The 52,082-nt window shown below is 67.1% G+C and carries 50 protein-coding genes (1 of these 50 only partly in view); 26 read left to right on the top strand and 24 right to left on the bottom strand.

What is annotated here, in order from left to right; translation table 11 throughout:
- A partial coding sequence (locus tag VRZ77_RS10820) for a NosD domain-containing protein (protein WP_414592661.1) occupies positions 1 to 2,019 on the top strand: 2,019 nt, incomplete at its 5' end.
- A gap of 36 nt (positions 2,020 to 2,055) precedes the next feature.
- On the opposite strand, the gene VRZ77_RS10815 is transcribed toward VRZ77_RS10820, so the two are convergent.
- A complete protein-coding gene (locus VRZ77_RS10815; protein WP_414592660.1) occupies positions 2,056 to 3,372 on the bottom strand; it encodes a lipopolysaccharide biosynthesis protein in 1,317 nt (438 codons plus the stop codon).
- 713 nt (positions 3,373 to 4,085) lie between these two features.
- Between VRZ77_RS10815 and VRZ77_RS10810 the strand changes: the two genes are divergently transcribed.
- Positions 4,086 to 5,312, top strand: coding sequence for a glycosyltransferase family 4 protein (locus tag VRZ77_RS10810; protein ID WP_414592659.1), 1,227 nt, complete (start codon positions 4,086 to 4,088; stop codon positions 5,310 to 5,312).
- A gap of 83 nt (positions 5,313 to 5,395) precedes the next feature.
- The gene (locus VRZ77_RS10805) at positions 5,396 to 6,304 is read left to right on the top strand and encodes a hypothetical protein (protein ID WP_414592658.1); all 909 of its coding nucleotides are present in this window, start codon (positions 5,396 to 5,398) and stop codon (positions 6,302 to 6,304) included.
- 55 nt (positions 6,305 to 6,359) lie between these two features.
- Here the strand turns inward: VRZ77_RS10805 and VRZ77_RS10800 are convergent, their stop codons facing one another.
- The 9 genes from VRZ77_RS10800 to VRZ77_RS10760 form a co-directional block, all read right to left on the bottom strand.
- Positions 6,360 to 7,388: a glycosyltransferase family 2 protein gene (locus VRZ77_RS10800; RefSeq protein ID WP_414592657.1), complete on the bottom strand. Its 1,029-nt coding sequence runs from the start codon at positions 7,386 to 7,388 to the stop codon at positions 6,360 to 6,362.
- Positions 7,389 to 7,831: 443 nt separating this feature from the next.
- Positions 7,832 to 8,608: an SDR family oxidoreductase gene (locus VRZ77_RS10795; protein ID WP_414592656.1), complete on the bottom strand. Its 777-nt coding sequence runs from the start codon at positions 8,606 to 8,608 to the stop codon at positions 7,832 to 7,834.
- Between the two features lie 3 nt (positions 8,609 to 8,611).
- Entirely contained in the window at positions 8,612 to 9,544 is a 933-nt protein-coding gene (locus VRZ77_RS10790) for a dihydrodipicolinate synthase family protein (RefSeq protein WP_414592655.1), read from the bottom strand.
- A gap of 8 nt (positions 9,545 to 9,552) precedes the next feature.
- The gene (locus VRZ77_RS10785) at positions 9,553 to 10,227 is read right to left on the bottom strand and encodes a GntR family transcriptional regulator (protein WP_414592654.1); all 675 of its coding nucleotides are present in this window, start codon (positions 10,225 to 10,227) and stop codon (positions 9,553 to 9,555) included.
- Between the two features lie 105 nt (positions 10,228 to 10,332).
- Positions 10,333 to 11,121 carry a transporter substrate-binding domain-containing protein gene (locus VRZ77_RS10780; protein ID WP_414592653.1) on the bottom strand — a complete coding sequence of 263 codons (789 nt, stop codon included), beginning with the start codon at positions 11,119 to 11,121 and terminating at the stop codon, positions 10,333 to 10,335.
- A 71-nt stretch (positions 11,122 to 11,192) separates the two neighbouring features.
- Positions 11,193 to 12,152 (bottom strand): agmatinase, encoded by a 960-nt coding sequence (locus VRZ77_RS10775; RefSeq protein ID WP_414592652.1) that lies wholly within the window; start codon positions 12,150 to 12,152, stop codon positions 11,193 to 11,195.
- A 27-nt stretch (positions 12,153 to 12,179) separates the two neighbouring features.
- Entirely contained in the window at positions 12,180 to 12,842 is a 663-nt protein-coding gene (locus VRZ77_RS10770) for an amino acid ABC transporter permease (RefSeq protein ID WP_414592651.1), read from the bottom strand.
- Positions 12,839 to 13,651: an amino acid ABC transporter ATP-binding protein gene (locus VRZ77_RS10765; protein ID WP_414592650.1), complete on the bottom strand. Its 813-nt coding sequence runs from the start codon at positions 13,649 to 13,651 to the stop codon at positions 12,839 to 12,841. Before VRZ77_RS10765 ends, VRZ77_RS10770 begins: the two co-directional genes overlap by 4 nt.
- The gene (locus VRZ77_RS10760) at positions 13,651 to 14,277 is read right to left on the bottom strand and encodes a DUF1989 domain-containing protein (protein ID WP_414592649.1); all 627 of its coding nucleotides are present in this window, start codon (positions 14,275 to 14,277) and stop codon (positions 13,651 to 13,653) included. The genes VRZ77_RS10765 and VRZ77_RS10760 overlap by 1 nt, the downstream gene beginning before the upstream one ends.
- 289 nt (positions 14,278 to 14,566) lie before the next feature.
- Here VRZ77_RS10760 and pxpB point away from each other — a divergent pair, with 289 nt between their 5' ends.
- Genes pxpB through VRZ77_RS10745 form a run of 3 tightly spaced genes read left to right on the top strand, consistent with a single transcriptional unit; the run spans position 14,567 to position 17,138 of the window.
- A complete protein-coding gene (gene pxpB, locus VRZ77_RS10755; protein WP_414592648.1) occupies positions 14,567 to 15,319 on the top strand; it encodes a 5-oxoprolinase subunit PxpB in 753 nt (250 codons plus the stop codon).
- Complete coding sequence (locus tag VRZ77_RS10750; protein WP_414592647.1) at positions 15,316 to 16,368, top strand: biotin-dependent carboxyltransferase family protein; 1,053 nt, start codon at positions 15,316 to 15,318, stop codon at positions 16,366 to 16,368. Before pxpB ends, VRZ77_RS10750 begins: the two co-directional genes overlap by 4 nt.
- A complete protein-coding gene (locus tag VRZ77_RS10745) occupies positions 16,365 to 17,138 on the top strand; it encodes a LamB/YcsF family protein (protein ID WP_414592646.1) in 774 nt (257 codons plus the stop codon). Before VRZ77_RS10750 ends, VRZ77_RS10745 begins: the two co-directional genes overlap by 4 nt.
- A gap of 3 nt (positions 17,139 to 17,141) precedes the next feature.
- Here VRZ77_RS10745 and VRZ77_RS10740 read toward each other — a convergent pair whose 3' ends face one another.
- Genes VRZ77_RS10740 through VRZ77_RS10730 form a run of 3 tightly spaced genes read right to left on the bottom strand, consistent with a single transcriptional unit; the run spans position 17,142 to position 20,633 of the window.
- Positions 17,142 to 18,410 (bottom strand): Zn-dependent hydrolase, encoded by a 1,269-nt coding sequence (locus VRZ77_RS10740; protein ID WP_414592645.1) that lies wholly within the window; start codon positions 18,408 to 18,410, stop codon positions 17,142 to 17,144.
- Positions 18,407 to 19,387 carry a hydroxyacid dehydrogenase gene (locus VRZ77_RS10735; protein WP_414592644.1) on the bottom strand — a complete coding sequence of 327 codons (981 nt, stop codon included), beginning with the start codon at positions 19,385 to 19,387 and terminating at the stop codon, positions 18,407 to 18,409. Before VRZ77_RS10735 ends, VRZ77_RS10740 begins: the two co-directional genes overlap by 4 nt.
- 31 nt (positions 19,388 to 19,418) lie before the next feature.
- Positions 19,419 to 20,633: a glutamine amidotransferase-related protein gene (locus VRZ77_RS10730; protein ID WP_414592643.1), complete on the bottom strand. Its 1,215-nt coding sequence runs from the start codon at positions 20,631 to 20,633 to the stop codon at positions 19,419 to 19,421.
- Positions 20,634 to 20,972: 339 nt separating this feature from the next.
- Here VRZ77_RS10730 and ehuB point away from each other — a divergent pair, with 339 nt between their 5' ends.
- The 6 genes from ehuB to VRZ77_RS10700 all read left to right on the top strand — a co-directional run bounded on the left by ehuB (position 20,973) and on the right by VRZ77_RS10700 (position 26,452).
- Positions 20,973 to 21,842, top strand: a complete 870-nt coding sequence (ehuB, locus tag VRZ77_RS10725; RefSeq protein WP_414592642.1) for an ectoine/hydroxyectoine ABC transporter substrate-binding protein EhuB — start codon at positions 20,973 to 20,975, stop codon at positions 21,840 to 21,842.
- Positions 21,843 to 21,967: 125 nt separating this feature from the next.
- Positions 21,968 to 22,627, top strand: a complete 660-nt coding sequence (ehuC, locus tag VRZ77_RS10720; RefSeq protein WP_414592641.1) for an ectoine/hydroxyectoine ABC transporter permease subunit EhuC — start codon at positions 21,968 to 21,970, stop codon at positions 22,625 to 22,627.
- A gap of 3 nt (positions 22,628 to 22,630) precedes the next feature.
- Entirely contained in the window at positions 22,631 to 23,296 is a 666-nt protein-coding gene (ehuD, locus tag VRZ77_RS10715) for an ectoine/hydroxyectoine ABC transporter permease subunit EhuD (RefSeq protein ID WP_414592640.1), read from the top strand.
- Complete coding sequence (ehuA, locus tag VRZ77_RS10710; protein ID WP_414592639.1) at positions 23,293 to 24,063, top strand: ectoine/hydroxyectoine ABC transporter ATP-binding protein EhuA; 771 nt, start codon at positions 23,293 to 23,295, stop codon at positions 24,061 to 24,063. Before ehuD ends, ehuA begins: the two co-directional genes overlap by 4 nt.
- Positions 24,064 to 24,107: 44 nt before the next feature.
- Positions 24,108 to 25,283, top strand: a complete 1,176-nt coding sequence (locus VRZ77_RS10705; protein ID WP_414592638.1) for a M24 family metallopeptidase — start codon at positions 24,108 to 24,110, stop codon at positions 25,281 to 25,283.
- Positions 25,284 to 25,294: 11 nt separating this feature from the next.
- Positions 25,295 to 26,452 (top strand): M24 family metallopeptidase, encoded by a 1,158-nt coding sequence (locus VRZ77_RS10700; protein ID WP_414592637.1) that lies wholly within the window; start codon positions 25,295 to 25,297, stop codon positions 26,450 to 26,452.
- A 37-nt stretch (positions 26,453 to 26,489) separates the two neighbouring features.
- Here the strand turns inward: VRZ77_RS10700 and VRZ77_RS10695 are convergent, their stop codons facing one another.
- Complete coding sequence (locus VRZ77_RS10695; RefSeq protein WP_414592636.1) at positions 26,490 to 27,395, bottom strand: FCD domain-containing protein; 906 nt, start codon at positions 27,393 to 27,395, stop codon at positions 26,490 to 26,492.
- A gap of 306 nt (positions 27,396 to 27,701) precedes the next feature.
- Between VRZ77_RS10695 and VRZ77_RS10690 the strand changes: the two genes are divergently transcribed.
- From VRZ77_RS10690 to VRZ77_RS10660, 7 genes are read left to right on the top strand one after another with little or no spacing between them, the layout of a single operon-like run.
- On the top strand, positions 27,702 to 28,511 hold the full coding sequence (locus VRZ77_RS10690) for an ABC transporter substrate-binding protein (protein WP_414592635.1): 810 nt from the start codon (positions 27,702 to 27,704) through the stop codon (positions 28,509 to 28,511).
- Between the two features lie 40 nt (positions 28,512 to 28,551).
- Positions 28,552 to 29,283 (top strand): amino acid ABC transporter permease, encoded by a 732-nt coding sequence (locus tag VRZ77_RS10685; RefSeq protein ID WP_241621862.1) that lies wholly within the window; start codon positions 28,552 to 28,554, stop codon positions 29,281 to 29,283.
- Positions 29,273 to 30,046, top strand: coding sequence for an amino acid ABC transporter ATP-binding protein (locus tag VRZ77_RS10680; protein WP_414592634.1), 774 nt, complete (start codon positions 29,273 to 29,275; stop codon positions 30,044 to 30,046). Before VRZ77_RS10685 ends, VRZ77_RS10680 begins: the two co-directional genes overlap by 11 nt.
- 30 nt (positions 30,047 to 30,076) lie before the next feature.
- Positions 30,077 to 31,246, top strand: coding sequence for a M20 family metallopeptidase (locus VRZ77_RS10675; RefSeq protein WP_414592633.1), 1,170 nt, complete (start codon positions 30,077 to 30,079; stop codon positions 31,244 to 31,246).
- Between the two features lie 3 nt (positions 31,247 to 31,249).
- Positions 31,250 to 32,347, top strand: coding sequence for a mandelate racemase/muconate lactonizing enzyme family protein (locus tag VRZ77_RS10670; protein ID WP_414592632.1), 1,098 nt, complete (start codon positions 31,250 to 31,252; stop codon positions 32,345 to 32,347).
- A 1-nt stretch (position 32,348) separates the two neighbouring features.
- Complete coding sequence (locus VRZ77_RS10665) at positions 32,349 to 33,521, top strand: M24 family metallopeptidase (protein WP_414592631.1); 1,173 nt, start codon at positions 32,349 to 32,351, stop codon at positions 33,519 to 33,521.
- A 24-nt stretch (positions 33,522 to 33,545) separates the two neighbouring features.
- Complete coding sequence (locus VRZ77_RS10660) at positions 33,546 to 34,466, top strand: dihydrodipicolinate synthase family protein (protein WP_414592630.1); 921 nt, start codon at positions 33,546 to 33,548, stop codon at positions 34,464 to 34,466.
- Between the two features lie 74 nt (positions 34,467 to 34,540).
- Here VRZ77_RS10660 and VRZ77_RS10655 read toward each other — a convergent pair whose 3' ends face one another.
- Positions 34,541 to 35,761 (bottom strand): pyridoxal phosphate-dependent aminotransferase, encoded by a 1,221-nt coding sequence (locus tag VRZ77_RS10655; protein ID WP_414592629.1) that lies wholly within the window; start codon positions 35,759 to 35,761, stop codon positions 34,541 to 34,543.
- A 263-nt stretch (positions 35,762 to 36,024) separates the two neighbouring features.
- Here VRZ77_RS10655 and VRZ77_RS10650 point away from each other — a divergent pair, with 263 nt between their 5' ends.
- The 6 genes from VRZ77_RS10650 (at position 36,025) to VRZ77_RS10625 (ending at position 41,791) form a co-directional block, all read left to right on the top strand.
- Positions 36,025 to 36,711, top strand: coding sequence for a FadR/GntR family transcriptional regulator (locus VRZ77_RS10650; protein WP_414592628.1), 687 nt, complete (start codon positions 36,025 to 36,027; stop codon positions 36,709 to 36,711).
- Between the two features lie 350 nt (positions 36,712 to 37,061).
- A complete protein-coding gene (locus tag VRZ77_RS10645; RefSeq protein WP_414592627.1) occupies positions 37,062 to 38,072 on the top strand; it encodes a Bug family tripartite tricarboxylate transporter substrate binding protein in 1,011 nt (336 codons plus the stop codon).
- 115 nt (positions 38,073 to 38,187) lie between these two features.
- Positions 38,188 to 38,691 carry a hypothetical protein gene (locus VRZ77_RS10640; RefSeq protein ID WP_414592626.1) on the top strand — a complete coding sequence of 168 codons (504 nt, stop codon included), beginning with the start codon at positions 38,188 to 38,190 and terminating at the stop codon, positions 38,689 to 38,691.
- A gap of 35 nt (positions 38,692 to 38,726) precedes the next feature.
- Positions 38,727 to 40,247, top strand: coding sequence for a tripartite tricarboxylate transporter permease (locus VRZ77_RS10635; protein WP_414592625.1), 1,521 nt, complete (start codon positions 38,727 to 38,729; stop codon positions 40,245 to 40,247).
- Entirely contained in the window at positions 40,244 to 41,530 is a 1,287-nt protein-coding gene (locus tag VRZ77_RS10630) for an RNA polymerase subunit sigma-70 (RefSeq protein ID WP_414592624.1), read from the top strand. Before VRZ77_RS10635 ends, VRZ77_RS10630 begins: the two co-directional genes overlap by 4 nt.
- Positions 41,531 to 41,542: 12 nt before the next feature.
- The gene (locus VRZ77_RS10625) at positions 41,543 to 41,791 is read left to right on the top strand and encodes a hypothetical protein (protein WP_414592623.1); all 249 of its coding nucleotides are present in this window, start codon (positions 41,543 to 41,545) and stop codon (positions 41,789 to 41,791) included.
- A 54-nt stretch (positions 41,792 to 41,845) separates the two neighbouring features.
- Here VRZ77_RS10625 and VRZ77_RS10620 read toward each other — a convergent pair whose 3' ends face one another.
- From VRZ77_RS10620 to VRZ77_RS10590, 7 genes are all read right to left on the bottom strand, one after another.
- The gene (locus VRZ77_RS10620) at positions 41,846 to 43,057 is read right to left on the bottom strand and encodes an NADP-dependent isocitrate dehydrogenase (protein WP_414592622.1); all 1,212 of its coding nucleotides are present in this window, start codon (positions 43,055 to 43,057) and stop codon (positions 41,846 to 41,848) included.
- A gap of 89 nt (positions 43,058 to 43,146) precedes the next feature.
- Entirely contained in the window at positions 43,147 to 43,851 is a 705-nt protein-coding gene (locus VRZ77_RS10615) for a fumarylacetoacetate hydrolase family protein (protein WP_414592621.1), read from the bottom strand.
- Positions 43,852 to 43,993: 142 nt separating this feature from the next.
- Positions 43,994 to 45,079, bottom strand: a complete 1,086-nt coding sequence (locus tag VRZ77_RS10610; protein ID WP_414592620.1) for an Ldh family oxidoreductase — start codon at positions 45,077 to 45,079, stop codon at positions 43,994 to 43,996.
- A complete protein-coding gene (locus VRZ77_RS10605; protein WP_414592619.1) occupies positions 45,076 to 45,951 on the bottom strand; it encodes a fumarylacetoacetate hydrolase family protein in 876 nt (291 codons plus the stop codon). Before VRZ77_RS10605 ends, VRZ77_RS10610 begins: the two co-directional genes overlap by 4 nt.
- A gap of 38 nt (positions 45,952 to 45,989) precedes the next feature.
- Positions 45,990 to 46,859: an ABC transporter permease gene (locus VRZ77_RS10600; protein WP_414592618.1), complete on the bottom strand. Its 870-nt coding sequence runs from the start codon at positions 46,857 to 46,859 to the stop codon at positions 45,990 to 45,992.
- Positions 46,856 to 47,662 carry an ABC transporter ATP-binding protein gene (locus VRZ77_RS10595; RefSeq protein WP_414592617.1) on the bottom strand — a complete coding sequence of 269 codons (807 nt, stop codon included), beginning with the start codon at positions 47,660 to 47,662 and terminating at the stop codon, positions 46,856 to 46,858. Before VRZ77_RS10595 ends, VRZ77_RS10600 begins: the two co-directional genes overlap by 4 nt.
- Positions 47,659 to 48,675: an ABC transporter substrate-binding protein gene (locus VRZ77_RS10590; protein ID WP_414592616.1), complete on the bottom strand. Its 1,017-nt coding sequence runs from the start codon at positions 48,673 to 48,675 to the stop codon at positions 47,659 to 47,661. Before VRZ77_RS10590 ends, VRZ77_RS10595 begins: the two co-directional genes overlap by 4 nt.
- A gap of 286 nt (positions 48,676 to 48,961) precedes the next feature.
- On the opposite strand from VRZ77_RS10590, the gene VRZ77_RS10585 reads away from it, so the two are divergent.
- On the top strand, positions 48,962 to 49,675 hold the full coding sequence (locus VRZ77_RS10585) for a FadR/GntR family transcriptional regulator (protein ID WP_414592615.1): 714 nt from the start codon (positions 48,962 to 48,964) through the stop codon (positions 49,673 to 49,675).
- Here the strand turns inward: VRZ77_RS10585 and VRZ77_RS10580 are convergent.
- Entirely contained in the window at positions 49,617 to 51,308 is a 1,692-nt protein-coding gene (locus tag VRZ77_RS10580) for an ABC transporter ATP-binding protein (protein WP_414592614.1), read from the bottom strand. The genes VRZ77_RS10585 and VRZ77_RS10580 overlap by 59 nt on opposite strands.
- Before the next feature lie 210 nt (positions 51,309 to 51,518).
- A protein-coding gene (locus VRZ77_RS10575; RefSeq protein ID WP_414592613.1) for a 2,3-bisphosphoglycerate-dependent phosphoglycerate mutase crosses the window boundary here: on the bottom strand, positions 51,519 to 52,082 show its 3' portion. It continues 60 nt past the right edge of the window; only the last 564 of its 624 coding nucleotides appear in the window; its start codon lies beyond the right edge, outside the window — the gene reads right to left on this strand; its stop codon occupies positions 51,519 to 51,521.

The raw sequence follows: 52,082 nt of genomic DNA, 5'->3' as shown, positions 1-52,082 counted from the left end.
GCCCTGCTCCCCCCCGCCTCGCACGGCCCCGAGATCGACAGGCTCCGCGACAGCCTGCTCGCCGCCGTCGACGGCCCGGCGGGCGGCCCCACTGCCGGCCCCGGGACGCCGCCGGACGAAACCGGAGCGACGACCGACGACGTGCAGAAGGTTCTGCAAAGCCTGACGGCCACCCAGATCGCCAGCGCCCGCGAGCTGTTCGAGGGCACGGACACGGCATTGGCACCGGGCGATGTCGTGTTCGCGCGCCGCGAGCAATTGTCATGGGCGGTGGCCGACCCTTCCGCGCAGGACCACCATGTCACCACCGCCGGCGGCCTGAAGCTCTATGTGCTGCCCGCGGGCGGGAAGCACGACCCGCGCGCGTGGAACGCCACCGACGCCGCCTCCTATCAGGCCATGCTGGACAAGGTGCCCGCCGGCAGCTCTATCCACAATCCCGCCGATTGGACCATCGACCTCACCGATGGTCTCGTGATCGGCAAGCGGCTGCGGCTGGAGGGCTCCGGCCTGCTGCGCTTCGTCGCCGGCATAGAGCGAAAGGCCGCCATCCGCATCACCGCCGACGGCACCGAGATCTGCGGCTTGCGGATGACCAACCCCGACAAGCTCCAGAGCGCCGAGGGAGGCCGCAGCTACGGCATCGAGATCCAGGCGAACGAGGTGCTGATCGAGGGAAACTTCATCGAGTATTTCCAGAACGCCATCGCCGTGCGCTCCAACGGCGAGTTCTACAGCACCCGCATCATCGGCAACCGCTGCAAGGACTGCCTGGGTGCCGGCAAGGAGGATCGCGGCGACGGCATCGTGACCTGGGGCGCGCAGGCGACCATCGTCGGCAACATCGTCAATCTCTTGGAAGGCCAAGACGGCCGGGTCGGCATCCACGCCGAATCGCTCCCGAAATATGCAAAGACGCCCTCCCCGCACAGCGACGCCATGATCACCATCACCGGAAACGTGGTGTGGGGGCGGTTCCGCCGCGGCATCGTCAATGAAGGCTGCACCGGCTTCGTCGCTTCCGGCAATGTGGTGGCCGACGCCACCTGGTGGGCCTTCGCGATCATCCTCGGGCGCGCCTCCCAGGTCACCAACAACACCGTGATCTGGTCGCGGACCGAAGCGGACACGCAGGGCGGCTCGTGGCGGCCGCAGCGGGGCCCGTTCATGCTGTATGGCAGTCAGGTCGGCACCACGATCTCCGACAACAACGTCTATCTGCTCCCCGGTTCGACCGCCCGCACCGGAATCTGCGTACAGGGACACCGCGCGCGCCGCTGGTACAGTCTGATCGCCAAGGCGACCAACAACAGCTTCGTCGCCGCCGACACCACCGCCACGATGCAAACCGGCTTCCTGCTGATCGGCGGCGGGGAGCGCTTCATCCTGAGCGGCAACATCTTCCGCGCCCCGCTCAGGATCGGCATCCATGTCGCCTCGCCCTGCCGCGTGACCGTCACCGATAATTACCTTGAGAACATGGACAAAATCCCAGGCTCAATCGGCATATTGTGCAACCGCGGAGAGCCAGGCGACTACGAGGGCAACACCGTCGACGGCTTCTCCAAGGGCATCGAATATTCGGAGATGTCCGGCGGGAGCATCGAGGGCAACCGCATCCTCAATTGCGATACCGGCATCGACCTCGACGGCAGCACCGACACCACCGTCACCGGCAACCGGTTCCGGCAGACCGGCGCCCGGATCGTCAGGGCCGAGCGGACCGAGCCGCTGGTGTCCGGCAATGAAGGCCAGCTCTCGGTCTGGTCCGGCGCGATCCCGGAATTCTCGCTCGCCGACACGGAGCGCTGGGCCTTCACTGCGGACCTCGCCGGCGCCGCCTTCGGCGATGAGGTCACTGTCCGCTACCGGGCCGCGCTCAATGGCCTGCAGATGACGGCCGAGGTCAGCGCGCCGGGCATCGTGACCGTGACCTGGTGCAACCGCACCGGAGCGCCCGTGTCGCAGCCGGAAGCGGCCGCGACGATCGAGCTGCGGAAGGTCGGCTCCTATAGCTGACGGCGCGCCCGAAACGCGCCTTAGCCGCCGCGGCGCTCAGCGCGCGGAGATCGCCGAGCGGCTGTTCTTGAGCTGGTAGGCGACATAGAGGATGTAGATGCTCGCCGCCGCGTAGAACACCACCATTTGCAGGCTGTATATCCTCACATAATTCTCGGCGGAAAGTTCGAAATGGGTGACGGCCAGGCACAGCGCGACGAACGCGATGGCCCGCAGGACATTCATCACGAGAAAGGCGCGCTGCCTGTTGTAGATGTTCAGGAGCTGCATCAGCGGCGCCGATGTGAACTGGAGCAGGATGTAGATCGACAGCAGCGACGCATAATGCCCGGCCAGTTCCCATTGCGGGCCGAACGCGATGCGGAACATCAGCGGCCCCAGGAACATCAGCGCCAGCGTCGGCACGATGCCGGCCGCGAACAGCAGCAGCTGGATCTTCACGGTTACCGAGAAGATCTGCTCGGGCCGGTTGCGGCCGAGCTGCGCGAGTTCGGCATAATAGGCGCGGCCGATGGACTGGCCGATGATGGCGACAGGCAGCGCCAGCATGGTCAAGGCAAGGCCGAGCTGGCCGGACACGGCGATGCCATAGAACTTGGCGGTGTACAGCAGCGGCGCCTGCATCGTGAAGACCAGGATGATCTGCGACGGCAGCCGGTAGATCGGATAGTCCTTGTAGAACGAGGCGATGAAGAGCAGTCGGCTCCTCGTCACGACCTTGGGAATCCGGCGGAAATCCTTGAGGAACACCTGCGTGAAACGCAGGATGCCGCCGCTCTGGTTGGCCATCTGCCCGAACAGCAGCCCCAGCGGCCGCACGCCGAGGAAACCGAGGCCGAGCTTGAGCCCATCGCCGACCAGAACGGCGGCGACGGAGTTGACCGCCATCAGTTGATAGGCCCGCCGCCGCGTCGCCCAGGAATTGAGGATTTCCGAGAAACCCGCCATCAAAAGGCCGATCGGCAGCAGGAACCACCATGGCGCCAGTGCCTCGGCGGAGAACAGGTCGAGCAGCCACGGGCCGAGGAAGAACAACGCCACGCCGACGAGCGCGCCGATGCCGAGCGTCAGCAGGCACGACAGGGTGAACAGGGCGAGCGCCATCTCATCCCGCCGCGGCAGCGGGATCGCCATGGGGTAGCGCAGCGCCACGACCGGCAGCAGCATCTGCACCAGCGCGGTATAGACCGCGACCAGCCCGTAATCGGCGGGCGTGTAGAGCCGCGCCAGGATCGGCACGGTACACAGGCTGACCACGCGGGCGGCCGCGCCGCCGAGCGCCAGCCGCGCCATGCCATGGAAAATGCGGCCCGTGGTGCCGGACATCATCCGGCGGAGGCGCTGGGTCAGCATCGCGCGGTCGCCTGCGTCCGCGAGGCAGCCGGCGTGCTTGAGGGCTCCCCCACGAAAAATGAACGCGAAGCCGGGACACGCGATCCCGCTGGCGAGGGATGCGCGCCTGCGGACCGGTGCCGGAGTTGCGATTCCGGCAAATCTGCCGATGAACTCTCAAAACTATTCAACATCAATTCCAGCGTTTCATCGAAAAACAGAGATCGAAATCAGCACAAATCAGAAGACGACCGAACCTCATCGGCACATTTTCACGAACCTAACGTCAACACGCCGCTCATGAATCGCCGGACGCATGAAATTCCAAAATAGAAAGCTGCCCTGTTCTGTACCAACCCGCAAGGTGTCCCGCCATTCCCGGAGGCTCGCCATCATCCCCCGATCGGCGCCTGAGACAAGCAGCCGCCGCCATCGTCGCGAGCCCTGGTGCCGCCCTGCGCCGATTCGCCGCCGAGACCGCCCCGCGACGGCCAAGAAGACGTTTGTCGCCCCGGATAGATCGGCTACCATCCCCGCGACCAACCCTTCTCCCATCGGCCTGACAGGAGTGTGATAAGCGCGACCCGACAGCGATCGCCACGCCCGTCGGCCCGCTGACCGTCATCCCGCTGCATTACGCCTTTCGGCGGCGAGCGGTCGGCATGAATTTTCGTTCGAGATTTTTTTGATCGTTCCGGCTCGCCCGAGCCCTGTTTTCAGTCACGGTTTGCATGATGGATTTTCAAACGAACGAGGACGCGGCAGCGGCGCCGCTCGCCGGCGCCCGTTCCGACAAGCCTTCGGTGCTTCTGCTCATCGTCGGCACGGAAGGCTACGGCATGCGCCGGGTCTGGCAAGCGCTGATCCGTGGCCTGGCGGCACGCGGCTGGACGGTCGAGATCGCGGTGCTGATGGCGGACAAGGCCGATCTCTGGAAGGATCTCGCGCCGGGAATCGCCACCTTCTCCCCGCCGCTCGCGGTCGCCATCGAAAACCTGAAGGGAGGCGGGCTCGGCAAGGCGATGTCGATGCTGAAGCGCGCGACCCTGCAGCTGAAGCTGTCGCGATGGCTGCTCTCGGTGGTGCGCGCGCGCAAGACCCGGCTCATCATCCTGCAGACCCCGGCGGAAACCGTCATGGCGGCGCTGGTCGCGCGGCTTTCCGGGGCGCGCGCCTTCTGGATGATGCCGAACACCGTGAGCGGCAATTACCCGCTCGACCTCAACCGGCGCATCTACCGTTTCCTGTTCCGCCGCTGCAATCTCACGCCGCTGCCGAACTCGCACTACACCGCCGGCACGCTCGGCGAAGGCACGTTCGAGCGGCCGGTCGTGCATCTGGGGGTCGACCCCGATTATTTCGCGCCCGATGCCGGCGAGACGCTGAGCCGCGCCGAGCTCGGCCTTGCCGGGGACGCGATCGTGCTCGGACTGTTTGCGCGGCTGATACCCGAGAAGGGCCATGGCGTGCTCGTCGAGGCACTGTCGCGCCTTCCCGAACCGATCACGGTGCTGGTGCTCGGCGGCCCGTTGGAGGGCGATTTTCCTGCCTCGCTGCGCCGGCGCATCGCGGAGCTTGGGCTTGAGGACCGCATCCTCTTCCTGGGACCTCGCGAGGATGTGCGGCCCTATTGCCGGCTCTGCGACGTCGTTCTGAACACCCGGCTCGATCCCGAGCCCTTCGGCATTTCGGTTCTGGAAGGCATGGCGATGGGCAAGCCGGTGCTCGCGCACGGGCTGGGCGGGCCGCGGGAGACCGTGGTGGACGGGAAGACCGGCTGGCTGATCGATCAGCCGACCCCGGAGTCCTTCGCCGCCGGCCTCGCCCGCATGCTGGCCGACCGGCCGCGCTGGCCCGCCATGGGAGAGGCCGCCCGGCAGCATGTCTGCGAGAACTTCTCGGAGGCCGCGATGCTGGACCGCCTGGAAGGCCACCTGCTCGCCGCCGCCGCCGGGAAATGACTGGCGATTCCGGGCGGGACGTTGCAGAATTTACGACAGCTGAATTGCGATATTTCCGACATTAGATAATACAAGAGAATGTTATGAAAGATTTCATATTCGTCAATGAAGGCCGCGCCATTCTGCCGATGAATAGAGCCATACAAGAGTCCTATCAGGGCAGGTTCCGATTTCACGACATGACGTTCGAGAAGGCGCGGGCCTATGAGGGCATTCGAGACGCCATCGTCTGGATGAACATGGGATTTTACTACAAGAAGATGCCCGCCAAGGTCATCATTCACGATTATCGTTCGCTGTCGGTCGGCCGAGGTGCAAAGATCAAAGATTTTCTGAAGAAAAATCTGGTGCCGAAACCCCACTTCCGGGTCTCGAAGCCGGAGATCGACTCCGTTATGAAATTCAACGATGGCGTCAAGACGTTCTTCATCGATATCGCCGCCAAGGACTCGATCCTGAACTTCCGTAACCTCGCCGTCGATTCGGTATATGATTACTGCTATATCGGCGTGATCAACAAGGAACGCGGCGTGGAGAAGATCATCCAGCGCTTCCTCGACCAGACCTCAAACAAGACCATCATCATGATCGGGGCGGTCGAGGATGATATCGACAAGGAGTTCGCCGGCAACGACCGCATAAAGTTCACCGGGCGGGTGCCGCAGGAGCAGGTCTTTTCGTACATCAAGCAGAGCGATGTCTGCCTGGCCTATTTCCCGAACAAATACCCGCACAACCGACAGACCCCGACGAAGCTGCTGGAATATGCCTGCCTTGGCTCGCGCATCCTGATCAACGAGCAGCCGATGAACGTTTCGATTTCCGAGAAATATGCAATCAATGCCGTCGTGCGAAACGACGCACGCCTGTTCGACAGCCTCCCGGACCTGCCATCATGGAAGGACAATATGGAGGTCGATCCGACACCGATGCTGTTCTCGACGCATCTGAGGGAGTCCGGCCTCGGCGCGCTGCTGGACGGACAGGCCTAAACGCCGAGGTGGGACCTCGCGGTTTCCCGCGCCCCGGGCCGGCTTGTATATCCGGCTAACGATCGGGGAAGAGCGGGTGGAACTCGCGATGATCCTTCATCGGCATGAGAGCCAGTGCACGGCGCAGCAGCGTCCGGAACGCACCGAAACGGCACAGCCAGAACAGCAGACCGACCGCCAGCGTGAGCGGAATGGCCTTCTCGCGCAGGGCGATATCAGCGAGATACGCCCCGTCCTCGAAGCGGCTCATGCGCAGATATTTGAGCGCGGTCTTCGCCTTGGCCCCCGCGATATAGGAGCTGCGAGGGGCGAACAGGCCCGCCGCCGCCCCGAAAATGTCGACCGTATCGCGGCCCCAGCGATCGGCCTCCAACTTACAGCAGCGCGCCATTTCCGTGTAATTGAGCTGGGCGAGCGTGCGGTCGACGCGGGAGGCGATACCGTCCTCGGCGAACACCAACCGTTGGTACAGCACGTCGCGACACATCTTGAAGTCGCCATGGCGGCTCATGCGCAGCAGGAGGTCGAGGTCCTGCGCATAGTGGAAGAACAGACGGTAGCCACCGACCTTGTCATAGACCGAGCGCCGGAACATGAGGTCGCCGTGGTTGATCGGCGAGGCCGGCCGCTGCATGAGTTCGCTGGTGCGGATCACGTCATAAGGCACCTCGAAGACCCGGCGCAGCCCGTCATTGCGACCGCCGATGCTGAGATTCTCGCGTGAGGTGCCGCTGCCGATGAACCGTGGATCCTGCTCGATGGCCGCCACCTGCATGCGCAGACGCTGCGGCAGCGAGACGTCACCCGCGCCCTGAATGGCGATGAACTCACCCCGGCTCTCAATGATGGCGCGCCGGATCGTCTGGGTGAAGCCGCGATTGTCGTGATGGATCACCTTCAGCCGCGGATCGGAATAGCTGTCGAATATCTCGCGCACCCGCGGGTCGGGGCTCCCGTCATTCACGACGATCATTTCGAAGCTGTCGAAATCCTGGGCAAGGATGCTGTCGACGGTGGCCCGGATATAATCAGCCCGGTTGTACCAGGCACACACGACGGAGACCTTCGGCACATTCTCGGTCATCGGACATCCTTCAATATTCAGGGGCGATTATAAGCGGCGCCAGGCAATAAAACTCTTCTGTCGAATAAGATATCAAACATTGATCCGATGCCCGCGTGTAAGTCGCAGGCCCGACCATCGGATATTCCCGGTCGGTACACCTGTGTCAACCAGCGCGGATACCGCAGCCTCCGCGAGCGGGGTCGTGCAGGAACGGCGCCCAGCGGCACAGGCGGGAATCGACGAAGGCAAGCCGGGTAATGTTAGCCCGCCGGCCGCGCATTTGTTAAGCGGCCGCGCGGTGCTGCGCCCGCTGTTGGCCTGCGGAACGCGTGGCGGCGCTCGCGTCAAAACGACGCCGCGGCATGCCCGCCGCGGTCGCGCTGCTTAAAGGCCGGGGCGGCCACCGCCCACCGCATCGGCAAAAGCCCGGCGGGATCGCGCCCGCCGGGTCGCAGGGCGCCTCAAAGCCCCCGGATCATCCCGCCATCGACGCGGATCTGCGAGCCGGTGACGTAGCTCGCCCGCGTGCTGGCAAGGAAGGTCACCACATCGGCAAACTCCTGCGGGTCGCCGTAGCGGCCCATCGGGATCGAGGCGCGCGAGGCCTTCGCCACGTCCTCGACGCTGGCCCCCGTGCGCTTGGCGGCGGCGGCGTCGAGTTCGTCGGTGCGCGTGGTGTGGATGCGGCCGGGCAGCACGCAGTTCACCGTCACGCCCTCCGCCGCGACTTCCGCCGCCAGCGTCTTCGCCCAGCCGACGATGGAGGCGCGCAGCGCGTTCGACAGGCCGAGATTGGGGATCGGCTGCGCCACGCCGGAGGAGACGAGGTTGATCACCCGCCCGAACCCGCGCGCGCGCATGCCCGGCAACAGCCGCGTCGTGATCTCGAACAGCGAGCCGACCATGGCCTCGAAGGATTTGCTCCACTGCTCGGCGGTGGCCTGCGCCACCGGGCCGGGCGGGGGGCCGCCGCCATTGTTGATCAGGATGTCGACCGGTTCGGCAAAGCCCTCCAGCGCCGCCAGCAGGCCGGCGCGGTCGGCGAGGTCGACCACCATCTCGCCGGCATCGCCGCCGCTCGCGCGGATCTCGCCCGCCACCTCGGCGACGCGCGCGGCGTTACGCCCGCAGATGATGACCCGCGCGCCTTCCGCCGCCAGCGTGCGCGCGATCGCCTCGCCCAGCCCGCGGCTGGAGCCCAGCACCAGCGCGGTGCGGCCCTTCAATCCAAGATCCATCGGTCACTTCCCCAGCTTGATCGCGAGGCGCGCCATCAGCTCGTCGAGCTCCTGATGGTCGCGCGCGGTCATCTTAGGACCGGGATGACGGGTGGCGGAACAGGCGATCGCACCGCGACGGCGCAGGATTTCCTTGCGCACTGCGAGGCCGAAGCCCAGCTGCTGCTCATGGCGCAGGATCGGCAGGTAGATATCGAACAGGTCTTCGGCCGCCTCGACCTCGCCGGCGTGGAACTTGTTCACCACCTCGACCAGCATTTCGGGATAGGCGAAGCCGGTCATGGCGCCGTCGACGCCGCGGCGCAGCTCCTGCGGCAGATAGAGCCCGCCATTGCCGACCAGGATCGACACGCGTCGGCCCTTGCCGGCGTCCGAGCGCTCGCGCAGCTTGGTGATCTTGGAGAGGCCCGAGCCCTCCTCATGCTTGAGCATGACGAAATTCGGGAAGTCGTCGATCAACCGGTTCAGCACCGAGACCGAGGTCACGACCTGCGTGGTCTGCGGGTAGTCCTGGTAGCACACCGGAATGTCCGGCCCGAGGCGCGAGAGCACCGCCTCCCAATAGGCATAGACCTGATCGTCGGTCTTCAGCCCCGGCAGCGGTGCGATCATCAGGCCGGCGGCGCCCTTCTCCATGGCGCGGTTGGCGAAGCGCACCAGATTGTCGGTGCCGGGATTGGTGGCGCCGACCACGATCGGCTTGGTGCCGTCGACCCGCTTCATCACATGGTCGAGGAACAGGCTGGATTCCTCCGGCGTCAGCTTGCCGGCCTCGCCGAGCACGCCAAGGATGGTGATGCCGGTCACGCCCTTCTGGTCGTAGAAGTCGAGCAGCGTATCGGTGCTGGCGAGGTCGACCTGCCCATCCTCCGTGAACGGGGTCGGCGAGATGATGTACACGCCGCGCGTGGTTTCATCGATTTTGTTCTGAGACATTCGCGTCCTCAAATGCTGCTGAGCTTCAGGATGATGCTGTGTTTGACGTTCTCGATGTGCTGCTGGATCGCGGCACGGGCGGCGTCGCGGTTGCGGCGGCGCAGGGCATCGATCATCACGAGATGCTCGCGATGGCCGATCTCGAAGCGCTCGGGCACGCGGTCGAGATTGAAGGTGTAGGTCTTCACCCGCAGCCCCTCGATCATGCCGGCCAGCACGGCATTGCCGCTATGGTTGGCGATCATGCGGTGCAGGCGGCTGTCGACCTGCCAGTCGTCCTCGGCGCTGGGGGCGGGGGCGGCGAGCAGTTCATTGATCTGCGCCTCCACCGCGTCCAGCTCCTCCTCCGGCACGCGGGGCGTCGCCAGCGAAATTGCCTCGCTCTCCATGATCTGGCGCACATGCAGCGTCTCGATCAGCTCGCGGGTGGAGAATTCCTTGACCACCAGCACGCGCCCGGGCTTGCGGGTGACGAAGCCCTCGCTTTCCAGCCGGTTCAGCGCCTCGCGCACCGGGGTGCGTGAAATCTCCAGCTGTTCGGCCAGCCGGCGCTCCTGCAACACCGAGCCGACCGGAATCTCGCGCTTGATGAGCTGGTCGAGCAGGCGGTCATAGGCCATCTGGCTTAGCGCCCTCGGGGCGGAGTCGAGCAGATCCTCCGCGTCCTCTTGCCTGTCCTTCATCTCGTCTCTCGCCGCGCCGGGTGGGCGCTGTTCGGGAAGCCGGAAACGCGCGCGGCACGCCGGATGTGTCGTCCGGCGTGCCGGCGGGCGTGAAGCCCGCGCGTATCAGAACTGGGTGCGGATCGGGTCCTTCGGCGCGGGCGAATAGCCCACGATCGGGGTGGTGAGCTTGGCATAGGTGCCGTCGGCGATCATGTCGGCCAGCGCCTTGTTCACCGCCTTGACCAGGTTCGGCTTGCCCTTCTTGAAGGGGAAGCCCTTCTGGACATGGCTCACATAATCTTCGGTCATGGTCAGCGGCAGCTTGGATTCCTGGATCGCGTAGGCGGCGGCGATCGAATCGGTGATCACCGCATCGATGTTGCCGTTCACCAGATCCTGCAGCGCGTCGGATTCGGCCTTGTAGGACTTCACCGTCGCGCCGCGCTCCTCGGCGAGCTTCTGCCAGGTCGAGGCGACCAGCACGCCGACGGTGCGGCCCTTGATGTCGGCGGACTTCTTGATGTCCGAGCCCTTCTTGGTCACGACGCGGCCGCCCGATTCCAGCCAGCCATCGGCGAAGGTCACCTGCTTCTGGCGGGCCTCGGTGATGTCCATGGCGTCGGAAGCGAAGTCGTACTGGCCGGCCTCAAGGCCGACGAGCAGCGATTCCCACTTGATGATGATCGGCGTGTATTCGAGGTTCAGCCGCTTGGCGATCTCCTTGCCGACGCCGATTTCCAGACCGGCCAGCGAGCCGTCCGGCGCGCGCATGGAGAAGGGCGGGTAGGTGCCCTCGGTGGCGATGAGCAGCTTGCCGGGCTGGATCAGTTCCAGCTCCTGCGCCGTGGCGGGCTGGGCGGCCAGCGCGCCGAGCGCGGCCGCGGCGATCAGGCTGAGAAACGGAAGACGCATGATATTCCCCTGTGAAATCTCGCGTTGAACTGGAAGGCGGCGGCACTTTTTTCGTTAAGGCTGGAAGGCTCTCAAGGCTGGAAGGCGGACCGGCTTTCGGCGTGAAGCGCCAGGATTTCGGCCATCACGGTGGCGGCGAGCAGGGCGGAAATCTGGCCCGGCCCGTCATAGGCGGGCGCCAGCTCCACCACGTCGGCGCCCACGAGATTGATGCCCTTGAGGCGGCGCAGCAGGTCGAGCGTCTCGCGCGCATTCGGCCCGCCGGCTTCCGGGGTCTCCACCGCCGGGGCGGCGGCGGGGTCGACGAAATCAAGGTCGAAAGTCAGGAAGGCCGGGCGGCCGGCCGTGCGCGCGGTAATCCGCTCGGCGAGCGCGGCCATGCCCATCGCGAACATCTCGTCAGTGGTCACCACGTCGTAGCCGAGATCAAGCGACTGGCTGACATCGGTGGGCGAGAACAGCGAACCGCGCAGCCCGATCTGGATCGAATGCGACGGGTCGATGATGTTCTCTTCCACACCACGGCGGAACGGCGTGCCGGCACTATATTTTTTGCCGGCAAAATACTTGTCCCAGGTGTCGGAATGCGAATCGAACTGGATCAGCGCCACCGGGCCGTGGGTGGCGGCCACCGCGCGGATTTCGGCGAGCGTCACCGAATGATCGCCGCCAATGCCGAACGGCGTGACGCCGGCCTCGACCAGCGTGCGCACCGAGGCCTCGATGCGCTGGTAGGTCTCCTCCAGATAGCCCGGCACCACCGAGCAGTCCCCGGCATCGGCGACGCGCAGCGCCTCGAACACGTTGATGCCGCCGCGATAGGGATTGATCGGGCGCAGCATGATCGACATGGCGCGCACCGCGTTCGGTGCGAAGCGCGCGCCGTTTCGGAACGGGGCGCCGGTGTCGGAGGGGATGCCGAGAATGGCGGCGTCCAGCCCGTCGAGCGTGGTCGCCTGCGGCAGGCGCATGAAGGTGGGCACGCCGCAGAAGCGCGGGGTTTCCAGCGAATCGATGGGCAGGACACTCATAAGGCGCGCGCTCCTCTGGCGCGAGGATCAGACATAGCGGGCATTGTGGCGCTCCAGCACGGCCGCGACCTGAGAGAGCATCGTGGTCATGATCAGATAGATCACCGCCGTGGCGGCATAGAACTCGAAGGGCCGGAAGGTGGTGGCGATGATGGTCTGGGCGTAGAGCGTCAGCTCGACCACGGTGATGGTGGAGAGCAGCGAGGTGTTCTTCAGCGTCGAGATCGCCTCGTTGGTCACCGACGGCAGGATGATGCGCACCACCTGCGGCAGCACGATGCGCCGCAGCGTCTCGACGCGGCTCATGCCGAGCGCCAGCGAGGATTCCACCTGCCCCTTGGGAATGGCGGAGAGCCCGGAGCGGATGATTTCCGCGACATAGGCCCCGCTATTGATGCCGAGCGCCAGCACGCCGGCCACGAAGGGCGACAGGCCGAGCCCGAGCTGCGGCAGGCCGAAATAGACGATGAAGATCTGGATCAGCGCCGGCGTGCCGCGAATGAACCAGATGTAGAAGACGCTGGCCTGCCGGACGATGCCGATCGAGGAGGCCTTGCCCAGCGCCACCAAGAGCCCGCACACCCAGCTCACCAAGATCACCAGCACGGTGATCACCAGCACCAGCCAGGAGGCGTGCAGGAAGCCCGGCACATAGGGCAGGAAGAAGTCGAGCCATTCGGAAAAGGTCATGGCCGCGCGCCTCCCACCACTTCGTCCGCCACATGCTCGTGCAGCACGCGCTTGAGGAACTGCTGGAGCCGCTCGCTCTTGGGCCGGCGCAGCACCTCGCGCGGCGGCCCGTCCTCGGCGATTAGGCCCTGGTCGAAGAACACGGTGCGGGTCGAGACCTCGCGGGCGAAGCCGATCTCATGGGTCACCAGCAGCATGGTCATGCCCTCCTGCGCCAGCGAGGCCATCAGCGCCAGCACCTCGCCGACCAGTTCCGGGTCGAGCGCGCTGGTCACCTCGTCGAACAGCATGAGGCGCGGCTTCATGGCGAGCGCGCGGGCAATGGCCACGCGCTGCTGCTGGCCGCCGGAGAGCCGGCTCGGATAGGCGCCGCGCTTGTCGGCAAGGCCGATGCGCTCCAGCAGCGATTCCGCGGTCGCCACCGCCTCGGCACGGGGCCGACCGAGCACGCGCATCGGCGCCTCGATCACATTCTCCAGCACCGTCATGTGCGGCCACAGATTGTAGCTCTGAAACACCATGCCGATGCGGGCGCGCAGCGCGCGCAGCTGCGCCTCGCTCGGCCGGCCGCGCGCGCCTTCCGCAAAGTCGAAATGAAAATTCTCGAAGTCGAGGAAGCCCGAATTGGGCATTTCCATCACATTGATGCAGCGCAGGAAGGTGCTCTTGCCCGAGCCCGAGGCGCCGATCACCGACACCACCTCGCCGGCATGGACGTCGAGCGAGATGCCCTTGAGCACCTCATGCGCGCCAAAACTCTTGCGCATCTCACGGATGCGCAGCAGCGGCTCGGGTGCCTCGTCCGCCATCACGCCACTCCCTGAGGGGGAAGAATGTCGAGGATGCAGTCGCGCGGCGTGCGGTCCGGCCCGTTGATGGTGGTGATGTCCTGCGGGCAGTTGGAGAACACCAGCACCGCGTCGAACTCGGCCTTCAGCTCGATATAGGAGCCGGGCTTGGAGCGCGGCAGGATACGGTCAAGCGTGCCGTCGGGGCGCACCTCCACGCTCATGAACAGGTTCAGCGGCGCGGGAGTGAAGGGATAGCTGATGCCGATCTCGCCGAGCGCCTCATGCATGTTGGTGGCGCAGGAGCGGTGAAAGGCGGTCACGCCGAGCTGGCGGTAGATCGCCGGGTTGCAGGCGCACAGCAGCGTGTCGTGATTGCCGGCTGAGGTGTCCTCGGCAATGCAGACGATCGGGCGGCGCTCGGTGGTCACCAGCGCGGTGCCCTTGTTCACATAGGCGACCGAGTTGAACGAGCGCAGATTGTCCATGGACAGGAATTCGGACAGGTCGTGCGCGTTGAACGCCCAGAAGTCGAGCGCCTGCGTGCCGTAGGGGTTGGTGAGCCGCACGCTCCAGCCGGCCTTGAGGCGCAGCGCCTTGCCGTGGCCGGCGGGAAGAACGATCTGGGCGGCCTCGTCGAACGTCATCTGCACACGCCTCTGCCAGTGAATCGCGACCCGCCGCCAGAGCCGGCCGAACTGGCCGATGGGCGCGGGATCGATGACTGGAATTTTTATGGTATACCGATGGAATGCAAGTGGATTTTTTAAGCACCCATGCCTGCGATTTGGTCTTTGCGGATCGCGCCGGCTGGCCGATCATGCCGCGAAGCGCTGCGAGGCAATTTGAAATAACCTGTTGAATTATATCGATAAAAATCCCACCATCGCCTTGCTCGCCTCGCCCTCCCTCGCTGGAAACTCCGTCAAGCCGCCCATGAACACGCCCCCCGCCCCACCCCCTCGCCTGCTCGACGCCGGAGATGGCGGGCTGGTCGTCGAGTTCGGCAGCGATGTCGACGAAAAGGTGAACCGGCGGGTGGTCGCGCTGGATCGGGCCCTTTCCGAGCACCCGGTCCAAGGCGTGCGCGAGACCGTCCCGACCTATCGCTCGCTGCTGGTGCTGTTCGACCCGCTGGCGATCGGGCGTGACGCGCTGGCCCGCCATATCCTCGCGCTCGATCATGGCGAAGACGATGCGGCCGGCGGCACGCACTGGCGCGTGCCGGTGCGCTATGGCGGCGAGCATGGCGTCGATCTGGAGGCGGTGGCCAAGCTTCACGGCCTGTCCACCGAAGAGCTGATCGCGATCCATAGCGGCGCGCTGTACCGGGTCTACATGATCGGATTCGCGCCGGGATTTGCCTATCTGGGCGGCCTGCCCGAGGCGATCCACACCAGCCGCCGCACCGATCCGCGCCCGAAGACGCCCCCGCGCAGCGTGTCTATCGGCGGGCGGCAGGCGGCGGTCTCCCCGCCGCTGGAAGTGCCGAGCGGCTGGCATCTGCTGGGCCAGACCCCGGTGCGCTCCTACGATCCCGCGCGCGCCGAGCCGTTCCTGTTCGCCCCCGGCGACACGCTGCGCTTCCGGCCCGTCAGCCTGAGCGAGTATGACGACATGCTCGCCGCGGCGGAGCACGGGGAGATCGTGGCGGAAAGGCTCGCCGCCGAGACGGAGCCCCGGCCATGAGCGAGAATCATCTGGCGCTGACCGATGGCGGGCTGTTCTCCACGCTTCAGGATGCCGGCCGCTTCGGCTATCAGCGCTTCGGCATCTCCAATTCCGGCGCGATGGACAGCGTCAGCATGCGCCTTGCAAACGCGCTGGTCCGCAATCCCGGCGACGCCGCGGTGGTGGAAATGACGCTGTCCGGCATCACCTTCACCGTCGCCGCCCCCAATTGCCGCATCGCGCTGGCCGGCGCGGCGATGCCGGTCGCGATCAACGGCCGGCCGGCGCAGCCCCATCAGGCGCACGACCTCGCGCGCGGCGACACGGTGACGGTCGGCCGCGCGGCAAGCGGCATGCGCGGCTATCTCGCGGTCGCGGGCGGCTTCGATGTCGCCCCGGTGCTGGGCAGCGTCTCGACCCATACCCGCTCGCGCATCGGCGGGCTCGATGGCGGCCCGCTCGGTGCCGGGACCATCCTGCCGCTCAAGGGCGCGCCCTCCGGCCCGCCACTGCGGCTCGATGCCAGCCGGCTCCCGGCCGCGGACACCCGGCTGCGCGTGGTGCTCGGCCCGCAGGCGGACGCGTTTACGGCGAAGGGCATCGAGACCTTCCTGACCTCGACCTATCGCCTCTCCAACCGTGCCGACCGCATGGGCTGCCAGCTTGAAGGCCCCGAGGTCGAGCATGCCTCGGGCTTCAACATCGTCTCCGACGGCATCGCCAACGGCTCGATCCAGATACCCGGCCATGGAAGGCCGATCATCCTGCTCGCCGACCGCCAGACCACGGGTGGCTACCCGAAGATCGCGACCGTGATCGGCCCGGACCTGCGGCTCCTCGCCCAGGCGCGGCCCGGCGACGAGATCCGCTTCGAGGCGGTGGACCTGGCGGAGGCCGTCCGCATCGCGCAGGCGGCAGCGGCGAGCCTCAAAGAGATCATCGCCGGCATGGAGCCGGTGGTATTCGGCGCGGCCGCGCTCACCAGCGACCGGCTGCTTGGCCTCAACCTCATCAGCGGCGTCACCTGCGCCGCGCAGGATCCCTTCAGCGAGACGGGGCGGACATGACCAGCATCGACATCAATTGCGACATGGGCGAGGGCTTCGGCGTCTACACGCTCGGCGACGATCCGGCGATGCTGGAGATCGTCACCTCCGCCAACATCGCCTGCGGCTTTCATGCCGGCGATCCGCTGGTGATGGCCGCGACACTGGCGGCCGCGAAGAAGAACGGGGTCGGCGTCGGCGCCCATCCCAGCTTCCTCGATCTGTGGGGCTTCGGCCGCCGCCCGATCATGGGGGAGCGCCCGGCCGATATGGAGAAGCACATCATCTACCAGATCGGCGCGCTGCAGGCCCTCGCCTATGCCGACGGGCAGAAGCTCCAGCATGTGAAGACCCACGGCTCGCTCGGCAATATCGCCAATGAGGACCCCGAGCTCGCCGACGCCGTGGCCCGCGCCATCCGCGCGGTGGACCGCGACCTGATCTTCATCGTCATGCCGGGGCTGGAGATGGAGCGCGCCGGCCTCGCCGCCGGCCTGCGCGTGGTGCGCGAGGTCTATGCCGACCGCGCCTATGCCGACAACGGCAATCTGGTCTCGCGCAAGCTGCCCGGCGCGGTGATCCACGACGCGGACGCCGCCGCGACGCGGGTGCTGCGCATGGTGGAGGATGGCGAGATCGTCACCGCCAGCGGCGGCCGCCTCAAGGTGCGGCCGGAAACCGTGTGCGTCCACGGCGACACCCATGGCGCGGTGGAGATGGCGCGCACCATCCGCGACCGGCTCTCCGCCGCCGGCCTCAAGCTGCTGCCCTTTGGCGAAGCGCTGGACTGACGCTCAGCGATTGTCGTCGCGCGCCAGAAGCTGCGCGATGACATCGGCGGCGACGACGAAATCCTCGATCCGCATCGCCTCGTCGGGATTGTGGCTGCCGTTCTGGTTGCGCAGAAACACCAGCGCCGCGGGCACGCCGGCATTGGCGAAGGTCGCGGTGTCGTGGCCCGCTCCGCTCGCCATCTCGACGAAGCCGACGCCTTGCGCCTGCGCCACCGCCGCGAACTGCGCGCGCAGGCTCTCGTCCAGCCGCGCCGGCATCGAGCCGGAACGCTCGCCGAGATCGAACCGTACGCCCCGCGTGGCCTCGATACCGGCGACGATTTCCATCAGCCGGTCATGGATGCGCTCAAGGCAGGCCGGCGACAGGCTGCGCACGTCGAGGCAGAAGCCGACCTCGCCTGGCACCTTGCTGAAACCATGCAGATCGGGCGGCGTCGCCACCTCGCCGAAGGTGATGGTCGCGCTTTCTCCTTCAGCCAGCAACTCGGCCCAGAACCCATCCAGCGCGGTGATAAGATCGGCGAGCGCGAACACCGCGTCGTGGCGATGGCCGCGCGGCACCGCGCCGGAATGGCCCCATTCGCCGAGAATGCGTCCCTTGCGATAGCGGAAGCTCCCGGAAATGCCGGTGACCAGCCCGATCGGCACATCTTCGGCGCCGAGCACCGGCCCCTGTTCGATATGCAGCTCGATGAAGCCGTGCACGGTCTTCGGGTCGAGATGCACCTTGCCGGTTCCGACTTGGGAAGGATCAAGCCCGAGCCGCGCCATGTGCTCGCGCAGCGCCAGCCCCGTGTCGGAGCGCGGCGTGTCGAGGCTTTTCTCCGGCAGCAGGCCGAGCGCGGCGCGGCTGCCGAGATAGGACAGCGGGAACCAGTTGCTCTCCTCGGCGCGGATCGCCATCACCGTGATCGAGCGGCGCGGACGGATGCCAGCCTGAACCAGCGCCCGCACCGCCGCCATGCCGGCGATCACCCCGGCGGCGCCGTCGAAATTGCCGCCATGTGGCACGGAATCGAGATGGGAGCCCACCACCCAGCCCGGCAAAGCGGGATCGCGCCCTTCATAGGTGAGATAGAGATTGCCGGCCGGATCGATGCGCTGCGACAGGCCGAGCGTCGCCGCCTCGCGCTTCATCACCTCATGGGCGAACTGCTCGCCGTCGCCAAAGGCCGCGCGGGTGATGCCCGGCGCGTCCGTGGTGTGTTCCGCCAGTTCGTCGAACAGGCGTTCGGCAAAGGCGCGGTCGGTGGCGATGTCGGATGTCACGCGAGAGTCCCCTGGCCGAGCGGCCACACTTCAGGATTGACGAGATGAGGCGGCCGGCGGCCGGCGAGCACGTCCGCCACCTGCTGCGCCACCAGAAGGGCGGTACGCTCCAGCGCCTCGACCGCCGAGCCGGCGACATGCGGGCTGAGCACCACATTGTCGAGGCCGGCGAGCGGCGAGGCCGGGTCGAGCGGCTCGCGCACGAACACGTCGAGCCCGGCGCCGCCGATGCGGCGGGCGGCCAGCGCCTGCGCCAGCGCTTCCTCGTCGATCAGCGCGCCGCGCGAGGTGTTGACGAGGAAGGCGCCCGGCTTCATCAGCCCCAGCTCGCGCGCGCCGATCACCCCGCGCGTCGAAGGCGTGCCGGGCAGGTGCAGCGAGACCACGTCGGCGATGGCGAGCAGCGCATCGAGACTGTCCATCCGCTCGACACCGGATTCGAGGAAGGCCGAATCCGGCTGGCTGCGCGAGAAGCCGACCACGCGCATGCCGAAGGCGCGCGCCAGCTCCGCCGTGGCGCGGCCGATATTGCCGAAGCCGACCACGCCGAAGGTCGCGCCATGGAGCTCGCGCAGCGGCGCGCGGTATTTGAAGCCGAAATCGCCACGCCGGACCGCCGCGTCCGCCCCCGGCACGCCCTTGGCGAGCGCCAGCGTCAGGGCGAGCGTCTGCTCGGCCACCGCGCGCACATTGGTGCCCGGCGTATTGACCACGCAGACCCCGCGCCGGCTCGCCTCGTCGATATCCACCGGGTCGGTGCCGACGCCGTGCACGCCGATCACCCTGAGCCCGGGCGCGGCCGCCATGGCCGGGGCGCGCAGGCCGGCGTCGCGGGTGATCACCGCCTCCATGCCGGCCATAGCGCGGATGATGGTGTCGGCATCAAAGGCCGGCGCGTTCACCGGCTCAATGCCGGCCTGCGCCAGCAGCTCAAGCCCGGCGGGATGGATGGGTTGCACGATGAGGCAACGGGGCATGGCGATCAGCCTTCGAGAGGAAGCGGAGAGTTCAGGCGCCGGCGGCGGCCTTCAGGAAGCCCGCGATCAGCGGATGCGGCCGGCCGCGCCGGCTGGCAAGCTCCGGGTGCCCCTGCATGCCGATGAAGAAGCGCAGCCCCGGAACCTCGATGGCGTCGGCGAGATCGCGCTCGGCCTGCCAGCCCGCCACGCTGAGACCGGTTTCGGAGAGCCGCCTCTGGAGTTCGGGCTCCAGCACGAAGCGGTGATTATAGTGCACGTCGAGCGTTGCCGCGCCGTCGACCAGCGCCGCCAGCCGCGTGCCCGGCTCGATGCGGCAGGGCTCGATGCCGAGCCGGTGCATGGGCCGGCCATGGATGTCGTGCAGGCGCACGAAGGTCTTGGTCTGGGCGGAAGGGTCGGCCTCCGCGAGGTTGGCGTCGTTGAAGCCGCAGATTTCCTGCGCCACCGCCGTCGCCATGGTCTGCATGCCCAGGCACAGGCCCACCGTCGGCAGGTCGCGGCGGATCGCGAGCCGCGCCGCCTCTGTCTGGCCGCGCACCTGCTCCATGTCGGAGCCGCCGGGCAGCAGCAGGCCGTCGGCGTCGGCGAGTGCACGCTCCCACACCGGCGCGGGCTCGTCGCGCGGGTCGACGAAGCGCAGCGCGAGATTGAGGCCGAGCGTCTCGGCGGCATCGCCCAGCGCGGCGATATTGGCGGGATAGACCTCGCGCATCAGCGCCTCGTCGCCGACCACCACGATGGTGAGCACCCGCCCGGAGGCCGGCGCGGGCGCCACGCCGAGACGGAACGGCCGGCCGAATGCGTCGAGCTGCCAGGCGCCGAGCACCGCGTCGCTGCCCTCGCCCCGCACCTCGAAAACGCCGTCCTTCTCGACGACCGTCAGCGTCTCGACCGTGCGGCCGGCGGCCAGGGCGGTGGCGGCGATGCGCCGGCCCGCCTCGGCCTGGATGGGAAGATGCGGATTGATCGGCACCACCACGCACGCATCGTCGAGCCGCACCACCGCGCCGCGATCCACCGGCGCGGCGACCGGCGCATCGCTGGCGCGCTCCGCCCAGAACACGCCGTTCGGCGCCAACTCGCCATGGGCCAGCACATGGATGTGGCAATCGAACCGGGCATGGCCGCCGCCGCCGGTCACCAGCGTGGTGAAGCGGGCACCGCGCTCGGCGGCGAGCTCGCCGGCGACCATCCCGTCAAGCGCGGGCAGGGGCGTGTCGTGGACGACAAGGACGATGGTCATCTTTTTCTCCGGCAAGCGGCGGTATCTGCGCATTCGTTCGGCACTGTGCCCGCGACGCAGGCACGCCCTCCTGAGATCACCGGCGCTGACGCCGGGAAAGGCGTTAGGCCGGGACGCCGCGTCGGGCAAGGCATTTGGCATGCATTTCGCGTGCCGCTGGTTTTTATTTGGTATACCGATTGTATTGGCCTGGCATTTGCATTTCTCCCATCGACCTGCCCGTTGCCGCCTCGACGCCACGCGATGGCTCCGCACCGGGTGCGGTCGCGCTGATTTGCACTTTTTCGATCAAAATAAACCAAGCCACCCTCGGGCGGCCAGAGTCGAACCGGAGATGACATGACCACGTTCAGAAGCCTCTTCGGCAAGGCGGCGATCGCCGGCCTCGCCCTCAGCCTGATGTCCGGCATGGCCGCGGCACAGTCCCTCATGGAGAAGATCAAGTCCGGCGAGATCATTCGCGTCGGCTTCGCCAATGAGGCGCCCTTCAGCTCCGCCAATGCCAATGGCGAGCTGGTGGGCTCCGATATCGTGCTGCTGCGCGCCACGCTGGAAAAGATGGGCGTGAAGGAATTCGACGGCGTGCTCACCCCGTTCGGCTCGCTGATCCCCGGTCTCAAGGCCAAGCGCTTCGACATCATCGCGGCCGGCCTCTACATCCGCCCGGACCGCTGCAAGCAGGTGGCCTTCGCCGAGCCGATTTTCGCGGTTGGCGACGCCATCATCGTGCCGGCGGGCAACCCGAAGAAGCTGTCCGCCCTCGGCGATTTTGCCAAGGATTCCAAGCTGAAGCTCGGCTACACCACCGGCGCCGGCGCCATGATCGAGCACGCCTACGCCTCCGGCATGCCCAAGGAGCAGGCGGTCGCCCTGCCCGACGGCCCGGCGCTGATCGCCGCGCTGAAGGCCGGCCGCATCGACGCCTTCATCTACCCCTCGCTCTCCGCGCAGGAGCTTATGAAGGCGGCGAATGACCCGGCGATCGAGCGCGCCGATCCGTTCACCCAGCCGGTGGTCAACGGCAAGCAGGTGCTCGGCGTCGGTTCCTTCGCGGTGCGCACCGACGACGCCGAATTCCTCAAGGCGTTCAACGAGGCGATGCTCTCGATCCTGAACTCGCCGGACTACCTCAAGATGATCGAGCCCTTCGGCTTCTCCAAGGCCGATATCCCGGTCGGGCTGACCACCGCCGAGCTCTGCAAGGGCTGATCGACCGCCCCTTGTACACGCCTACCGCACACGCCCCCTGCCCGCCGCGCTCCCGAGGCGGGCAGGGTTGAAGGACCGCGGGCGCCCGGCCCGGCGCCCGCGGTCGCCCCGCCGCTGGAGACCCCATGCAGATCGTCTGGGAATACCGACACTTGCTGATCGAGGGCGTGCGCATCACGCTCCTCATCACCGCGCTGTCCGCGGTGCTGGCGATCTTCATGGCCTTCGCCTCGGGGCTCGCGCGCGATGCCCGCTCTGCGCTGCTGCGGGTACCGGCCATCATCTATATCGAGCTGTTTCGCGGCACCTCGCTGCTGGCACAGATGTTCTGGCTGTTCTTCGTGCTGCCCTCCTTCGGCGTCGAACTGCCGGCGCTGGCCTGCGGCGCGCTCGCCATCGGCCTGTGCAACGGCGCCTATGGCTCGGAAATCGTGCGCGGGGCGCTGCGCGCCGTGCCGCGCGGCCAGCGCGAGGCCGCCATCGCGCTCAACTACTCCCCGGCGCAGACCTTCCGCATCATCCTGCTGCCGCAGGCCGCCCGCATCATGGCCCCGCTGTTCGGCAGCCTCGTCATCGAAATACTGAAAGGCTCGTCGCTGGTCTCGCTGATCACGCTGGCGGACCTCACCTTCCAGGCCAAGAACATCATCCTCGTGCACCTCAACACCACCGCCGTGCTGAGCACGGTGCTGGTGATCTATTTCCTCATCGCCCTGTTCATCAGCGGCGGCGCGCGGCGCATCGAGCGCGCCCTGTCGCGCGGTGTCGACGGCGCGGGGAGGTAGGCCATGGAGTTCTCGTTCGAACTGCTGTGGGAAATCCTGCCGCAATTGCTGCGCGCCACCGTGGTCACCCTTGAGGCGACGTTCTGCGGCTTCGCCATCTCGCTTGTGGTCGGGCTGGTGATGGTGAGCTTCATGCGCGCGCACCGCCGCTGGATACGGATCGCCGCGCGCCTCGTCATGGAGTTCCTGCGCGCGACGCCGCTGCTGGTGCAGGTCTATTTCCTGTTCTTCGTGCTGCCGGAGTTCGGGATCAGCCTCTCGCCCTTCCTCACCGGGGTGATCGCGCTTGGCTGCCATTACGGGGCCTATGCGGCGGAGGCCTATCGCGCCGGGCTGGAGGCGGTGCCGAAGGGCCAGTGGGAGGCGGCGGTGAGCCTGAATTACGGGCGCCTCGCCACCTATCGCCACATCGTGCTGCCGCAGGCGCTGCCGCCCATCGTGCCCTCGCTCGGCAATATCGCGATCTCGATGCTCAAGGACACGCCGATCCTCGCGGCCGTGACCGTGACCGAGCTGATGTTCGTCGCCAACGAGATCGGGTCGGAGCGCTTCCAGTACACCGAGCCGGTGACGGCGGCGGCGCTGATCTATCTCGTGCTGAGCCTGGCCGCCGCGCCGCTCATCAATCTCATCGACCGGCGGCTGAGGCCGCAGGAGACCCGCGCATGATGCCCATGGTCAAATTCGAGAACGTCACCAAGCGCTTCGGCGCGACCGTGGTGCTCGACCGCTTCGACTTCGAGGCCGCGCGCGGCGAGAAGGTGGTGCTGATCGGCCCGTCGGGCTCGGGCAAGTCCACGCTGCTGCGCGTGCTGATGACGCTGGAGCGCGTCGAGGACGGCATGGTGATGATCGACGGCGAGGCGCTGTGGTACGTGCGCGACGGCCAGGACGTCGAGCCGGTGACGCAGGCTCATCTCCATCACATGCGGGCCAAGGTCGGCATGGTGTTCCAGCACTTCAACCTGTTCCCGCACATGACGGCGCTGGAGAACGTCGCCAGCGCCCCGCGCCATGTGCTCGGCAAATCGAAGGCCGAGGCCGAGGCACTGGCGGAGGTGCTGCTGCGCAAGGTCGGGCTCGGCGACAAGCTGTCGAGCTACCCCGCCCGGCTCTCCGGCGGCCAGCAGCAGCGCGTCGCCATCGCCCGCGCCATGGCGATGGAGCCGAAAGTCATGCTGTTCGACGAGGTGACGAGCGCCCTCGATCCCGAGCTGGTCGGCGAGGTGCTGGAGGTGATGCGCGCGCTCTCGGTGGAGCGCGACCTCACCATGCTGATCGTCACCCACCAGATGGGCGTCGCCCGCGCGCTGGCCGATCGCGTCTGCTTCTTCGAGAAGGGCGTGATCGTCGAACAGGGCCCGCCCGAGCAGGTCATCGACAACCCCGTCCACCCCCGCACGCAGGATTTCCTGCGCGCGGTGCGCCTCACCTGAACGTCGTCCATTCCGCCTCCGAAACGCTTTTCCGGTGCCTCATCATGTCCGACCGTCCTGCCCCGCCGCTCGCCACCTTCCCGCTCGCGGAATATGATGCGCGCCTCATCGAGACCCGCCGGCGCATGGCCGCGCGCGGGCTGGATGCGCTGCTGCTGTTCGCGCAGGAGAGCCTGTATTACCTGACCGGCTACGACACGTCGGGCTACGTGTTCTTTCAATGCGCGGTGCTGCCGCTGGACGGGCCGATCACCCTGCTGACCCGCCGCCCGGACGTCGCGCAGGCGCGCGACACCTCGACCATCGATGACGTGCGGGTCTGGTACAATGCCGAGGACGCCGATCCGGCCGGCGACCTCGCCGCCATCGCCATTGAGAAGGGGCTGAAGGGCAGCAAGCTCGGCGTCGAATTCGCCACTTACGGCCTCACCGCTGCCAATTGGCGGGCCGTGGAGCGCGCCTTTGACGGCCTCGCCACGCTGGTCGACGCCTCCGAGCTGGTGCGCGACCAGCGTCTCATCAAGTCGCCCTTGGAACTCGCCCATGTCCGCGAGGCCGGCCGCCTCGCCGATCTCGCCATGGAAGCCGCGCGGCTTGCGGCGCAGCCCGGCGCGCTGTCGGGCGAGATGGCCGGCGCCATCCTCGCCACCACCTCGGCCAATGGCGGCGACCTGCCGAGCGAGCAGCCGATCGTGAACAGCGGCCCGCGCGCGGTCTATGGCCGCGGCGTGCTCGGCGCGCACCGGCTGGAGAGCGACGATCAGGTGCTGGTCGAGTTCGGCGCCAGCCATCGCCGCTATATGGCGTGCATCGAGCGCACCGTGATCCTCGGCCGGCTCACCGACGAGCACGCCACCATGTTCCGCGTGGTGCGCGAGACCATGGAGGCGATGATCGGCGCCATACGGCCGGGCGCGCCGCTCGGCGCCATCGATGCCGAGCACCGCCGCGTGCTCGATGCCTCCGGCTTCGGTGCCGACCGCTACGGCGCCTGCGGCTATTCGCTGGGCGCCACCTTCGCCCCGACCTGGATGGACGTGCCGCCGATGATCTATTCCGGCAACCCGCTGATCATGCAGCCCGGCATGGTGCTGTTCCCCCACGCCATGCTCGGCGCCGTCGGCTCCCGCCGCGCGGTCGGCATGGGCCACACCGTGATCGTCACGGAAGACGGCTGCGAGGAACTCAGCCGCCTGCCGCTCGAACCGCTGATCGCCTGAGGAGACCCGCCATGCCGCTGCATTTCACGCTTGAGGAACTGGCCGAGCGCCGCGCCATCACCTGCGCCGGGCTGAAGCAGCGTGGCCTCGCCGGACTGCTGATGTTCCGGCAGGAGAGCATGTATTACCTCACCGGCTACGACACCTTCGGCTACGTGTTCTTCCAGTGCCTCTATCTGAGCGCCGACGGGCGGATGACGCTGCTCACCCGCTCGCCCGATCTCCGGGCCGCCGCCTACACCTCGATGCTGGAGGATGTGCGGGTCTGGGTCGACGGGCCAAACGCCCAGCCGGCGGTCGAGCTGCGCGACATCCTCGCCGAATACGGCGCCAAGGGCGAGCGGCTCGGCGTGGAATGGGACGCCTACGGCCTCACCGCCGCCAATGGCCACCGGCTGAGCGCGGCGATGGACGGGTTCTGCGAACTCGTCGACGCCTCTGACCTGGTGACGCGGCAGCGCGCGGTGAAGCGGCGGGCGGAAATTCCCTATGTGCGCAAGGCGGCCGAACTCGCCGACGCCGCGCTGGAAGCAGCGCTGCCGCTGATCAAGCCGAACGCGTGGGAAGGCGACATCCTCGCCGCGCTGCAGGCGACCGTGCTGGCGGGCGATGGCGATTATTCCGGCAACGAGTTCATCATCGGCTCCGGGCCCGGGCAGAATCTCGGCCGCTATGTCTCCGGCCGACGGCGGCTGGAGGCCGACGACACCCTCGCCATCGAGTTCGCCGGCGTGTTCCGGCACTATCACTCCGCGCTGATGCGCACCTATCGGGTCGGGGCGTGGGATGCGCGCCTCGCCCATCTCCACGATGTCGGCCTCCTCGCGCTGGACGCGTGCCGCGCCGCGATCCGCCCCGGCGCGACCTATGGCGACATCTTCAAGGCCTATACCGGCGCGCTGGAAGGCGCCGGCTTCGGCGGCGCGACGAACCGGCTGAACGCCTGCGGCTACAGCCTCGGCACCACCTTCTCGCCGAACTGGATGGACTGGCCGATGGTCTATCGCGACAACCCGGCGCTGGTGGAGGAAGGCATGGTCATCTTCCTGCACATGGTCGTCACCGAGGGCGAGCGCAACGTCGCGCCGGGCGAGACCTTCCTCGTCACCGGCGAGGGCTGCGAGCGGCTCGGCCGCCTGCCGGTCTCGCTCGACCCGTCCGCGCGCTGAGCTGCGAGGGCGGATGCGACGTCGAACGCGAAGGCAGCTAGCCGCGGCCCGTCTCGGCCGTGAAGCTCGGCGCGGCGGAGAAGGCGTTGCGCAGATGCATGCCCATCACCTCGGCCGCGCGGGCATTGTCGCCCGCCGCCACCGCGTCGATGATCGCCAGATGCTCGCGGCACCAGTCGCGCACGCGGCGCCGGTTCACATAGCCGCCGAACTCCAGAAGCCGCCGCAGCCGGTTCTGCTGCTGGATCGCCTGCAGCAGGAACACATTGCCGCTGAAGCTGGCAATGGTCTCGTGGAAATGGGCGTCGGTGTCGAAGATCTGGCGCGCATCGACGGTGGCGATGCGCGGATGGGTCTCAAGGAACAGGTGCTGGATCCGCAGGCGCTCCAGCAGCGCCGGATCGGCCTTGAAGGTCGCCAGCATCAGGCCCTGCGGCTCGATGATGCGGCGGAAATCATAGCTGCCCTGCAACGCCTGCCCGGTGTCGAGCGTGGGCAGGAAGGTCCAGCCGCGCCCGGCATTGCGCTCCAGCAGCCCGTCATCGACCAGCCGCGACAGGGTACGCTGGAGCAAGGCGCGGTCGACATCGTAGCGCCGGGCAATCTCGGCCTGGGTGAACGACACCGGCAGCAGGCCGGCGAGGCGGTCGCGCACGATGTCGGTGTAAAGGTCCTGATCGGCGGTGGCCGGCACCTCTATGGTCAGCCGGCGCAGTTCCTCCGGCGTCGCCTTGAGGAAGAAGCCCTGGTTGCGCCGCGCCTCCACGACACCATGCTCGGCCAGCAGCGCCAGCGCGGCGCGCACCGGGGTGCGCGAGACCTGAAGCAGGTCGCCGAACTGCTGCTCGCGCAAATGGTGACCGACCTCGAAACGGCCCTCCCGCACGACTTCGAGAATCTGGTTCGCCAGACGATACCGGTTCTGGCTGGACGCCCGCGCCATCGCACACCATGTTTGTATGAAATACACCCTATCATACAATACACCGGCGCCGCGCGGCAAGCCCCGGCACCAGCGCCGACCCCGCATCGCGTGAAGAAAACCAGCTGTTTCACCAGGCGGCAGCTCCGCCGGCCTTACCTAAGTCTGATTTTTCACCATCATACGTCCAAAATTTGTGCGCAGCCAGACCTCCGACGTGCTTGACAGTCACGGCCTGTCGATTTGTATAATTAGCGTCATAAAGTGCAATTTACCCCATAAGACGGCTGAATGGCCGGACCCTTCCAGATCACACAGGGGACCAACATGTTTCGCACCTTCATCGCCGCCCTCGTCCTTCCGCTCGGCCTGATGCACGGCGCCAGCGCCGCCGAGATGCCCAAGACCGGCCTGGTCGAGGCGGGCGCGCTGACCTATGGCGTCGCCGCCACCTTCTCGCCCTTCGAGTTCCAGAAGGACGGCAAGCTCACCGGCTTCGACATCGACCTGATCGACGCGCTCGCCAAGAAGCTGAACACCACCCCCAAGGCCATGAACATGGAGTTCAAGGGCCTGATCCCGGCGCTGCTCGGCGGCCGGATCGATATCATCAACTCCGCCATGTACATGAACCCGGCCCGCGCCGAGCAGGTCGACTTCGTGCCCTATCTCAAGATCGGCAACATGGTGATCGTCCAGGCCGGCAACCCGGCCAAGATCACCGGCCGCGACGACAGCCTGTGTGGCAAGATCGTCGCCGTCACGCTGGGCGGCATCCAGGAGAGCCAGGCCCGCGCCGACGACAAGCGCTGCACCGACAAGGGGCTGGCGGGCGTGAAGGTGCTGACCCTTCCCACCGCGCAGGATTCCGCCCTCACCCTGCGCCAGGGCCGCGCCGACGCCTATTACGACTCGACCCCCGGCGCGGTGAAGCTGCGGCAGGAACTGCCGGGCGTGTTCGAGCCGGTCGGCGAGGAATTCGAAGCCAACACCTCGATCGGCATGGCCACCCGCAAGGGCGACACCGCGATGCAGGACGCGCTCAAGGCCGCGCTGGCCGAGATCGTCGCCGACGGCACCTACGCCGCCCTGATCAAGAAGTGGGACCTGCCCGCCTCGGTCGCCATCTTCAAGTGATCGCCCGCCCGGACGCCGAAATGCGAGGAGACACAGGCGCATGATGTCATTCGATATGGTGGTCGAGTACATCGTCTCGCCCGCCTTCTTCCACGGCGCGCTGCTGACGCTGCTCATCACCGTCACCGCGCTCCTGTTCGGCGTCCTGGCCGGTCTCGTCATCGCGCTGATGCAGGAGACGCGGTGGCGCCCCCTGCAACTGTTCACCCTGTTCTATGTCTGGATGTTCCGCGGCACCCCGGTGCTGTTCCAGATCATCTTCATCTACAACGTGCTGCCGACCTTCGGCATCAGGCTGTCCGCCTTCGTCTCCGCCGTGATCGCCCTCGCGCTGAACGAGGGGGCCTACATGGCGGAGATCCTGCGCTCCGGCCTCGACGCGGTGAAGAAGGGCCAGCGCACCGCCGGCCTCGCGCTCGGTCTCACCCGGTCGCAGGTGATGCGCTGGATCGTGCTGCCGCAGGCCGCGCGTATCGTGCTGCCGCCCATGGGCAACCAGATGATCGGCATGCTCAAGACCTCCGCGCTGGTCTCGGTCATCGCGGTGGAGGAACTGCTGCTGGTCGCCAACCAGGCCGCCAGCGCCTCGTTCCGCTACCTGGAGGCGCTCACCGCCGCCGGCGTCTATTATCTGGCGCTCACCACCATCTTCATGATCCTGCAGGCGCTCATGGAGCGCAATCTCGACCCCAAGAAGCGCCGCCGCGCCGGCGAGAAGCGCCCGCTGCTCGACCGCCTGCTCACCGCCACGGAGAGCGCCGATGTCCGCTGACCCGATCGCCCGCCCGACCCCCGCCACTGACGCCCGGCTTCTGGAAATCATCGGCGTCGAGAAGCGCTTCGGCCATTTCCATGCGCTCAAGGGCTGCTCGCTCGACGTGGCGCGCGGCGAGACCGTCGTGCTGATCGGCCCCTCCGGTTCGGGCAAGTCCACGCTGCTGCGCTGCGTGAACCTGCTGGAGCCGGCCGACAGCGGCGACGTCTTCTTCGAGGGCGCCAACATCACCCGCGACCTCGGCAATGCCCCGCGCATCCGCCGCGACATCGGCATGGTGTTCCAGAATTTCGAGCTGTTCCAGCACCTCTCGGCCGCCGAGAACATCATGCTGGCGCCGATGAAGGTGCTCGGCCTGTCGCGGGCGGACGCCCATGACCTGGCGGGGGAACTGCTCGGCAAGGTGCGGATCCCGGAAAAGGCCGAGGCCTTTCCGGACGAGCTTTCCGGCGGCCAGCAGCAGCGCGTCGCCATCGCCCGCGCGCTCGCGATGAAACCCAAGCTGATGCTCTATGACGAGCCGACCTCCGCGCTCGATCCCGAGATGATCCGCGAGGTGCTGGACGTGATGGCCGACCTCTCGGCTGAGGGCATGACCAGCCTCGTCGTCACCCATGAGATGGGCTTCGCGCGCCGGGCCGCCGACAAGATCGTGTTCATGGAAGACGGCCGCATCGTCGAGACCGCGCCGAGCGACGCCTTCTTCGGCGGCGAGGTCAATGAGCGCGCCCGCCGCTTCCTCGACCAGATCCTGCACTGAGACCCGCGTTCCCTGAAGAAGAGTGCCGCCATGCTGAACCCCGTCTCCGCCGCCCCGGACATCGCCCGCATGAAGCGCGAGCTCGCCGCGCTCGTGGCGCTGCGCACCGAGAATCCGCCGGGCCGCGAGATCGATGCCGCGCTCTATATCCGCGACGTGCTCGCCCCTCTCGGCTTCGAGATCGCGCTCGACGAGTATAAGCCGGGCCGGGTGAACATCGAGGCGAAGCTGGTGAACGGGCCGGGCCCGGTCTTCGCCTTCAACACCCATATGGACGTGGTGCCCGCCGGGGACGGCTGGAGCTCCGATCCGTTCAAACTGCGCGAGGCCGACGGCAACCTCTATGGCCGCGGCGCCTGTGATTGCAAGGGCCCGCTCGCCGCCATGCTGGAGGCGGTGCGCATGCTCGCGAGCGACCGCGCGAGCTGGTCCGGCACGCTGCTCGCCGTGTTCGTCGGCGACGAGGAGATCGCCAGCGAGGGCGCCAAGCTCTATGCCTCGCGCAAGCCCAAAATCGACTATGCCGTGGTCGGCGAGCCGACCTCGAACACGGTCTATTCCGCCCATAAGGGCAGCCTGCGCCCGCTGGTGCGGGTGCTCGGCGTGCCCGCCCATTCCGGCTCGCCGCATCTGGGCGAGAACGCGATTCTCCGGGCCGGCGAATTGCTGGCGCTGGTCGCGCAGGCCCACGAAACCGACATCCGCCACCGCAGCCATCCGCTGGTGGGCGGGGCGAGCCTCACCGTCACGCGCATTCATGGCGGCCATGCCGACAATGTGCTGCCCGGCGCCTGCGAATTGCTGCTCGACCGCCGGCTGGTGCCCGGCGAGGACGAGGAGCAGGTGAAGGCCGACATCGCCGCGCTGCTGACGCGTGCCCATGAGCTGACCGGCCTGCGCGCCGAGATCGTGGAATGGAAGCCGACCACCGGCGGGGCGACCGAGACCGCCGTCGACCGCCCGGTGGTGCAGGCGAGCCTTGCCGCCTGCCGCGCCCACGGCATAACGAACTCCGGCCCGTTCGGCTTTCAGGGCGCCTGCGACCTCGTGCATTTCCGCTCCACCGGCGCGGAGGGCGTGGTGATCGGCCCCGGCTCGCTCTCCGTGGCGCACAAGGCCGACGAATTCGTGCCGGTGGACGAGTTCGTGACGTCGAGCCTGATCTACCGCGACATCGCCCGCAACCTGCTGACGGCCTGAGCCATGCGCGTTTCCCTTCATCGCGCTTTGCTCACCTATGGCGGCGGGCTGGTGCTCCACACCGCCTCCTCCGGGCGCATCGCCGGGCTCGACACGCTGTATCTGCGGCTCGAGACCGGAACCGTGGTGGCGGTCGGCGAGGTGCGGCTCAACATCGCCTATCTCAACGGGCTGGAGGCCGAGGCGGTGCTGGCCGAGGCGGTCGATGTCGTCGGCCGGATTGATTTCGAGGCCGGCGCCGCGTCCCTGCTCACCCTGCCGCCCGCCGCCTTCAGCGAGGCCAGCGCCCCGGTGCGCACGCTGATCGACAGCGCGCTGCACGATCTGGCAGCAAAGCAGGCCGGCGTGCCGCTTGCCACCCTGCTTGGCGCGCCGGACGGCGAGCCAATCGCCCGCGCCACCAACCAGACCCTGTTCATCTCCAGCGACGAGACCTTCCTCGAACAGGCGGCGGCCTATGTCGCGCGCGGCTTCCGCGACCTGAAGGTGCGGATCGGCGCTGGCGCCTTCGAGGAAGATTTGCGGCGGGTCGCCCTGCTCCGCGAGCGCTTCGGCGATGGCCTCAAGCTCGCCGCCGACGCCAATGGCTCATGGACGCTGGACGAGGCGCTGGCCAATCTCGGCGCGCTCGCGCCCTTCGGGCTGGCCTATGTCGAACAGCCGATCGCCCCCGGCGACTGGGACGCGCTCGACCGCCTCGCGAGCGCGACGCCGATCCCGGTCATGCTCGACGAGAGCGTGACGGGGCTCGACGATGTGCGCCGCATCATCGCGGCCGGCAACGGGCTGATGGCCCATCTCAAGCTGGTCAAGCTCGGCGGCATCGCCCCGACGCTGCAGGGCGCGCGGCTGCTGAACGAGGCGCATGTCCCGTTCATGATCGGCCAGATGAACGAGGGCGCTCTCGCCACCAGCGCCGCGCTCCATCTCGCCGTTGCGGCGCGCCCGCGCTTTTCCGAGCTCTATGGCGCCGATGGGCTGGTCGACGACCCCGCCTCCGGCCTCGTCTATCACGAGGGCATGGTGCGCGCGCCACAGGCCCCCGGCTTCGGTCTTCGCTTCGATGCGTCGCGCACGCATCTCATCAGGGAGTTTTCGTGACATGACCGCTACTTACGGTGTGGTCCAGGGACAGGAATCCGCCTTCCCCAAGGCCGAATACGACGCCCGCGTCGCCAAGGCGCGCGCCGGACTCGCCGAGGCCGGCATCGACGTGATGATCGTCACCGGGCCGGAAAACATCTTCTATCTCACCGGCCAGCAGACGCCCGGCTACTACACCTTCCAGGCGCTGCTGCTGCCGGTCGACGGCGACCCGGTGTTCGTGGTGCGCCAGCTCGAATTCTTCAACTTCACCGCCAACACCTACATCACCGACGCCGTGATTTATCAGGACACCGATGATCCGGTTCGGGTGCTGATGTCGCTGATCGAGGCGAAGGGGCTGAAGGGCAAGCGCGTCGCCATCGACAAGCGCGGCTGGTTCCTGCCGATCGCCACCTATGAGACGCTGATCGCCGCGCTCGGCACGGTGCACGACGCCGCCGGCGTGGTCGAGAAGCTGCGCATGGTGAAGTCGCCGCTGGAGGTGGAGAAGCTCGCCATCGCCGCGACCTATGTCGATGCCGGCCTGCGTGCCGGCCTTGCCGCCGTGCGCGCCGGCAATACCGAGAACGACATCGTGGCCGCGATGATGGGCGCGGCGATCGAGGCCGGCTCGGAATATATGGGCATGGAGCCGCTGGTCTCCTCCGGCCCGCGCTCGGGCGTGCCGCACGGCACCTGGAAGCGCCGCGAACTGCAGGCCGGCGATCCCGCCTTCCTGGAAATGGCGGCGGTGCACGACCGCTACCACGCCGCGCTGATGCGCTCGGCCTGGATCGGCACGCCGCCGGCCGAGGCGCTGGACATGATGAAGGTCTGCCAGGAAGCGCTGGCGGTCTCGCTCGACGCCATCAAGCCCGGCGTCGCCTGCGAGGTGCCGCACATCGCCTGCCAGAAGGTGATCGACGCCGCCGGCTACACCGACAATTTCCGCAAGCGCCTCGGCTACAGCGTCGGCATTTCCTTCGCGCCCGACTGGGGCGAGGGCGGCATTCTCAGCCTCAATGCCGGCGTGAAGACCGAGCTCCAGCCCGGCATGACCTTCCACCTGCCACCGGCGCTGCGCATCTATGGCCGCTTCACCGTCGGCGTCAGCGAGACCATCGTCGTCACCGAAACCGGCTGCCGCGTGCTCGGCACGCTCGACCGCGCCCTGGTCCAGATCGCCTGATCCCGCACTCCAAGAGTACCCGTCATGAAGGACATCACCGAAAGCCGGGAACGGCTTTCCGGCATATTCAACATCACCGTCACCCCGTTCACCGCCGACGGCGCGCTCGACAAGGCCGGCCTTGCCCGTTCCATCGAGCGCGTCATCGGGCTCGGCTTCGACGGCATCCTGATCGGTGGCACCTATGGCGAGTTTCCCGCCATGTCGACCGATGAGCGCGCGGAACTGTTCCGCGCCTCGATGGACGTGGTCGGCGACCGGGTGCCGGTGATGCTGTGCTCGGCCGGCTCGGACGCCCGCACGGTGCGCGACCTCACGCAGCTCGCCGGCGATCTCGGCGGGCTGCCCATGGTCACCCCGCCCTTCGTCTCGGAGGTCACCGACGGCCAGATCGTCGCCTTCTTCAAGGAGATGGCGCCGGTGTCGAAGACCGGCATCCTGATCTACAACGCGCCCGGCATCGGCATCACGCTGCAGCCGGACGTCATCGAACAGCTCGCGACCATCGAGGGCGCGGTCGGCATCAAGCAGGGCGACCTGTCGGTGACGCCGATCGACCGCATCGCCAACCGCCTCGGCGGCAAGCTGAAGCTGTTCTGCGCCTCGGACCTCGCCTTCCTCGGCCCGATGATGGCCGGCTTCGACGGCATCTCCTCGACCAATTCCTGCGCGCTGCCGGAGTTGATCCTCGCGACCTATCGCGCGCTGGAGGCGGGCGATGCCCGCACCGCGCGCGAGCTGCATCAGGTCTGGTATCCGTTCCGCGCGCTCGCCCGCAAGCACGGCCAGCCGCAGATGGTGAAGCTCGCCATGAACCTGCGCGGCTTCGACGGCGGCCACGTCCGCTCGCCGCTGCGCGACCTCGAAGGCGCGGCGGTTGAGGAAGTCACGGCGATGATGCAGGCCCTCGCCGCCGACCCGCGCTCCATGGTGACGCTGGCCTGAGAGGGCGCTCGGTCAAAAAATGAAAAGCCCGGCGGATCGCTCCGCCGGGTTTTTGTTTGCCAGCTCCGCTCCGGTCAGGCAGCGGCCCGACGCATCAGGGCCTGACAGGCCGCCTCGATACGGGCGCAGGCGGCGCGCAGTGTATCGGTATCCACCGCATAGGCGATGCGGAGATAGCCCGGCGTGCCGAAGGCCGAGCCGTGCACCACGCCGACATGGGCGGCGTCCAGCAGATAGGTCGCGACATCGAGGTCGCTGGCGATCACCCGGCCGTCCGGCGTGCGCGTGCCGATCAGCCCCCCGCAGTCGGCGAACACATAGAACGCCCCGTCCGGCATGTCGGCGGAAAGACCCGGCGTGCGCGCCACCATGTCCAGCACGACGCCGCGCCGCTCGCGCAGCACGTCGAGCCAGCCTGCCATGAAGTCCAGCCCGCCCTCCAGCGCCGCGATCGCCGCGCGCTGGCTGATGGTGGAAGGGTTCGAGGTGCTCTGCGACTGCAGCACCTGCATCGCGCCGATCAGCCACGCCGGCCCGCCGGCATAGCCGATACGCCAGCCGGTCATGGAATAGCCCTTGGACAGGCCGTTGACGGTCAACGTGCGCCCGAGCAGGCGCGGTTCCACCTGCGCCGGGGTGGCGAAGTCGCCGTCGAAGCGCACATGCTCATAGATGTCGTCCGCCATCACCAGCACGTCGGGATGGCTGAGCAGCACGTCGGTCAGCGCCTTGATCTCCGCGTGGCTGTAGACCGCGCCCGTGGGATTGTTCGGCGAGTTCAGCACCACCCAGCGGGTGCGCGGCGTGAGCGCCGCGGCGAGCTTTTCCGGGGTGAGCTTCCAGCCCTCCTCCGCCGTGGCGGCAACGATCACCGGCACGCCTTCGGCGAGACGGATCATATCGGGATAGGACACCCAATAGGGCGCGGGCACGATCACCTCGTCGCCCGGCGCCAGCGTCGCGAGGAAAGCGTTGAAGATGAGCTGCTTGGCTCCGGCCCCGGCGATCACCTCGTTGTCGGCATAAACGAGGCCGTTCTCGCGCGCGAACTTGGCGCGGATGGCGCGCTTGAGCTCCACTGTTCCAGGAACGGCGGTGTACTTGGTGTCGCCCTCGCGAATGGCGGCGATGCCGGCCTCGCAGATTGCGGGCGGGGTGGGAAAGTCCAGCTCGCCCTCGCCGAGATTGACGACCTTGTGGCCCTGCGCGACAAGGGCGCGGACCTTGTTCGAGATTTCGGCGGTCGGCGACGAGCCGGCACCGCTCATTCGCGGCGCGAGGCGGGCATGGGACATGGACACGGCTCCTAGTAGAGGGGAGCCGGTATTGTACTTATTGTATTAAATAGTGCAATTCTTTCCTGAAAGAAGCCGTCGCAAAAAGTCGGCGAAATCTCAACGTAACGCGCGACTAGTGGCCAAGAAGATGGCCACCAATGATGCTTTGGTTTGCATTGGGTGATTTTTTGGGCATTGCCGCGCGCGCGGAATGAAATGACTTGACGTTTGGGCCGGCGCTCAGCATATCCTGAACCAATCTTGTTTTGGTTGGACTTTGCATGCTAGGCTCCAGCGACCTCCATCCTGAGAAGAGCATTCTCACCCAGCTCCGGGGCTTTCTCGCCCAGGCGCATCTTCCGGAAGATGGAAGACTGCCGCCGGAGCGGGAACTGTCCGCCGCGCTCGGCGTGTCGCGGGCCGAACTGCGCAAGGCGCTCGATGTGCTGGAATCGGAAGGCCAGCTCTGGCGCCATGTCGGCAAGGGCACCTTCATGGGCAGCCGACCGCTCGATACCTTCGCCGATATCGAGGCGCTGGCCCGGCGCTCCAACCCCGCTGAGGTGATGCGCACCCGCATCGCCATCGAGCCGGAAATCGCCCGCGCCGCCGCCTTCAGCGCCACGCCCTCGGCGATCTCGGAGATGCGGCTGTGCCTGACGCGCTCGCGGCAGGCGGAAAACTGGCGGCAATATGAAGGCTGGGACACCCGCCTTCACCGCACCATCGCCGAGGCGACGCAGAACAGCCTGCTGCTGGGGCTGTTCGACACGCTGAACGCCGTGCGGCGCGCGGTGACCTGGGGCCGGCTGCGCTCGGCGCCATTGAAGCCGCTCACCGATCATCACAGCTTCGCCGAGCACGACGCCATCGTCGACGCCATCGAGCACCGCGACATGGCCGGCGCGGCTACGGCGATGCGCACGCATCTGCAGACTGTCGAGCGCAAGCTGCTCGACCGGCAATAGCTCAGCCCCCCGCCCCACCCGCCGGCAACACGAGGCCCCGACGCTCCGCCGTTAACGCGGGCGCGGCGCGGCCATGCCGGCAGCGGTACCGCGTGCCGGGGTGGCGCTCGATTTTACCAATGAACCAATGGTTGCCGCGCCTTGGGCGTGTTCTGCCGGCGGTCGCCCGTCACTTTCGTACATCGACGCCATAAGGGCGCAGAGCGCGCGCGGAAATGCCCGGGAACGGCACCCGCGGGACCGCCAACTATTGACCCCACCGCTAAACCAATATAAACCAAATACCGATCGGTATAGAAGTTGTCACGACACCCGCGAAGACGGGTGCGCGAGCTTGGAGGAACGCCACAATGACTCTTTCGCTGAATCGACGTCACCTTCTGCTAGCGGGGGCGGGTGCCTTCGCGGGGTCGCTGGCCGGCCCGCTCTCGACCGGCGCCCGCGCCGCCGGCTATCCCGACCGGCCGATCCAGGTGCTGATCCCCACCGGCGAAGGCGGCGGCGTCGACCAGGCCTCGCGCGCCTTCAACCGCGTGTGGAGCAAGTATATCGGCCAGAACTTCGAATATTCCTATTTCCCCGGCGCATCGGGGCAGGTCGGCTACGAGGTGTTCGTCTCCAAGCGCGAGCCCAACGCCTACAACATTCTCGTCGGCAATATCGGCCCTGAGATGATCATGTACGCCACCCAGAAGGTGAACTACAAATACCCGGAAGACTTCACCTATCTCGGCAGCATGGATGTCGACGATTCCGTAATCTGGGTCGGCGCCAACAGCCGGTTCAAGACCATTCAGGACATGGTCGAAGAGGGCAAGAAGCGCGAGATCACGCTCTCCACCAGCCGCCTGCCCCATCCGTCCACCATCGGCGCGCTGGCGCTGGCGGAAGCCACCGGGATGAAGGTGCGCATGATCCCCTATGGCGGCGGCGGCCATGCCCGCTCGGCGGCCATCACCGGCGAGGTCGATGGCTGCGCGACCTTCCTGTCCTCCTCGCTCGGCCTCGACGGCCAGGCCCGCTTTCTCACCGTGTTCAACTCCACCAATGAGGCGCCGGAGCTGACCAATGACGCGCCGCCGGTGAACAAGGTGTTCGGCACCAGCATCCCGCCCATGTCCGGCCAGCGCGCCATCGTGATCCACACCAAGGCGGCGCAGGAACATCCCGACCGGGTGAAGAAGCTCGGCGAGAGCATGCGGCAGGTGTTCAACGACCCGGAATACAAGGAACTGGCCGAGAAGGCCGGCACTCCGTGGGAGTTCATCCGCTATGGCGATGCCGCCGCCTGCGACAAGTCCGCCCGCGAATATCTGGCGCTGGCCGAACGCTATCGCCCGCTGCTGACTGCCTCGAAGTAAGTCCCGGCCGAAGGCGCATGCGCGGCCCTGTCGCCGGCTCCCCGGGGTCGGCGGCCGGGACGCGTCACCTCGCCTCCGTTTCGTCCGATCCCCGCCCACCGAGCAGGAACGCGCCATGAAAGACCAACGCGACGCCAGGGTCGCGACCGGCGCCGACTGGATCATCCCGATCCTCGGCGCCGTCTTCGCAACCTATTACCTGATCTCCATCAAGGATCTCGACTGGGAGGCCAAGGTCAGCGGCGTGTTCTGCGCCGTCGTGCTGTTCCTTCTCATCGGCATCTTCGCCCTGCGCACCGTGATCGGACTGGCGCGCGGCACCCATTACGTCGAGTGGCGCAGCCTCTATGAGAGCCGCAAGCTGGGCTCGGTGCGCGCGACCCTGTTCCTGCTGACGGTCGCCTCGGTGGCGGCGATCCCCTATGCGGGATTCACGCTCTCCACCTTCGGCTATCTCTTCCTGTGCTTCCTCGTGCTGCAGAAGATGCCGCCGCGCCGCGCCGCGCTGATCGCCGGCAGCCTCGCGCTCTTCGGCTTCGTGCTGTTCATCCTCATCCTGCGGACCGCCTTCCCTCAAGGTCCGTTCGAGCGCCTGTTCTTCGCGCTGACAGGTCTGTAAGCCGGCTAAAAACCGCTGCAGACGGGAGCCTCGTCATGAATCTCAGCTTCGCCGTCCTCTCCGATCAGTTCCTGCTGAACTTCAGCTATCTCTGGCTGATCGTCATCGCCACCACCATCGGCATCATCATCGGCGCCATGCCGGGCTTCGGCTCGGCCAACACCATCATCATGCTGCTGCCCTTCACCCTGGCGGTGGACATCGAGGTGGCGATGATCTTCATGGTCTCGCTGTTCGTCGCCTCGCATATGGGCGGCGGCATCACCTCGATCCTGCTCAACATTCCCGGCAATGGCGGCGCGGCGGCCACCTGTCTCGACGGCTACCCGATGGCCCGGAAAGGGCTGGGGCAGCAGGCGCTGGTGCTGTCCTTCGTCGCCTCCACCGTGGGCGGCGTGGTGACGGCGGGACTGTCGATCTTCCTGCTGCCCTATATCGCGCGCCTCGCCTTCTACATGCACAGCGTCGAGATGGTGGTGATCCTGCTGTTCGGCATCACGCTGATCGCCTCCGTCGCCTCCGACAACATGCTCAAGGGGTTGATCGCCGGATTCCTCGGCCTGCTGATCGGCGCGATCGGCGCCGACCACATCTACTCCACGCCGCGTGGCACCTTCGGCATGATCGAACTCTATGACGGCGTGCCGCTGATCGCGGTGCTGATCGGCGTCTTCGCCATCTCCGAGGCGCTGAAGATGATGGAGAACGATTCCGTGCTCGACGAGAGCGGGCTGGAAATGATGCGGAAGGCGAGCTGGAAGCAGACCTGGGAAGGCGTGACCATGGCCTTCGCCCGCACCTGGCACATGGTGTGGACCAGCCTTGTCGGGCTCGTCATCGGCATCGTGCCCGGCGCCGGCGCCTCCATCGCCGCCTTCGTCGCCTACCAGCAGTCGCGCCTGTTCTCCAAGACGCCGGAAAAATACGGCACCGGCATCCCGGAAGGGGTGATCGCGCCGGAATCCGCCAATAATGGCGTGACCTCGGGCGACCTCATTCCCATGCTGGTCATCGGCGTGCCCGGCGGCACCACGGCGGCGGTGATGATGATCGTGATGACCTATCACGGCGTCCAGCTCGGCCCGCGCCTGTTCATCCAGAACCCCGGCATCGGCTATGGCGTGTTCATCACCATGCTGGTCGCCTATGCGGTGATGCTGTTCACCACGCTGCCGCTCACCAAATATGTCTCGAAGCTGGTGCTGATCCCGACGCCGGTGCTGGCGCCGATCATCATCGCCTTCACCCTGGTGGGTGCCTTCGCGCCGCGCGGCTACATGTTCGACCTGTGGTTGACGCTGCTGTTCGGCGCGATCGGTTATCTGTGCCGGCAGACGCACTTCAACGTGGTGGCCCTGCTGATCGGCGTCATTCTCGGTCCGCTGCTGGAAGCCAATGTGATGCGCGCGCTGCGGATCAGCGGCAATGACCCCTGGGTGTTCTTCTCCTCCACGGTCGGCAATGTGCTGTGGGTGGCGCTGGTGCTCTCGCTGCTGCTGCCCTCCTTCGTGCAGTGGCGCCGCAACCGCGCCGCCGCGCGGATGGCCGCGGCATGAACGCCCCGTCCCGCCCCGAGGTGCTGCACAGCGCCAATGTCACCCCTCTCGCCCGGCTGGATATTCCGGGCGGGGGCGAGGTGGTGGTCCACCGCAACCATGCCTTCATCGGCCATATGTCGCCGCCGGACGGCACGGCGATCTATGATGTGAGCGACCCGCGCCGCCCGCGTCAGGTCGCGCGGATCGCCCCGCCCGATGGCTTTTCCCACACCCACAAGGTGAAGGTCGCCGGCGACCTGATGATCACCAATGTCGAGCGGCACAAGCGGCATTTCTTCCGCAAGGGCGAGCGCATTGCCGCCGTCACCGCCGACCTCGCCGCGACGCTGGGACGCCCGCCGCAGGAGGCGGAAATCGCCGCCGAGATCGGCGTCGCGCCGGGCGATCTCGACACGCTGCGCGCCGGGCTGGCGCGCGGCTATCAGGATGGCGGGTTCCGGGTCTGGGACATCGCCGATCCCGCAAATCCCCGCCACCTCGCCACGGTGCGCACCGGCGGCATCGGCGTGCACCGCTTCGACATGGACGAGCGCTACGCCTACATCTCGACCGAGATGGAGGGCTATGTCGGCAACATACTGGTGATCTACGACCTCGCCGACCCGACCCGCCCGCGCGAGGTCGCGCGCTGGCACATGCCGGGCCAGCATGTGGCGGGCGGCGAGACGCCGTCCTGGCCGGGACAGCGCTGCCGGCTGCACCATGCGCTGCGCGTGGGCGACACGCTGTGGGCGGCCTGCTGGTATGCCGGCGCCCATGTCATCGACATTTCCGACATCACCGCGCCGCGCACAGTCGGGCGGTTCAACTACCATCCGCCCTTCCCCGAGCCGACCCACACCTTCTTCCGCCTCGCCGAGCCCATCGCCGGACGCGATCTGGCGCTGATGATCGACGAGGAGCACGACCATGTGCCCGGCCAGCCGCACGGCTTCCTCTGGGTGATGGACGTGTCCGACCCGACCCGGCCGGTCCCGGTCTCGACCTTCCATGTCAGCGAGCGGGAATCGCCCTATGCGCGCGCCGGTGGACGGTTCGGCGGCCATCAGTTCCAGGAACGCCAGATCGGCTCGCTGGTGTTCGCCACCTGGTTCGCCGGCGGGGTGCGCATCATCGACATCGCGACGCCGGAAACCCCGCGCGAGATCGGGCACTACATCCCCTCGCCGGCCCCCGGCCATGCCAGCCCGCAGAGCAACGATGTCGACGTCGATGAACGCGGCGTGGTCTATGTGATCGATCGCGACCGCGGCTTCGACGTTTTCAGCTTTGAGCGGTGACGGGCGGCGGCGATGTGCGAGGACTGCTTCGACGAGAGCGAGGTGCCCGGCGAGCGGCCGAGCCTGCCGCGCCTGATGCAGGCGGCGCGACATATCGAGCGCGATTTTCCGGGCGAGGCGGTGCCGAACGAGGCGTGGGTGATCTATCTCGGGCGCCGCAGCGGCACCATCGACTGGCCGGCCATGCAGCGCATCGCGCGCGCCATGGAGGCGGCGGGGCTGCTCCTGTCGCTCATACCCGGCGGCGATCTTCGCAACTGATCCGGTCCATCGGATGAACCGGTCCGGCGCGCGGCCGGACCGGGAAGCGCAATGCTATTTCATCGCCAGCTTGAGACCGGCATCCACCTTGTCGAGGAAGCCGGTGGTCGACAGCCAGGGTTGATCCGGCCCGACCAGCAAGGCGAGGTCCTTGGTCATGTGGCCGCCCTCCACCGTGTCGACGCAGACCTTCTCCAGCGTGCTCGCGAAATGGGCGAGGTCGTCATTGCCGTCCAGCTTGGCGCGGTGCGCAAGGCCGCGGGTCCAGGCGAAGATCGAGGCGATGGAGTTGGTCGAGGTCTCCTTGCCCTTCTGGTGCTCGCGGTAATGGCGGGTCACCGTGCCGTGGGCGGCTTCCGATTCCATGGTCTGGCCATCGGGCGTCATCAGTACCGACGTCATGAGCCCGAGCGAACCGAAGCCCTGCGCCACGATGTCGGACTGCACGTCGCCATCATAGTTCTTGCAGGCCCAGACATAGCCGCCGGACCATTTGAGCGCGGAAGCGACCATGTCGTCGATCAGCCGGTGCTCGTACCAGATCTTGTGCTTCTCGAACTCGGCCTTGAACTCGGCCTCGTAGATCTCCTGGAACAGCTTGCGGAACCGCCCGTCATACTGCTTGAGGATGGTGTCCTTGGTCGAGAGATAGACCGGGTAGCGCCGGGCCAGACCGTAATTGAGCGAGGCCCGCGCGAATTCGGCGATGGCCTCGTCGAGATTGTACATGGCGAGCGCGACGCCGGCGCCGGGCGACTGATAAACTTCCTGCTCGATCACCGTTCCGTCCTCGCCGACGAACTTCACCGTCAGCGTGCCCTTGCCGGGGAATTTGAAGTCGGTGGCGCGGTACTGGTCGCCGAAGGCGTGGCGACCGACGATGATCGGCTGGGTCCAGCCCGGAACGAGGCGCGGCACGTTCTTGGCGATGATCGGTTCACGGAAGATGACGCCGCCGAGGATGTTGCGAATCGTGCCGTTCGGCGAGCGCCACATCTTCTTGAGGCCGAACTCGGTGACGCGACCCTCATCGGGGGTGATGGTGGCGCATTTCACGCCCACACCGGCGCGCTTGATGGCGTGCGCCGCGTCGACGGTCACCTGATCGTCGGTGGCGTCGCGGTTCTCGACGCTCAGGTCGTAATATTCGAGATCGACGTCGAGATAAGGGTGGATCAGCTTGTCCTTGATGAGCGCCCAGATGATGCGCGTCATCTCGTCCCCGTCGAGTTCGACCACGGGGTTGGCCACCTTTATCTTCGCCACCGCAAGCTCCTGTCGGAAGTCTGTTCGTCTCGAACCCGGCGCAGCCCGCGCCGGGTGCCTTTTCACGCGGGAAGGGTCTGGCGCGGGCGTCAGACCACCTTGGCGGTCAGCGTGCCGACGCCATCGACGCCGCCTTCCATCAGGTCGCCGCGCACGATGGCGCCGACGCCCGCCGGCGTGCCGGACATGATGATGTCGCCGGCCTTGAGTTCGAACAGGCCGGACAGGTACGAGATCATCTCCGGCACCTTCCAGATCATCTGGTTGAGGTCACCGACCTGGCGCGGCTTGCCGTTGACGTTCAGCCACACCTTGCCGTCGGTCGGGTGGCCGATACGGCTCGCCGGCACCAGCGCGGAGCACGGGGCGGAAGCCTCGAACGCCTTGCCGACTTCCCACGGCCGGCCGAGCTTCTTGGCCTCGCCCTGCAGGTCGCGGCGGGTCATGTCGAGACCGACGCCATAGCCCCAGACATGGTCGAGCGCGCTCTCGATCGGGATGTTGATCCCGCCCTTGCCGATCGCGACCAGCATCTCGATCTCGAAATGCACATCGCTGGATTTGTCGGGATAGGGAAAGGTGCCGTCCGCGATCACATTGTCCGGGTTCTTCTGGAAGAAGAACGGCGGCTCCTTGTTGGGATCGTGGCCCATCTCGATGGCGTGCTCGGCATAGTTCCGGCCGACGCAATAGATGCGGTGAATCGGGAAAAGCTGGGTGGACCCTTCGACGCCAAGCGTCGGAATGCCGACGGGCGCGATCACATAGGCGGCGTTCTCAATTGGCGCGTTCATCAATCACTCCCGTGCATTTAATACCAATCATGATTTGGTCGTATATTGGGTTCGGCGAAACGTCAAGGCTCCAACAGGCGATATCGCAGCGTCCTGCGCGGCATTCACCCATCCAATGATCAATTGGTTTCGCCACTTCCGCTCAGAGAACGGCGATGCCCAGCTCGCCGGCGATGGCGTCGAGTTCCTTCAGCAGATTGGGGTGCAGCGCGAGCCCCTGCGCCTCGTCCCGTGCCGCCCGCGCCTCGCGCCCCTCGCCGGGAATGCGGACAGGCTCATGGCCCGGCAGCGGCGGGCAGGCGCGCATCTCATCGAACACCTGGTCCACCGCCTGTCCGAAAACCGTGCCGTCGGCGAAGGCCGAGACCGACAGCGCGGCGACGAACTGGCCGGTATTGGTCGGGCTCGTCGTGTCGGCGCTGAAGTCCACCACATTGGAGCCGAAGGCAGCACCGTTCATCACGCCGGCCAGCAGGCCGATCGCCATGGCGAGCCCATAGCCCTTGGCACCGCCGATCGGCAGCAGGAACCCCTCGTCGCGCCGGTTGGGATCGGTGAGCGGCTTGCCGTCCCGGCCGACCATCCAGCCTTCCGGCATCGTCTCGCCGCGCTGGGCCAGCGTCTTGATCTTGCCCATCGCGGCATTGGTGGTCGCCATGTCCAGCAGGAAGGGCGGCTGCCTCCCCGCCGGCACCGCGATGGCGAGCGGGTTGGTGCCGAGCAGCAGTTCGCTGCCGCCGAACGGCGCCACATGGTTGGCGCTGCCCACCGCCGCGCAGAGGCCGGCCATGCCCTGCCGGGTCTGCGGCAGCACATAGAGCGCCGCCGGACCGGCATGGTTGGAATTGCGCACCCCGACCCAGCCGATTCCGGCCTCCCGCGCCTTGGCGATGGCGAGTTCGGTCGCGGCCTTCATGGCGAGATGCCCGAGCCCGTTGCCGCCGTCGACCAGCGCGGTGGCGGCGCTCTCGCGCACCGTGGTGACGGTGGCGGCGGGGGTGATACCCCCATCGCGCAGCCGGTTTACATATTGCCGCAGCCGGAACACGCCATGGGTGTCGTAGCCGCGCAGATCCGCCTCGACCATCAGCCCGGCCACGGTGCGCGCATCGGCCTCCGGCACGCCGAGCGCCCGGAAGGCGCGCTCCGTGAAAACGCGCAGCGCCGATGCCGGCACCCGGCCGCCATCGGTTCGGGCCGTCGAATCGAGGCGAGCCTGCGCCGTCATGCCGCCGCGCTCGCGTCGATCACCGGATTGCGCAGCACGCCGATGCCGTCGACCTCGACCTCGACCACGTCGCCCTGTTTCATGAACACTGGCGGCTTGCGCGCGTAGCCGACGCCCGAGGGCGTGCCGGTGGCGATGATGTCGCCGGGGTTGAGGGTCATGATCTCCGACATCAGCGCCACGGTCCGCGCGACCTTGAACACCATGTCCGATGTGTCGCTGTCCTGCATCACCTGCCCGTTGAGCCGGGTGCGGATGCCCAGCCCGTCGGCGCCCGGCGGCAGGTCGTCGGCAGTGGCGATCACCGGGCCGACCGGCGCGGTGCCGTCGAAATTCTTGCCGGCGGACCATTGCGTGGTCTTGCGCTGATAGTCGCGCACCGAGACATCGTTGAGCAGCGTGTAGCCATAGACATGGCCGAGCGCCTCCTCCTCGGGGATATCGCGGCCGCGCTTGCCGATCACGATGGTCAGCTCGCACTCATAGTCCAGCTTGTCGGAAACGCGCGGGCGCACCACCGGCGCGCCCGGCGCCACCAGCGAGGAATTGGCGCGGATGAAGAAGGCCGGATAGTCCGGCACCGCATTGCCGCCTTCCTTGGCGTGGAGCGCGTAGTTGAGACCGAGGCAGATGATCTTGCCCGGCTGCGGGATCGGGCACAGCAGCTCGGCCGAGGCCAGCGGCTGCCGGGCGCCCGCCGGTGCCGCGGCCAGCGCCGCGCGCAGCTTCGCCAGAAGCGGTTCGCCCGCCTCGATCACGCCGATCATGTCGTCGGGCGCGCCGGGCACGAGGTCGGCGACGCGCAGGATGCCGTCGCCCTCGACAACGCCGACGGAGGAGCCTGCCGGCGTGCGGTAGGTCACGAGATGCATGGTCTTTTTCCTGAATGGTGCGGGGAGCGGCGGAGGGGTCACTCCGCCGTCGTCACCCGGGCCTTGTGCCAGAACACGAAACGCTGCTGGACCCAGTTCACGAAGGCGAACAGGCCGAGGCCCAGAAGGCTGAGATAGAGGATGAGCGAGAACACCCGCGGGGTGTCGAGCATGGAGGCCGCGACGCGGATCAGTTCGCCGAAGCCCTTGCCGCCGCCGAGGAATTCGCCGGTGATCGCGCCCGCCATCACGCCGACCGAGCCGATCTTCAGGCCGGTGAAGAAATGCGGCAGGCCGGTGGGCAGCTTCAGCTTGATCAGGGTCTGCCAGCGCGTGGCGCCCATGGTCTTGAACAGCATGCGCGAATTGCTGTCCGCCGCATGCAGCCCCGCCGCCGTGCCGACGATGATCGGGAAGGTGGCGATGAAGGCGGCGAGCGCGACCTTGGAAGCGATGTCGAAGCCGAGCCACGCCACGAAAAGCGGGGCGAAGGCGATCTTCGGCATGGTGTCGATGGCGACGAGATAGGGCATCACCGCCCGCTCGCCGAACGACGTCTCGCCGACCAGCACGCCGAGCGAGAAGCCGACCACCGTCGCGATGATGAAGCCGAAGAACACTTCCTTGCCGGTGATCCACAGCGCGGTGAGCATGTAGTCGCCCGACAGCAGGTTGGCCGCCACGGAGACGATGTCGCGGCCGACCTCGGCCGGGGTCGGCATGATGATCGGGGAGACCACGCCCAGGAGCGCGATGCCCTGCCAGATGGCGAGGAACGCCGCGAACAGGACGATCATGGAGACCGCGCGCGGCACCCGGTCGAGCCAGGAGCCTTTTTCGGTCCACACGGTGTCAGTGATGCCGGCGCCGGTTTCGCCGACCTCGATGGAGCTGTCGAGCGTGGTCATGCGGCCTCCTTGTCGAGACGGCTGCGGATGTGGGCGACGAGCGCACCGAAATAGGGGGTGGTGATCATCTCCAGCGTGCGCGGACGCGGCAGATCGATCGCCACCGTCTCCACCACCCGGCCGGGGCGCGGGCGCATGACGTAGACCACGTCCGACAGGATCACCGCCTCCGGGATGGAGTGGGTGACGAGGAAGGCGGTCGCGTTGCGCGCCATGCAGATGCGCTGCAGCTCCATGTTCATGAAATCGCGCGACAATTCGTCGAGCGCCGAGAACGGTTCGTCGAGCAGCAGCACCTCGGGCTCGGTGATCAGCATCCGGCAGATGGCGGCGCGCTGCGCCATGCCGCCGGACAACTCACCCGGATAGACGTTCTCGAAACCCTTGAGGCCCACCAGTTCGAGCAGGCGGCGGGCGGCGTCGTGCTTGGCCTGCGCCGCCGCCTTGCCGTCGCGGATCTCGACCGGCAGCACGATGTTCTCCAGCGTGGTGCGCCAGGGAAACAGCGTGGCGTGCTGGAACATCATGCCGATGTCGCGGCGCGCTCCCAGCACGGGCTTGCCCGCCAGCACCACGCTGCCCGCCGACGGGGATTGCAGCCCCGCCATGATCTTCAGAAGGGTGGACTTGCCGCAGCCGCTCGATCCGATGACGGAAGAGAAGCTGCCGCGCTCCAGCCGGAGATTCACATTGTCCAGGGCGTGGATCTGCCGCATGGCGTAGGTCTTCGAGACCGACTTCAGCTCGTAGACCACCTCGCGGGGCTTCGATTCCACGGGGAGGAAGGCTGCGGCGGCGTTCATTTGTTCCACACCTCCACAAACGCATTGGTGTAGGCCTTTTCGAGGTCCGGGATCGGCTGCTTCAGGCTGCCGGTCTCGACCAGGCTGACATGCCAGGCTTCCCAGTCCTTGGGGTTCTGGTAGCCCCAGCCCTTGCTCTCGTCGACGCGCATGGTCTTGGCCAGCACCTGCTCGAACAGGGCGTTGGCGAAGGCCTTGTCCTCGCTTTCCTGCGGCATGCCGGCCTTGAGATGCGCCAGCACCTTCTCGCGGTTCGCCGGATCGACGGCGAATTCCTGCGCCCGCACCACCGCGCGGCCGAAGCCCTCGACCAGCTTGGGGTCCTTGTCGATGGTCTGCTGCATCACGGCGAAGCCGTTGCCGAAGAAGGTGACGAATTCGATCGGGGTGATGTCGCGCAGCTTGATGCCGCGATGGGACAGGATCGCCGCGTCGGCCGTCGAGGCGGCGTAGGCGGAGATGTCGCCGCGGGTGAAGGCCGCGGTCGCCATGCCGCCATCGCCGACGGTCAGGAAGGTGTAGTCGCGCTTTTCCTCCATGCCGAGGGCGGACAGCACGCCGCGCGCGAACGAGACCTCGGCGCCGTCGGCGGTGCCGACCCCGATCACCTTGCCCTTGAGGTCGGTGGGCGACTTGAAGCTCTCGCCCTCCTTCACCACGATGCCGAAGGAGCTCTTCACCATCATGTTGTAGAGGAAGACGACATCGACGCCGCGCGCGCGGGCGTTGAGCACGGGGCCGGGTCCGGGGCGCCCGAACTGCGCCTGGCCGGACGCCAGCGCCTGGATGACCGCGCCCGAGCCGTTGACCGACTCGACGCGCATCTCGATGCCCTCATCCTTGAAGAACCCCTCGCCCATGGCGACGTAGATCGGGAAGGAGTTGATGGCGGACGGGCTCGGCTGGACGAACGTCACATTGCGGGTTTGCGCGGGCGCGGAGACGTTGCCGGCGACGAGCAGCAACGCGCCCGCGGCGGCCGAAAGGCAGAAGGATCTCTTGGAGATCGTCATGGTTTCCTCCGATATGTTCTTTTTTGATCGGTCAGCGGGGACAGCGGCTCAGGCGTCCCTGTTCTCCTCCGGCATAAGGCCTACGGCAGCGGCGAGAATCGTTTGGCGTTGACGACCTTCGCCCGCCGGCTGAACCAATTTCGCTATTGGTTCAATTCGGTGTCGCGTCACTTTTCAGCTCCGGGGGTGTTTTCCCGTTGAACTGACGTTGCGGCAGATTGAATTTGAACGTGTTTTGACTACGGTGAAAAGCCCCTAAGTGAACCCATTTTCGTGATTGGTTGAAATGTTCGGCCACCGAACTGCGGATGACGTGCTGTCGCGGCTGAGGAATTTCCTCTCCGAACAGACCTTGTCGCTCAATGGGCGCCTGCCTTCGGAGCGCGCGCTGGCCGAGCAGCTACAGGCGAGCCGGGCGGAAATCCGCAAGGCGATGGCGGTGCTGGAATCCGAGGGCCAGGTCTGGCGCCATATCGGGCGCGGCACCTTCATCGGCGCGCGTCCGGTGATCAACCTGCACGATGTCGAATATCTCGGCTCGATCACCAGCCCGGCGCAGATCATCGACGCCCGCCTCGCCATGGAGCCGCAGCTGGCGCGGCTTGCCGCGCTTCACGGCACGCAGTCGGATTTCGACGAGATGCATGCCTGCAACCGGCGGGCGCGCGGGGCGAAGAGCTGGAGCATCTATGAAGCGTGGGACAACCGCCTGCACCTCGCCATCGCGCAGGCCAGCAAGAACAAGCTGCTGGTCACCCTGTTCGAGACGCTGAACGCGGTGCGCCGCTCGCCGGGCTGGGCCTATGCCCGCACCGCGAACGAGCCGCCGTCGACCCATACCAGCTTCGCCGAGCACGAGGCGATCATCGCCGCCATCGAGGGCCGCAATCCCGACCTGGCCGAACAGCTCATGCGCAAGCACCTGAGTTCGGTGCGCGGGCTCATGTTCGGGACGCGGAAGCCTCCCGCGCCTCCTCCGGCGGAGCCGGCAGCTCAGTGATGGTGCCGCGCGCCACCATAAGCGTGCGGTCGGCATTGCGGATGGTGGCGAGGCGGTGGGCGATGACCAGCGTGGTGCGCCCGCGCGCCAGCTCGTCCAGCGAGCGCTGGATCTCGCGCTCGGTCTCGGTATCGAGCGCCGAGGTCGCCTCGTCGAGGATCAGCACCGGCGGGTTCTTCAGGAAAATCCGCGCGATGGCGAGGCGCTGCTTCTGCCCGCCGGAGAGCTTCACGCCGCGCTCGCCGATCAGCGTGTCGAGCCCTTCCGGCAGGTCGGCCAGCATGCCGCCGAGCCGGGCGCGATGCGCGGCCTCCAGAATCTCGGCATCGCTCGCGCCGAGCCGTCCATAGGCGATGTTCTCGCGAATGGTGCCGCCGAACAGGAACACGTCCTGCTGCACGATGCCGATCTGCTGGCGCAGCGAGGCCAGCGTCATGTCGCGAATGTCGATGCCGTCAATGGTGATGCGGCCCTCGCTCGCCTCGTAGAAGCGCGGCAGCAGCGAGAGCAGCGTGGTCTTGCCCGCGCCCGAGGGGCCGATGAACGCCACGGTCTCGCCGGCGCGGATGGCGAGGTCGATGCCCGAGAACACGGGACGTCCCGGCACATAGCCGAAGCCGACGCCCTCGAACCGGATGTCGCCCTTGAGATGGGCGACGTCGCGCGCGCCCGGCCGGTCGGCAATGTCCGGCTCGGTCGCCAGCAGTTCCTGATAGCGGCGGAAGCCGGCGATGCCCTTGGGGTAGGTCTCCATCACCGCCGCGATCTTGTCGAGCGGGCGATAAAACACCCCGACCAGCAGCAGGAAGCCGACGAAGCCGCCGATCGACAGCCCGCCCTCGACCACATACCACGCCCCCGCCAGCATCACGGTGAGCTGCACCAGCCGCATTGCGATGTAGTTCAGCGCCTGGCTCGCCGCCATGATCCGGTAGGCGTCGAGCTTGGCGGCGCGGTAGCCGGCATTGTCGGCGGCGAACAGCCGGGCCTCGTGCGCCTCGTTGGCGAAGGCCTGCACCACGCGGATGCCGCCGATATTCTCCTCCAGCCGGACATTGAAGGCGCCGATGCGCCCGAACTGCTCCTGCCAGTTCCGCGTCATCCGCCCGCCATAGCGCGCCACCACGAGCGCGGTCAGCGGCACGATCAGCGCGGTGAGGAAGGCGAGCGGCGGGTGGACCCAGAGCATCAGCACGAAGGCGCCGACGAAGGTCATCACCGCGATGAACAGGTCCTCCGGCCCGTGATGGGCGACCTCGCCGATCTCTTCGAGGTCCTTGGTGACGCGCGCCACCAGATGGCCGGTCTTGTAATTGTCGAAGAAGCGGAAGGAGAGCTTCTGCAGATGGGCGAACGCCTTCGCCCGCATCGCGGTCTCGATGTTGATGCCGAGCACATGGCCCCAATAGGTCACGATCCCCATCAGCGCGCTGTTCAGCGCATAGATCGCCAGCAGCCCGACCGCGGCGAGGATGATGAGCTGGAGATCGCCGCGCGGCAGCAGCAGGTCGACGAACGCCTTCATCGCCATGGGAAAGCCGAGTTCCAGCACGCCGGACAGCACCGCGCAGCCGAAATCGATCAGGAACAGCGTCCGGTACGGACGGTAATAGGCGAAGAAGGACTTCAGCATCGGAGCGGCGGCCTGCGCAGGTGCCGTTGCGCACGGCCGGGCCTCTCCCGCGCCGCCCGCTCGGGCGAAAGGCCGTCGATAAACCCGGCGCAGCTCTGTGGGAAGAGGCGGCAGGCGAATAGGACGGGCGCGCTGCCGGCATGGCACCACGCTTATGTCCCAGGCCGGCGGCGTCCCCCGCGCGGGTTCGCGGCGCGCGGGGGAACCGGATCAGCCGGCGAGATCGAGCTTGCTGGCGACGGTGGAATCCGCGTTCAGGCGGTAGATCACCGGCACGCCGGTCGCCAGCTCGCGCTTGAGAATGCCTTCGGGCGACAGCTTCTCCAGCACCATGATCAGCGCGCGCAGCGAATTGCCGTGCGCGGTCACCAGCACGCGGTTGCCGCGCAGCACCTGCGGCAGGATTTCCTGCACGTAATAGGGCAGCGTGCGGGCCACCGTGTCCTTCAGGCTCTCGCCGCCGGGCGGGGGCACGTCATAGGAGCGGCGCCAGATATGCACCTGTTCCTCGCCCCATTTCTGGCGGGCGTCGTCCTTGTTGAGGCCCGACAGGTCGCCATAGTCCCGCTCGTTCAGCGCGATGTCGCGGGTGATGGGAATGCCGGTCTGGCCGAGCTCGGCCAAAGCGAGGTCCAGCGTCTTCTGCGCGCGGGAAAGCTGCGAGGTGAAGGCGAGATCGAACTGGAAGCCCTCCGCCTTCAGCCGCTTACCGGCCGCCTTCGCCTCCTCGACGCCGAGTTCGGTGAGGTCGGGGTCGCGCCAGCCGGTGAACAG

This window comes from Ancylobacter sp. G4_0304, assembly GCF_047501495.1.
Classification (GTDB): domain Bacteria; phylum Pseudomonadota; class Alphaproteobacteria; order Rhizobiales; family Xanthobacteraceae; genus Ancylobacter.
This window is presented reverse-complemented; position numbering and strand designations above follow the sequence as displayed.

Coding starts and splice junctions, on each gene's coding strand:
- VRZ77_RS10815 (WP_414592660.1), bottom strand. CDS start 3,372: ATGCTGACCCAGCGCCTCCGCCGGATGATGTCCGGCACCACGGGCCGC.
- VRZ77_RS10810 (WP_414592659.1), top strand. CDS start 4,086: ATGGATTTTCAAACGAACGAGGACGCGGCAGCGGCGCCGCTCGCCGGC.
- VRZ77_RS10805 (WP_414592658.1), top strand. CDS start 5,396: ATGAAAGATTTCATATTCGTCAATGAAGGCCGCGCCATTCTGCCGATG.
- VRZ77_RS10800 (WP_414592657.1), bottom strand. CDS start 7,388: ATGACCGAGAATGTGCCGAAGGTCTCCGTCGTGTGTGCCTGGTACAAC.
- VRZ77_RS10795 (WP_414592656.1), bottom strand. CDS start 8,608: ATGGATCTTGGATTGAAGGGCCGCACCGCGCTGGTGCTGGGCTCCAGC.
- VRZ77_RS10790 (WP_414592655.1), bottom strand. CDS start 9,544: ATGTCTCAGAACAAAATCGATGAAACCACGCGCGGCGTGTACATCATC.
- VRZ77_RS10785 (WP_414592654.1), bottom strand. CDS start 10,227: ATGAAGGACAGGCAAGAGGACGCGGAGGATCTGCTCGACTCCGCCCCG.
- VRZ77_RS10780 (WP_414592653.1), bottom strand. CDS start 11,121: ATGCGTCTTCCGTTTCTCAGCCTGATCGCCGCGGCCGCGCTCGGCGCG.
- VRZ77_RS10775 (WP_414592652.1), bottom strand. CDS start 12,152: ATGAGTGTCCTGCCCATCGATTCGCTGGAAACCCCGCGCTTCTGCGGC.
- VRZ77_RS10770 (WP_414592651.1), bottom strand. CDS start 12,842: ATGACCTTTTCCGAATGGCTCGACTTCTTCCTGCCCTATGTGCCGGGC.
- VRZ77_RS10765 (WP_414592650.1), bottom strand. CDS start 13,651: ATGGCGGACGAGGCACCCGAGCCGCTGCTGCGCATCCGTGAGATGCGC.
- VRZ77_RS10760 (WP_414592649.1), bottom strand. CDS start 14,277: ATGACGTTCGACGAGGCCGCCCAGATCGTTCTTCCCGCCGGCCACGGC.
- pxpB (WP_414592648.1), top strand. CDS start 14,567: ATGAACACGCCCCCCGCCCCACCCCCTCGCCTGCTCGACGCCGGAGAT.
- VRZ77_RS10750 (WP_414592647.1), top strand. CDS start 15,316: ATGAGCGAGAATCATCTGGCGCTGACCGATGGCGGGCTGTTCTCCACG.
- VRZ77_RS10745 (WP_414592646.1), top strand. CDS start 16,365: ATGACCAGCATCGACATCAATTGCGACATGGGCGAGGGCTTCGGCGTC.
- VRZ77_RS10735 (WP_414592644.1), bottom strand. CDS start 19,387: ATGCCCCGTTGCCTCATCGTGCAACCCATCCATCCCGCCGGGCTTGAG.
- VRZ77_RS10730 (WP_414592643.1), bottom strand. CDS start 20,633: ATGACCATCGTCCTTGTCGTCCACGACACGCCCCTGCCCGCGCTTGAC.
- ehuB (WP_414592642.1), top strand. CDS start 20,973: ATGACCACGTTCAGAAGCCTCTTCGGCAAGGCGGCGATCGCCGGCCTC.
- ehuC (WP_414592641.1), top strand. CDS start 21,968: ATGCAGATCGTCTGGGAATACCGACACTTGCTGATCGAGGGCGTGCGC.
- ehuD (WP_414592640.1), top strand. CDS start 22,631: ATGGAGTTCTCGTTCGAACTGCTGTGGGAAATCCTGCCGCAATTGCTG.
- ehuA (WP_414592639.1), top strand. CDS start 23,293: ATGATGCCCATGGTCAAATTCGAGAACGTCACCAAGCGCTTCGGCGCG.
- VRZ77_RS10705 (WP_414592638.1), top strand. CDS start 24,108: ATGTCCGACCGTCCTGCCCCGCCGCTCGCCACCTTCCCGCTCGCGGAA.
- VRZ77_RS10700 (WP_414592637.1), top strand. CDS start 25,295: ATGCCGCTGCATTTCACGCTTGAGGAACTGGCCGAGCGCCGCGCCATC.
- VRZ77_RS10695 (WP_414592636.1), bottom strand. CDS start 27,395: ATGGCGCGGGCGTCCAGCCAGAACCGGTATCGTCTGGCGAACCAGATT.
- VRZ77_RS10690 (WP_414592635.1), top strand. CDS start 27,702: ATGTTTCGCACCTTCATCGCCGCCCTCGTCCTTCCGCTCGGCCTGATG.
- VRZ77_RS10685 (WP_241621862.1), top strand. CDS start 28,552: ATGATGTCATTCGATATGGTGGTCGAGTACATCGTCTCGCCCGCCTTC.
- VRZ77_RS10680 (WP_414592634.1), top strand. CDS start 29,273: ATGTCCGCTGACCCGATCGCCCGCCCGACCCCCGCCACTGACGCCCGG.
- VRZ77_RS10675 (WP_414592633.1), top strand. CDS start 30,077: ATGCTGAACCCCGTCTCCGCCGCCCCGGACATCGCCCGCATGAAGCGC.
- VRZ77_RS10670 (WP_414592632.1), top strand. CDS start 31,250: ATGCGCGTTTCCCTTCATCGCGCTTTGCTCACCTATGGCGGCGGGCTG.
- VRZ77_RS10665 (WP_414592631.1), top strand. CDS start 32,349: ATGACCGCTACTTACGGTGTGGTCCAGGGACAGGAATCCGCCTTCCCC.
- VRZ77_RS10660 (WP_414592630.1), top strand. CDS start 33,546: ATGAAGGACATCACCGAAAGCCGGGAACGGCTTTCCGGCATATTCAAC.
- VRZ77_RS10655 (WP_414592629.1), bottom strand. CDS start 35,761: ATGTCCCATGCCCGCCTCGCGCCGCGAATGAGCGGTGCCGGCTCGTCG.
- VRZ77_RS10650 (WP_414592628.1), top strand. CDS start 36,025: ATGCTAGGCTCCAGCGACCTCCATCCTGAGAAGAGCATTCTCACCCAG.
- VRZ77_RS10645 (WP_414592627.1), top strand. CDS start 37,062: ATGACTCTTTCGCTGAATCGACGTCACCTTCTGCTAGCGGGGGCGGGT.
- VRZ77_RS10640 (WP_414592626.1), top strand. CDS start 38,188: ATGAAAGACCAACGCGACGCCAGGGTCGCGACCGGCGCCGACTGGATC.
- VRZ77_RS10635 (WP_414592625.1), top strand. CDS start 38,727: ATGAATCTCAGCTTCGCCGTCCTCTCCGATCAGTTCCTGCTGAACTTC.
- VRZ77_RS10630 (WP_414592624.1), top strand. CDS start 40,244: ATGAACGCCCCGTCCCGCCCCGAGGTGCTGCACAGCGCCAATGTCACC.
- VRZ77_RS10625 (WP_414592623.1), top strand. CDS start 41,543: ATGTGCGAGGACTGCTTCGACGAGAGCGAGGTGCCCGGCGAGCGGCCG.
- VRZ77_RS10615 (WP_414592621.1), bottom strand. CDS start 43,851: ATGAACGCGCCAATTGAGAACGCCGCCTATGTGATCGCGCCCGTCGGC.
- VRZ77_RS10610 (WP_414592620.1), bottom strand. CDS start 45,079: ATGACGGCGCAGGCTCGCCTCGATTCGACGGCCCGAACCGATGGCGGC.
- VRZ77_RS10605 (WP_414592619.1), bottom strand. CDS start 45,951: ATGCATCTCGTGACCTACCGCACGCCGGCAGGCTCCTCCGTCGGCGTT.
- VRZ77_RS10600 (WP_414592618.1), bottom strand. CDS start 46,859: ATGACCACGCTCGACAGCTCCATCGAGGTCGGCGAAACCGGCGCCGGC.
- VRZ77_RS10595 (WP_414592617.1), bottom strand. CDS start 47,662: ATGAACGCCGCCGCAGCCTTCCTCCCCGTGGAATCGAAGCCCCGCGAG.
- VRZ77_RS10590 (WP_414592616.1), bottom strand. CDS start 48,675: ATGACGATCTCCAAGAGATCCTTCTGCCTTTCGGCCGCCGCGGGCGCG.
- VRZ77_RS10585 (WP_414592615.1), top strand. CDS start 48,962: ATGTTCGGCCACCGAACTGCGGATGACGTGCTGTCGCGGCTGAGGAAT.
- VRZ77_RS10580 (WP_414592614.1), bottom strand. CDS start 51,308: ATGCTGAAGTCCTTCTTCGCCTATTACCGTCCGTACCGGACGCTGTTC.